The 49,520-nt window shown below is 35.5% G+C and carries 48 protein-coding genes, 1 rRNA gene and 1 other annotated feature (1 of these 50 only partly in view); of the genes, 35 read left to right on the top strand and 14 right to left on the bottom strand.

Annotated features, from left to right (window positions below):
• Positions 1 to 99, top strand: a 5S ribosomal RNA gene (gene rrf / locus ACFQ3N_RS07170); the annotation flags it as partial.
• 330 nt (positions 100 to 429) lie between these two features.
• On the opposite strand, the gene ACFQ3N_RS07165 is transcribed toward rrf, so the two are convergent.
• Positions 430 to 621 (bottom strand): hypothetical protein, encoded by a 192-nt coding sequence (locus tag ACFQ3N_RS07165; protein WP_390360947.1) that lies wholly within the window; start codon positions 619 to 621, stop codon positions 430 to 432.
• Positions 622 to 700: 79 nt separating this feature from the next.
• A complete protein-coding gene (locus ACFQ3N_RS07160; RefSeq protein ID WP_390360945.1) occupies positions 701 to 1,969 on the bottom strand; it encodes a BaiN/RdsA family NAD(P)/FAD-dependent oxidoreductase in 1,269 nt (422 codons plus the stop codon).
• A 193-nt stretch (positions 1,970 to 2,162) separates the two neighbouring features.
• Between ACFQ3N_RS07160 and ACFQ3N_RS07155 the strand changes: the two genes are divergently transcribed.
• Together ACFQ3N_RS07155 and ACFQ3N_RS07150 are read left to right on the top strand one after the other, a co-directional pair.
• Entirely contained in the window at positions 2,163 to 3,779 is a 1,617-nt protein-coding gene (locus tag ACFQ3N_RS07155; protein ID WP_390360943.1) for a putative polysaccharide biosynthesis protein, read from the top strand.
• 13 nt (positions 3,780 to 3,792) lie between these two features.
• On the top strand, positions 3,793 to 4,509 hold the full coding sequence (locus tag ACFQ3N_RS07150) for a pseudouridine synthase (protein ID WP_390360941.1): 717 nt from the start codon (positions 3,793 to 3,795) through the stop codon (positions 4,507 to 4,509).
• 53 nt (positions 4,510 to 4,562) lie between these two features.
• Here ACFQ3N_RS07150 and ACFQ3N_RS07145 read toward each other — a convergent pair whose 3' ends face one another.
• Positions 4,563 to 4,781, bottom strand: coding sequence for a DeoR family transcriptional regulator (locus tag ACFQ3N_RS07145; RefSeq protein WP_390360939.1), 219 nt, complete (start codon positions 4,779 to 4,781; stop codon positions 4,563 to 4,565).
• Positions 4,782 to 4,955: 174 nt separating this feature from the next.
• Between ACFQ3N_RS07145 and thpR the strand changes: the two genes are divergently transcribed.
• The 4 genes from thpR (at position 4,956) to ACFQ3N_RS07125 (ending at position 8,273) form a co-directional block, all read left to right on the top strand.
• The gene (thpR, locus tag ACFQ3N_RS07140; RefSeq protein ID WP_390360937.1) at positions 4,956 to 5,522 is read left to right on the top strand and encodes an RNA 2',3'-cyclic phosphodiesterase; all 567 of its coding nucleotides are present in this window, start codon (positions 4,956 to 4,958) and stop codon (positions 5,520 to 5,522) included.
• The gene (locus tag ACFQ3N_RS07135; RefSeq protein ID WP_390360935.1) at positions 5,523 to 6,434 is read left to right on the top strand and encodes an NERD domain-containing protein; all 912 of its coding nucleotides are present in this window, start codon (positions 5,523 to 5,525) and stop codon (positions 6,432 to 6,434) included.
• A complete protein-coding gene (locus ACFQ3N_RS07130; protein WP_390360933.1) occupies positions 6,435 to 7,367 on the top strand; it encodes a diacylglycerol/lipid kinase family protein in 933 nt (310 codons plus the stop codon). It abuts the gene before it with no gap.
• A gap of 108 nt (positions 7,368 to 7,475) precedes the next feature.
• Positions 7,476 to 8,273, top strand: coding sequence for a phosphotransferase (locus tag ACFQ3N_RS07125; RefSeq protein ID WP_390360931.1), 798 nt, complete (start codon positions 7,476 to 7,478; stop codon positions 8,271 to 8,273).
• A gap of 2 nt (positions 8,274 to 8,275) precedes the next feature.
• On the opposite strand, the gene ACFQ3N_RS07120 is transcribed toward ACFQ3N_RS07125, so the two are convergent.
• A complete protein-coding gene (locus tag ACFQ3N_RS07120) occupies positions 8,276 to 8,566 on the bottom strand; it encodes a YtzH-like family protein (RefSeq protein ID WP_390360929.1) in 291 nt (96 codons plus the stop codon).
• Between the two features lie 92 nt (positions 8,567 to 8,658).
• Between ACFQ3N_RS07120 and trmB the strand changes: the two genes are divergently transcribed.
• Positions 8,659 to 9,294, top strand: a complete 636-nt coding sequence (gene trmB, locus ACFQ3N_RS07115; protein ID WP_390360927.1) for a tRNA (guanosine(46)-N7)-methyltransferase TrmB — start codon at positions 8,659 to 8,661, stop codon at positions 9,292 to 9,294.
• A 500-nt stretch (positions 9,295 to 9,794) separates the two neighbouring features.
• Positions 9,795 to 10,649 carry a YtnP family quorum-quenching lactonase gene (locus ACFQ3N_RS07110; RefSeq protein ID WP_390360925.1) on the top strand — a complete coding sequence of 285 codons (855 nt, stop codon included), beginning with the start codon at positions 9,795 to 9,797 and terminating at the stop codon, positions 10,647 to 10,649.
• Between the two features lie 56 nt (positions 10,650 to 10,705).
• Here the strand turns inward: ACFQ3N_RS07110 and ACFQ3N_RS07105 are convergent, their stop codons facing one another.
• A complete protein-coding gene (locus tag ACFQ3N_RS07105) occupies positions 10,706 to 11,020 on the bottom strand; it encodes a PepSY domain-containing protein (protein ID WP_390360923.1) in 315 nt (104 codons plus the stop codon).
• Between the two features lie 172 nt (positions 11,021 to 11,192).
• Between ACFQ3N_RS07105 and ACFQ3N_RS07100 the strand changes: the two genes are divergently transcribed.
• Together ACFQ3N_RS07100 and ACFQ3N_RS07095 are read left to right on the top strand one after the other, a co-directional pair.
• Positions 11,193 to 12,260, top strand: coding sequence for a M42 family metallopeptidase (locus ACFQ3N_RS07100; RefSeq protein WP_390360921.1), 1,068 nt, complete (start codon positions 11,193 to 11,195; stop codon positions 12,258 to 12,260).
• 94 nt (positions 12,261 to 12,354) lie between these two features.
• A complete protein-coding gene (locus ACFQ3N_RS07095; RefSeq protein WP_390360919.1) occupies positions 12,355 to 12,855 on the top strand; it encodes a DUF84 family protein in 501 nt (166 codons plus the stop codon).
• A gap of 33 nt (positions 12,856 to 12,888) precedes the next feature.
• Here the strand turns inward: ACFQ3N_RS07095 and ACFQ3N_RS07090 are convergent, their stop codons facing one another.
• Entirely contained in the window at positions 12,889 to 13,329 is a 441-nt protein-coding gene (locus ACFQ3N_RS07090; protein ID WP_390360917.1) for a YtoQ family protein, read from the bottom strand.
• A gap of 153 nt (positions 13,330 to 13,482) precedes the next feature.
• On the opposite strand from ACFQ3N_RS07090, the gene ACFQ3N_RS07085 reads away from it, so the two are divergent.
• From ACFQ3N_RS07085 to ACFQ3N_RS07045, 9 genes are all read left to right on the top strand, one after another.
• The gene (locus tag ACFQ3N_RS07085; protein WP_390360915.1) at positions 13,483 to 13,998 is read left to right on the top strand and encodes a hypothetical protein; all 516 of its coding nucleotides are present in this window, start codon (positions 13,483 to 13,485) and stop codon (positions 13,996 to 13,998) included.
• 344 nt (positions 13,999 to 14,342) lie between these two features.
• Positions 14,343 to 14,660, top strand: coding sequence for a thioredoxin family protein (locus ACFQ3N_RS07080; protein WP_390360913.1), 318 nt, complete (start codon positions 14,343 to 14,345; stop codon positions 14,658 to 14,660).
• A gap of 2 nt (positions 14,661 to 14,662) precedes the next feature.
• Entirely contained in the window at positions 14,663 to 15,472 is an 810-nt protein-coding gene (locus ACFQ3N_RS07075; RefSeq protein WP_390360911.1) for a DUF1444 domain-containing protein, read from the top strand.
• Between the two features lie 12 nt (positions 15,473 to 15,484).
• On the top strand, positions 15,485 to 16,087 hold the full coding sequence (ytpR, locus tag ACFQ3N_RS07070) for a YtpR family tRNA-binding protein (protein ID WP_390360910.1): 603 nt from the start codon (positions 15,485 to 15,487) through the stop codon (positions 16,085 to 16,087).
• Between the two features lie 110 nt (positions 16,088 to 16,197).
• A complete protein-coding gene (locus tag ACFQ3N_RS07065; protein WP_390360908.1) occupies positions 16,198 to 18,366 on the top strand; it encodes a DNA translocase FtsK in 2,169 nt (722 codons plus the stop codon).
• 102 nt (positions 18,367 to 18,468) lie between these two features.
• Positions 18,469 to 19,593 carry a nicotinate phosphoribosyltransferase gene (locus tag ACFQ3N_RS07060; protein ID WP_390360906.1) on the top strand — a complete coding sequence of 375 codons (1,125 nt, stop codon included), beginning with the start codon at positions 18,469 to 18,471 and terminating at the stop codon, positions 19,591 to 19,593.
• 108 nt (positions 19,594 to 19,701) lie between these two features.
• Positions 19,702 to 21,027 carry a UDP-N-acetylmuramate--L-alanine ligase gene (gene murC / locus ACFQ3N_RS07055; RefSeq protein ID WP_390360904.1) on the top strand — a complete coding sequence of 442 codons (1,326 nt, stop codon included), beginning with the start codon at positions 19,702 to 19,704 and terminating at the stop codon, positions 21,025 to 21,027.
• Between the two features lie 472 nt (positions 21,028 to 21,499).
• Entirely contained in the window at positions 21,500 to 21,910 is a 411-nt protein-coding gene (locus ACFQ3N_RS07050; RefSeq protein WP_390360902.1) for a DUF948 domain-containing protein, read from the top strand.
• Between the two features lie 19 nt (positions 21,911 to 21,929).
• Positions 21,930 to 22,376: a YtxH domain-containing protein gene (locus ACFQ3N_RS07045; protein ID WP_390360900.1), complete on the top strand. Its 447-nt coding sequence runs from the start codon at positions 21,930 to 21,932 to the stop codon at positions 22,374 to 22,376.
• 143 nt (positions 22,377 to 22,519) lie between these two features.
• Here ACFQ3N_RS07045 and ACFQ3N_RS07040 read toward each other — a convergent pair whose 3' ends face one another.
• Positions 22,520 to 24,652 carry a cell division protein FtsA gene (locus ACFQ3N_RS07040; protein ID WP_390360898.1) on the bottom strand — a complete coding sequence of 711 codons (2,133 nt, stop codon included), beginning with the start codon at positions 24,650 to 24,652 and terminating at the stop codon, positions 22,520 to 22,522.
• Between the two features lie 187 nt (positions 24,653 to 24,839).
• Here ACFQ3N_RS07040 and ACFQ3N_RS07035 point away from each other — a divergent pair, with 187 nt between their 5' ends.
• The 4 genes from ACFQ3N_RS07035 to motS all read left to right on the top strand — a co-directional run bounded on the left by ACFQ3N_RS07035 (position 24,840) and on the right by motS (position 29,025).
• A complete protein-coding gene (locus ACFQ3N_RS07035) occupies positions 24,840 to 25,910 on the top strand; it encodes a bifunctional 3-deoxy-7-phosphoheptulonate synthase/chorismate mutase (protein WP_390360896.1) in 1,071 nt (356 codons plus the stop codon).
• A 479-nt stretch (positions 25,911 to 26,389) separates the two neighbouring features.
• On the top strand, positions 26,390 to 27,385 hold the full coding sequence (gene ccpA / locus ACFQ3N_RS07030) for a catabolite control protein A (protein WP_390360894.1): 996 nt from the start codon (positions 26,390 to 26,392) through the stop codon (positions 27,383 to 27,385).
• 49 nt (positions 27,386 to 27,434) lie between these two features.
• Positions 27,435 to 28,256, top strand: coding sequence for a flagellar motor protein MotP (gene motP, locus ACFQ3N_RS07025; RefSeq protein ID WP_390360892.1), 822 nt, complete (start codon positions 27,435 to 27,437; stop codon positions 28,254 to 28,256).
• A complete protein-coding gene (gene motS, locus ACFQ3N_RS07020) occupies positions 28,246 to 29,025 on the top strand; it encodes a flagellar motor protein MotS (RefSeq protein ID WP_390360890.1) in 780 nt (259 codons plus the stop codon). Before motP ends, motS begins: the two co-directional genes overlap by 11 nt.
• Positions 29,026 to 29,053: 28 nt before the next feature.
• On the opposite strand, the gene ACFQ3N_RS07015 is transcribed toward motS, so the two are convergent.
• From ACFQ3N_RS07015 to ACFQ3N_RS07000, 4 genes are all read right to left on the bottom strand, one after another.
• On the bottom strand, positions 29,054 to 30,208 hold the full coding sequence (locus ACFQ3N_RS07015; protein WP_390360888.1) for an acetoin utilization protein AcuC: 1,155 nt from the start codon (positions 30,206 to 30,208) through the stop codon (positions 29,054 to 29,056).
• A complete protein-coding gene (locus tag ACFQ3N_RS07010; RefSeq protein ID WP_390360886.1) occupies positions 30,205 to 30,855 on the bottom strand; it encodes an acetoin utilization AcuB family protein in 651 nt (216 codons plus the stop codon). Before ACFQ3N_RS07010 ends, ACFQ3N_RS07015 begins: the two co-directional genes overlap by 4 nt.
• Positions 30,856 to 31,509 carry a GNAT family N-acetyltransferase gene (locus tag ACFQ3N_RS07005; RefSeq protein WP_390360884.1) on the bottom strand — a complete coding sequence of 218 codons (654 nt, stop codon included), beginning with the start codon at positions 31,507 to 31,509 and terminating at the stop codon, positions 30,856 to 30,858.
• 136 nt (positions 31,510 to 31,645) lie between these two features.
• Positions 31,646 to 34,648 (bottom strand): transglycosylase domain-containing protein, encoded by a 3,003-nt coding sequence (locus ACFQ3N_RS07000; RefSeq protein ID WP_390360882.1) that lies wholly within the window; start codon positions 34,646 to 34,648, stop codon positions 31,646 to 31,648.
• A gap of 122 nt (positions 34,649 to 34,770) precedes the next feature.
• Positions 34,771 to 34,984 (top strand) — a binding site (T-box leader).
• Between the two features lie 61 nt (positions 34,985 to 35,045).
• On the opposite strand from ACFQ3N_RS07000, the gene tyrS reads away from it, so the two are divergent.
• Complete coding sequence (tyrS, locus tag ACFQ3N_RS06995; RefSeq protein WP_390360880.1) at positions 35,046 to 36,314, top strand: tyrosine--tRNA ligase; 1,269 nt, start codon at positions 35,046 to 35,048, stop codon at positions 36,312 to 36,314.
• A gap of 49 nt (positions 36,315 to 36,363) precedes the next feature.
• Here tyrS and rpsD read toward each other — a convergent pair whose 3' ends face one another.
• Positions 36,364 to 36,966, bottom strand: a complete 603-nt coding sequence (rpsD, locus tag ACFQ3N_RS06990) for a 30S ribosomal protein S4 (protein ID WP_390360878.1) — start codon at positions 36,964 to 36,966, stop codon at positions 36,364 to 36,366.
• 401 nt (positions 36,967 to 37,367) lie between these two features.
• Between rpsD and ACFQ3N_RS06985 the strand changes: the two genes are divergently transcribed.
• Complete coding sequence (locus tag ACFQ3N_RS06985) at positions 37,368 to 39,245, top strand: sensor domain-containing diguanylate cyclase (RefSeq protein ID WP_390360876.1); 1,878 nt, start codon at positions 37,368 to 37,370, stop codon at positions 39,243 to 39,245.
• Positions 39,246 to 39,309: 64 nt separating this feature from the next.
• Here ACFQ3N_RS06985 and ACFQ3N_RS06980 read toward each other — a convergent pair whose 3' ends face one another.
• Complete coding sequence (locus tag ACFQ3N_RS06980; protein ID WP_390360874.1) at positions 39,310 to 39,795, bottom strand: GAF domain-containing protein; 486 nt, start codon at positions 39,793 to 39,795, stop codon at positions 39,310 to 39,312.
• Between the two features lie 115 nt (positions 39,796 to 39,910).
• Between ACFQ3N_RS06980 and refZ the strand changes: the two genes are divergently transcribed.
• The 7 genes from refZ (at position 39,911) to ACFQ3N_RS06945 (ending at position 47,344) form a co-directional block, all read left to right on the top strand.
• Positions 39,911 to 40,516, top strand: a complete 606-nt coding sequence (gene refZ / locus ACFQ3N_RS06975; protein WP_390360872.1) for a forespore capture DNA-binding protein RefZ — start codon at positions 39,911 to 39,913, stop codon at positions 40,514 to 40,516.
• Positions 40,517 to 40,700: 184 nt separating this feature from the next.
• Positions 40,701 to 42,392, top strand: coding sequence for a septation ring formation regulator EzrA (gene ezrA, locus ACFQ3N_RS06970; RefSeq protein WP_390360870.1), 1,692 nt, complete (start codon positions 40,701 to 40,703; stop codon positions 42,390 to 42,392).
• Positions 42,393 to 42,689 (top strand): hypothetical protein, encoded by a 297-nt coding sequence (locus tag ACFQ3N_RS06965; RefSeq protein ID WP_390360868.1) that lies wholly within the window; start codon positions 42,393 to 42,395, stop codon positions 42,687 to 42,689.
• A gap of 130 nt (positions 42,690 to 42,819) precedes the next feature.
• Positions 42,820 to 43,959, top strand: a complete 1,140-nt coding sequence (locus ACFQ3N_RS06960; protein ID WP_390360866.1) for a cysteine desulfurase family protein — start codon at positions 42,820 to 42,822, stop codon at positions 43,957 to 43,959.
• Between the two features lie 5 nt (positions 43,960 to 43,964).
• On the top strand, positions 43,965 to 45,167 hold the full coding sequence (thiI, locus tag ACFQ3N_RS06955; RefSeq protein ID WP_390360863.1) for a tRNA uracil 4-sulfurtransferase ThiI: 1,203 nt from the start codon (positions 43,965 to 43,967) through the stop codon (positions 45,165 to 45,167).
• A 254-nt stretch (positions 45,168 to 45,421) separates the two neighbouring features.
• Complete coding sequence (locus ACFQ3N_RS06950) at positions 45,422 to 45,625, top strand: small, acid-soluble spore protein, alpha/beta type (protein WP_390360861.1); 204 nt, start codon at positions 45,422 to 45,424, stop codon at positions 45,623 to 45,625.
• 114 nt (positions 45,626 to 45,739) lie between these two features.
• Positions 45,740 to 47,344 carry an amidohydrolase gene (locus ACFQ3N_RS06945; protein ID WP_390360859.1) on the top strand — a complete coding sequence of 535 codons (1,605 nt, stop codon included), beginning with the start codon at positions 45,740 to 45,742 and terminating at the stop codon, positions 47,342 to 47,344.
• A 556-nt stretch (positions 47,345 to 47,900) separates the two neighbouring features.
• Here the strand turns inward: ACFQ3N_RS06945 and ACFQ3N_RS06940 are convergent.
• Positions 47,901 to 48,701, bottom strand: a complete 801-nt coding sequence (locus ACFQ3N_RS06940; protein ID WP_390360857.1) for an NAD kinase — start codon at positions 48,699 to 48,701, stop codon at positions 47,901 to 47,903.
• Positions 48,702 to 48,855: 154 nt separating this feature from the next.
• On the opposite strand from ACFQ3N_RS06940, the gene ACFQ3N_RS06935 reads away from it, so the two are divergent.
• A complete protein-coding gene (locus ACFQ3N_RS06935; RefSeq protein ID WP_390360856.1) occupies positions 48,856 to 49,446 on the top strand; it encodes a DUF2953 domain-containing protein in 591 nt (196 codons plus the stop codon).
• Positions 49,447 to 49,457: 11 nt separating this feature from the next.
• On the top strand, positions 49,458 to 49,520 hold the start of the coding sequence (ytfJ, locus tag ACFQ3N_RS06930; protein ID WP_390360854.1) for a GerW family sporulation protein. 471 nt of this gene lie beyond the right edge of the window; 63 of the gene's 534 nt are visible here — the first part of the coding sequence; the start codon lies at positions 49,458 to 49,460; the stop codon falls past the right edge of the window.

Here is a 49,520-nt window from a genome sequence, read left to right as displayed (position 1 = left end):
AGAGGACACACCTGTTCCCATACCGAACACAGAAGTTAAGCTCTCCAGCGCTGATGGTAGTTGGGGCATTGCCCCTGCAAGAGTAGGACGCCGCCAGGCAATAAAAAAAGCTAAGACGCATATATTGCGCCTTAGCTTTTTTGTGTATTTAGAAAACATAATGCAAAGTGTACAAAAGCGTGTTCCATTAGATAACACGCTTTTGTACTTGCTTAGGAAATTATAAAATTGTGATCCTGTGGATAATTTATTGGCTGTGTAAGCCGCGTCCAGCTCCAGCGCCCAACGACTAGTGGGCTTCCTTATCCTCCTTACGATAAGTCAACATCGAATCGCTTCCGCTCTTCGTGTTTCCTTTATCTCATGCGGATAAGTCCAGCCCATACGTCGCTAAACGGGCGCTTACGCTTTTGTACTTTATCTTTTCAGCTAGCTTAATCCATTTTGCCCCAGTTGTTGCTGTTGTTGATTACCGTTACCACCCATTTGAGTAACAAACGGAACCATTTTTTGCATTGTTTGGCCAAATGATTGATTATTTTTTGTCATGGTATAATACGTTGCTGCTCCAAGACCTACAGAAGCAATTAAAGGTATCCACATGTTGTTATTTCTTTGCATGATAATCCACCCTTTTAAGTTATTTCCCCCATGCATTTATTAGGATGACACATGGAATAAAAATAATGCTAGGAATCAACTACCAGTTTGAATATGAGGCTTCAGTGGCTGCATTCATACCAGCTAAACGACCTGTCACTAACGCGGATGTAATATTGTAACCTCCAGTGTAACCATGTATGTCCAGGATTTCCCCACAAAAGTACAAACCATGCATTATTTTAGATTGCATTGTATTTGGAACAACTTCCTTTATGGATACTCCACCACCAGTTACAAAGGCTTTGTCTAACGATAAAGAACCATGTACATCAAAGGTGAAATTTTTAATGCTTTGAACAATTGAACGAACGGCCTCTTTAGATACGTTGGCAGCCTTTTGATCGTCATAAACATTATTGATTTTTAAAATATAAGTTAAAAAACGATCGGAAACAATACCCTTTAATAAATTTTTAAATAATTTTTTGGGATTTTGTTCAATGGAGTGTAGTATTTTATTTATTATCTGATCTTCCTTTTCCTCAGGTAATGCATCAATAACCATAGGAACGGAATTTTGTCCTTTTCTCAACTCTTTTACAACGAATTGAGAGCACCTTAGTACTGCAGGACCTGATATGCCAAAGTGTGTAAAAAGCATGTCCATTTGATGAGTGATAATTGGTTTGTTCTTCTTATTTAATACCGTTAAGGCTACATTACGCAATGATAAGCCCTGGAGGCTTTTATCTTTAATGAAGCTTTCAGTTGAAGTGAGAGCAACTTCAGTAGGGTATAGGTCTGTAATAGTATGTCCAGCTTTCTTTGCCCATGCATACCCATCTCCCGTTGAACCTGTATGTGGAACTGCTTTTCCTCCTACAGCTATTACAAGTGATTTTGTTTGTATCTTTGTATTGTCGTCTAAAATAACGGTATGCTCGGAATCCTCATAGTGGACAGCTTTCACAGGAGTGTTCATTCGAACATCAACTTCTAGTTCATGCAGCTTATTGATTAATGCATTCACTACCGTTTTAGCTGAATTTGATACGGGAAACATTCTGCCGTGATCTTCTTCCTTAAGTTCCACTCCCATTCCTTCAAAATAATCGATAATATCATAATTATTAAATATAGAAAATGCACTATATAGAAACTTCCCATTGCCGGGTATATGTTTAATAACTTCATCTTGAGGAAGTCGGTTTGTGACATTACATCTTCCGCCACCAGAAATGGCAAGTTTTCTTCCTAATTTATTTCCTTTTTCAATGAGCATCGCTTTTGCACCATTTTCAGCTGCAGCAATTGAGGCCATTAACCCAGAAGGTCCTCCACCAATAACAATTACATCGTATGACATTCCATTCATTCCTTTCGTTAGTATCTTACCATTTTAAGTGAATGATCCTCAATTTATTGCTTGATTACATATCATAATTTAAAACTTTGTTTCGAAAGTATGTAAGACGAACTGAAAAAGAAACGTTATCTCCTTTAATCGTAAGTATGATAAAATAACCTAGATGGTAATATAAATAGAATCAGGTGAAATAATGTCTAATATAGTAAGAGGAACGATGTTGCTTACAGGTGCAACATTTTTATCTAAATTTTTAGGAATGATATATGTTATTCCATTTTATGGTCTTGTTGGAGAAACTGGAGGTGCATTGTTTTCATATGCATACACTCCTTATAATATATTAATTAGTATTTCCACGATCGGTGTACCACTTGCGGTATCGAAATTTGTGTCTAAATATAATTCCCTTGGTGACTATGAAACAGGAATGCGCATGTTTCGAGCTGGAATCACTTTAATGTCTGTAACTGGTTTCTTAGCCTTTATAACTCTGTTTTTTGGGGCGGAAATATTAGCACAACAAGTTATTCCAGACGATGATTTTAAGAACTCTGTTGCAGATGTAACAGCGGTAATTCGTATGGTTAGTCTTGCATTACTTATTATTCCTGCCATGAGTATTGTCCGTGGATTTTTTCAAGGATATGAATCAATGGGGCCAACTGCTGTTTCACAAGTAATTGAACAGATTGTACGAATTGTATTTTTACTAGGTTCCGCCTTCGTTATATTGAAGGCATTAAATGGAACAATAACTACTGCAGTTAGTTTTGCAACCTTTTCTGCATTTGTAGGAGCACTCGCTTCTTGTGTGGTTCTGTGGATTTACTGGCGTAAAAGAAAATCAAATATTGAAAAGCAAGTACAACAACAAGAGTACACATATGATATACCAACAAAGGATTTATTTCTTGAATTATTTCGTTATGCTGGTCCTTTTGTTTTAGTAGGAATAGCTACTCCATTGTATCAACTTGTTGATATGCTAACTTTTAATCGTGCTATGTTAGCCATAGGAGAAAGCGAAATATCAGATATTGCATATGCGGTTATTAATTTTTATGGACATAAACTGGTGATTATCCCAGTGACGGTAGCTACCGGGCTATCATTAGCTATTATACCCGCGTTAACAAAAACATTTACACAACAGCAACATTCAATATTAAATCAACAGATCAATCAATCATTACAAATTGTACTTGTGCTAGTAGTTCCTGCTGTAGTAGGCCTTTCCATATTATCTGATGTTGCTTATGGTTCCTTATTCGGGTTAGATAATATTGATATAACAGGACCGTTATTAGGTTGGTATGCTCCTGTTGCATTAATGTTTGCACTATTTACCGTGTCAGCTGCTATATTACAAGGAATAAATGAACAACGATTTGCTGTTGTTAGTTTAACAGCAGGTTTTCTAGTGAAAGTTTTATTAAATATATTTCTTATTCATACCTTTGGTGCAAAAGGTGCTATATTTGGGACAGGTCTAGCAGTTGGAATTGCTGTTATATTAAATCTGTTGCGCATAAAATCTGCAATAGATTTTTCCTTTAAACAATCATTCAAGCGCTTTTTATTAATAGGAATCTTCACTCTTATCATGAGCATAACAATTTGGATAACAAGAGGAAGTTTAGGAAACTTTCTTGACTATCATGAATCGCGCTTAGCAGCAGTCATTTTGTTGGCTTTGGGTGTAGGAATAGGTGGAGGAGTCTATTTATGGTTAGGATATAAATCCACATTATTAGAACGTGTTCTAGGTGAACGTGTACGTGTCTTAGACAGAATATTCAAGAGGTAGAAGGAGGTAGGCGATGCGCCTTGACAAGCTGTTAGCGAATACGGGATTCGGCAGTAGAAAAGATGTTAAAGCTTTATTAAAAAAGAAGCAAGTTACGCTAAATGGAAATGTAATTAAAGATAGTAGTGCACATGTTGATCCCGATACAGATTTAATTAAAGTTAATAATACTACTGTTACCTATCAAAAAAATATCTATATCATGATGAATAAGCCACCTGGCTATATTTCCTCTACAGAGGATGTTTGGGATAAAACAGTAATTGAGTTACTCACATCAGACTTACAGCTGTTTAAACCATTTCCAGTGGGGAGACTCGACAAGGATACCGAAGGACTTTTATTAATTACAAATGACGGAGACCTTGCACATCAGTTGGTTTCCCCAAAAAAGAAAGTCGGTAAAACGTATTATGCCAAGGTCAATGGAGAGGTTATAGACAAGGATGTTGATTACTTTAAACAAGGTGTAATGTTAAGAGATGGATATAAGACCAAACCCGCAGATCTTAAGGTTTTAAGAACTGGAGAGGTTTCTGAAATCGAAATAACAATCACAGAGGGGAAATATCATCAGGTAAAGCGTATGTTTGAAGCAGTAGGAAAAAAAGTCGTATACTTAAAAAGGATACGTATGGGTGAGTTGTTATTAGATGATTCTTTACCAGTAGGTTCTTATCGTGAACTCACACAACCTGAATTAGATTTCTGTCTTTCCCTTAAAAATTAAAAAAAGGGCTGACATTTTATATTTAATGTCAGCCTTTTGTATATTTAAAACCTCTAAGATATTTTAACTTTACGATTTGTGATTTTCCAACTACCACGAACAGGACTGTCGACTAAACCATTATGTTGTAAGACTTTTAAATCTCGCTGAATAGTTCGATCTGTGGTATCAAATTCTTCAGCTATTTCAGTAGTGGAAACTGTACCATTATCTCTAATATAAAGGTATACAGCTTTAACTCTGTTCAACATACGAGATGTAGTTTGATTCAAAAAACCACTCCTTAATGAATTCATTAATCTTGTGGGGCTCGTGAATCTGTGTAGTTACTTATATTTTACACCGAAATCGTAAATTGTAAAAGTAGTAATTTTATAATTTATTCAAACTATTCATTTATTCGCTGTTTTGTACGATAAAAAGTATAGGCAAAGTGAGGACTATTTATGACAAATATAGCTCATTTTTTTATTGCTATTCCAATTGATTCATCATTGAGAGGTATGTTAAAAAGTTGGCAATCTGACTTACAAGAATTGCTACCTTATAAACAATGGACACATGAAATGGATTTACACATCACACTAAAGTTTTTAGGGCCAGTTGAAGGAGTGCGTCTTACAAAATTAAAAGAAGCACTATATGCAGTAGAAGATATAGAAACATTTTCTGTTGATGTAGAAAAAGTTGGGGCATTCGGGAATCCAGAAAAACCACGAGTTTTATGGGCTGGAGTTAGCAAAAATGAATCAATTAATACGTTGCAAAAACTTGTAGAAAATATTGCCTCAGAGCACGGTTTTCAACCAGAAAGAAGAGCATATCGTCCGCATATTACCCTTGCGAAAAAGTGGAATTCTTCAGTAGCTGATCATTCATTGGACACGACTAAAAATTTATTTTCAGACAAACAACAATTCACAGTCGATAGAGTCGTTATATTTCAAATCTTTCCGGCACGTTCACCTAAATATGAAGTAATTGCTGAATATAGATTAAAAGAGGGGGATTAAATGACGCAGCTTATTAAATTGCAGGACTATATTACGCGTTATGAATGGGATATTTATCGATATCCAAGTCAATTTATTCGTCTGAAACAGGATAACTGGAAAAAGCTTCATTATATTTGGAGTCATCCTGAAGGGAATCAAACAGAAGAAGAACAGGAAAAGCCAAGTTATCTTTCAAAGTGGAAATCATTCATGAAAAGAAAAGAATTAAAGGAAGAAGAACCTATAAAAGAAAACTCTCTTCCTAAGACAGAAGAGGAGTTAAAGCAGTACTTTCTAAACAAACTCTTTCCCTTTCAATTAAAATGGGCATCTTCAACGGTAACAGACGTATCATTTTTTAATAGTAGTTATTACCAAAATGATACGTTGAAATATTTTTTACAACGATTTCCAGATACATACTTACTCATGTACTATCCTATTTTTAATATAAAAAAGGCACCAGTTGATGGTGAAGTTATTTTAATTAGTCCGATTGGTATAGAAATTATCCAACTAGTAGAGTCACATCCACATACGACGTTTAAAGCCGGAGACGAACGAACATGGGAAGTAGAAAAAGACAGTAAACAAACAAACATGTTAAGCCCAATGATCGCTTTAAAACGAACAGAACAAATTGTGAAGAGTCTTTTACATGCAAATAATATAGAGTTTCCAATAACGAAAGTCATCTTATCTCGAACAAATCATATTATTTATAGTTCTGAGCCTTACAAAACCAAAATTTTTGGTAAACAATCATATGAAAAATGGTTTCAGGAGAAAAGAACTCTAGTTGCACCGTTAAAAAACAGGCAATTGAAGGCAGCAGAAATACTGCTTAAAAATTGTCAAACAACTGCTGTAAAACGTCCGGAATGGGAAGAGGATACAAGTATTTTCTCACTTGATGATGAGGAAGTGTAAATGTATATATTTATTATAAATCCAACCGCTGGATATGGACGAGCCAGACGAATATTTTCTAAAATTAAAAAAAGCGTACTATTTTCTACCATAAATAGCACTTATTTTTATACAAGTTACGAAGGACAAGCTGAAGAAATAGCTATAGACATTATTAAATCCAGCTATCATCATATAAATTGTGTAATTGTCATTGGTGGAGATGGAACACTTCATGAAGTGATTAATGGTCTTTGCAATCGACTCCCTGTTTCCTTTATACCAGGCGGTTCTGGAAATGACTTTGCTAGAGGATGTTCGATTAAAGGTTCTCCTATGTATATATTCAGGCAAATTATTACAGAACAACTACAAATCCCATATTGGTGTGGCACTTATCAAATGGACAATGATAAAGACCGGCTTTTTGTTAATAGTATGGGTTTTGGGTTTGATGCTGAGATTGCAAGGCATGCAAATGAATCTAATTATAAAAAAGTTCTCAATAGGTTGGGACTAGGAAAAATCAGCTATGTTATCGCACTAATTTACGTATTAATGCATTTTAAGCCATTTTCTTTAGGCATGGAGAGAGAGGGAGAAAAATGCATCATACATGATTGTTGGATGGTGACCCTGACAAACCATCCATTTTATGGTGGCGGTATGAAAATAATACCAGACGCCACTATCCAACCAAATGAGTTTCCAGTATTGATTATACGAGGAATTTCAAAATGGAAGGTTTTAGGGTTCTTTTTAACAGTGTTTGTCGGTAAGCATATTAACTTTAAAGAGGTTGAATTGTTTACTACAAGTACTCTAACTATTCATTCAAATGATACATTATGGTATCAGGTTGATGGTCAAACAAATACATGCAGAACTAGTCAAATAAGTAAAACATCCGATCCAATACTTGTTAATGGTAAATTTAACGTACAAACACCTTGAAATAGTTGGTGATTTTCGGTAACCTATTCTCATGTTTGTAATTTTTGTTTCATCACTTTAAAATTAATGGTTAGATGCCTAATTTAGGAAAGATTTGAGGAATATAAATTGAATTGGCTTAAACAAGCAATCGGTAAAGAATGGACGATCACCCCTGCTGGTGGGCTAACTGGAGACGCCTATGTAGCAGATAATAAAAAAAGAAGATTATTTATTAAGCGTAATTCATCACCTTTTTTAGCAGTATTATCTGCAGAAGGTATCGTTCCTAAACTGATGTGGACGAAACGTTTGGAAAACGGGGATGTCATTACTGCACAAGAATGGTTAGAAGGAAGAGAATTAAAACCAGAAGAGATGCAGCATCAACAGGTTGCTGATTTGTTATATAAAATACATCATTCCTCTGAATTATTGCATATGCTTATGCGTATGGGAAAAAAACCTGTCACATCAGACGATAGCCTTGGGTATATAAAAGAAAGATTGCAAGTGAATGGGTTAACGTCAAAGTACAGTGAAATTCAAGTGGCATTGCAACTCTTAGAGGAACTATTACCCGTTACACGAAATCAAAAACAGGTAGTCTGTCATTGCGATCTGAATCATAACAACTTATTAGTTACGAAACAAGGACATCTTTATTTAGTTGATTGGGATAATGCAATGATTGCCGATCCTATGATGGATTTCGGGATGTTGTTAAAATGGTATGTTCCAAAGGAAAAATGGAATAGTTGGTTACAAAAATACGGTGTAACCAACAATAAACAGTTAATGCAAAGAATGTACTGGTACCTGATTCTAAATACACTTCAATATTTAAGTTGGCATAGTGAACGCAACGAGAATACAAAGGCAATGAATAGATTAGACGACTTGCGAGAGTATATAACAAACATGTAAAATTATAATTCTACATCTGTTTGTTGAATTGCATGTATCCAATTTTCGATATTATGTTTATTGGTCGTAATGTGTTCTTCAAGGTTTTGAACAATCTCACCTTGTCGTCCATAATTATAGATTTCAGGCAATAATTGTAGAAGTTGTTCATCCGTAATGCTATTTTTAGAAATCATCGATTGAATCAATCGTTTTATCTGCTGATATTCAGATATGTTACCATAGCAATCTTCTGTTTGTTCACTTAAAATATCATGTAGTAACATAAGTTGATTATTAACAGTTAATGTCATTAAATTTCACCTCCTAGCATAGTGTTGACAGATTTTATATATTCTATGCTGTAGGGAATTAGTGATTTAAAAATAAAGTGAGGTATAATTTCATGCGTCAACGCCATAAACCGTGGGCTGATGACTTTCTCAAAGAAAACAGCCACATCGTAATACCAGAATCGAATTTACAAAAAGGAAAATGGAAAGAACTATTTGGGAACTCAAATCCTATACATGTAGAAATCGGTACAGGTAAAGGTCAATTTATTACCGGTATGGCAGAACAATTTCCAAATATCAACTTTATTGGGATAGAGGTTGTAAAAAGCATTGTAGTTAATGCAGCCCAAAAAGTTATCGAATCAGGACAGAAAAATATTATATTATTGAATGAAGATGCAAATGATTTACGGGAATTTTTTGCCGAACATGAAATAGCAACTATTTATTTGAATTTTTCAGATCCGTGGCCAAAAAATCGACATGAGAAAAGAAGATTAACTTACCATACATTTCTAGAACAATATAAAAATGTATTAATGACCAATGGGGAACTAATTTTTAAAACGGATAATCAGGGACTTTTTGAATATTCGTTAGTTAGTTTTTCTAAGTTTGGTATGAATTTTGAAGAAGTTAACCTGGATCTGCATAAACTACATGATCCAGAAAACATTATGACGGAGTATGAGGAAAAGTTTTCTGCAAAAGGGCAGCGTATTTATCGCAGTCGCGTAACATTTTAGAAAGTTTCTTCATCTGTCACTTAAAAGAATCCACTTTACTGGGTTCTTTTTTAAAAGTAAAGAAAGTATATAGAGGGAGTATAAAACTTGAAAGTTTTGTACATTTATCTACAGAATCGGCCATGTCCAGCTCTAGCGCCTAGACACTCGGGGACATAAGCAGTTCGACTTGGGTAAAAGCATCCACACTACGCGATATGCTTGTCGTGTCTTTCAAGGCGCTTTCGCTTTTGTTCTTGTCTAGGAAATTATAAAATTAGGAGCCTGTGGATAATTTATTTACTGCTTAAGCCACGTCCAGCTCCAGCGCCCAGCGACTAGTGGGCTTCCTGATCCTCCTTACGATAAGTCAACATCGATTCGCTACCACTCTTCGTGTTTCCTTTATCTCATGCGGATAAGTCCAGCCCATACGTCGCTAAACGGGCGCTTTCGCTTTTGTTCTTGCACGAATTCTTTCCATTAGCTACACTTGTACTATACAAAGGGAGGATGTAATAATGGAAACACTTCAAGTTGGACGCGCAACATTAACATGGTTAAATGGTGGGGTTAATTTTTTGGACGGGGGTGCCATGTTTGGGGTCGTACCAAAAGCATTATGGTCAAAGAAATATCCCCATAATGAAAAAAACCAAATAGAATTACGAACGGATCCAATTCTCTTACAAATTGATGGAAAGAACTTTATCATTGACTCTGGTATGGGGAATGAGAAATTGACTGAAAAGCAGTTACGTAATTTTGGTGTGTTGGAAGAATCGTCAGTAGAAAAATCTTTATCTCAACTAGGGCTATCCTTAGAAGATATAGATGCAGTATTAATGACACACTTACACTTTGATCATGCATGTGGATTAACAAAGCCTGTTGGTGATACATATGAACCAGTATTTATGAATGCTACTATTTATACTTCAGCAGTTGAATGGGATGAAATGAGAAATCCTAATATTCGTTCTGCAAATACATATTGGAAAATAAATTGGGAACCTATTGTGGGTCAGGTTCAAACATTTGAAAATGAATTGGAAATTGTCGATGGTTTAAAAATGATTCACACAAGCGGTCATAGTGATGGTCATTGTATTCTTGTTTTTGAAGATGCTCAAGACTGCTTTATCCATATGGCTGATATTATGCCAACACATGCACATCAAAACAAACTATGGGCATTAGCTTATGACGATTATCCCGTGTCATCTGTTCATCAAAAGGAAAAATGGATGGATATTGGTTATAAAAAACAGGCATGGTATACGTTTTATCATGATGCTTATCTTAGAGCAATTAAATATGATGAGACAGGAAAGAGAATCGATTCGATAGAGCGAAAGCGATATGAGTATAAGTAAGTTCAAGTTGTATTAGCATTAAAAATAGCTACTCCATAAGAGTAGCTATTTTTAATTCAGGCTGTTTGAACTGAACTAATGACAGCTCCAGTTTCCACATCAACATGAAATTCGTATTGCTTATTTTCACCGTCAACATTTCGTGTTACACCACCACGATAAGCAGTATAGTAAAGACCATCTTTTTCTATGTCCTCGGGTTTCATATAAATCCAAGAACCACTTATAGGACCTTGCTTTTTAAACGTTTCTTTTGCATTTTTTAATGCCTTCTCTGGTGTCACTTTTTGATACTGATCAATTTGCTGTTTAGCTAAGTACCCGACTGCTACCCCTAAACCGGCAGCAAGAACCGCTCTTTTTACACTCATCTTATTCCACCTCTAGCTAAAATTTAGTATTAATTTCAGTACTTCACCTTAATTATTAGTATACCTAAAATAATCGAAAATGAAAAACATAGAAAATGGTGAAGAGTGGAAAAGGCGTAATAGTTTCCGTTATAATAGGTAAAGAACACAGATTTGGGATGGAGGAATACATATGAAGCAAGACACGATGGATTTATTCAAAACATTAACAGAACTACAAGGTGCCCCAGGAAATGAACATTTGGTTAGAGCTTTTATGAAAGATGAGCTATCAAAATACTCGGATGAAGTGATCCAAGATAATCTGGGCGGAGTATTTGGTGTTAAACAGGGGAATGGACCAAAGGTTATGGTAGCAGGGCACATGGACGAAGTTGGGTTCATGGTTACCCAAATAACAGATAATGGAATGATTCGCTTTCAACCATTAGGTGGTTGGTGGAGCCAAGTATTACTTGCACAGCGTGTTCAAGTTATGACTGATAATGGTCCAGTTACAGGGGTTATTGGTTCTATTCCACCACATAATTTAACAGAAGAACAACGTAAGAAACCAATGGAAATTAAAAATATGTTAATTGATATTGGTGCCGATGATAAGAAAGATGTAGAAAAGATTGGTGTAAAACCAGGACATCCAGTAGTACCTATATGTCCATTCACTCCAATGGCTAATGATAAGAAAATACTTGCTAAAGCTTGGGATAACCGTTATGGGTGTGGGCTTTCGATTGAACTATTAAAGGAACTTCAAAATGAGACGATACCAAATCAACTGTTTTCAGGTGCGACAGTTCAGGAAGAAGTTGGTTTACGTGGTGCACAAGTAGCAGCAAATATGATCCAACCTGATATTTTCTTTGCACTGGATGCATCTCCAGCTAATGATATGTCTGGTGATGAAAAGGAATTTGGACAACTTGGTAAGGGAGCATTACTACGAATCTTTGATCGAACCATGATTACTCATCGTGGAATGAAGGATTTCGTCTTAGATACTGCTGAATCCAATAAAATTCCTTACCAATACTTTATCTCACAAGGCGGAACAGATGCAGGGCGAGTACATATTTCAAATGACGGTGTACCATCTGCTGTAGTCGGTATTTGTTCTCGTTATATTCATACAGCTGCATCGATGATTCATGTTGATGATTACCAAGCTGCAAAAGAATTAATCGTAAATCTTGTTAAATCAACTGATCAAAGTACAGTAGATAGTATCCGTAAATCTAGTTAATTTGTATGACTGTTACCATTATTGTGGTAGCAGTTTAGCGTTGTTGCAGGGAGAGTTTTCCCCAATCAAACAAAAAGAAACGTGAGGAATTTGTATGAAACTGATTATCGGTTCAAAAAATCCAACAAAAATTCAAGCAGTAGAAAATATATTTCCAGGAAATGAAGTTATTTCAGTTGACGTTCCTTCTGACGTTAATGCACAACCATTTTCTGATGAGGAAACTAGAAAAGGTGCGATTAACCGGGCAACACACAGTTTAGAAAAGACCCCAGATGCTATCGGAGTCGGACTTGAAGGTGGTGTCATGTATGTAGAGGAGCAATTATTTTTATGTAACTGGGGCGCCATTGTAACAAAGGATAATCAGATTATAACTGCAAGTGGTGCCCGGATAGCACTCCCTCAGGAAATTGATGATCAATTAAAACAAGGGTATGAGCTGGGTGATGTCATGGATAGATATGCAAACAAACAAGGTGTACGTAAAAATGAAGGAGCAATTGGTATCTTTACAAGTGACTTTGTTTCCAGACAGGAAATGTTTACTCATGTTGTAAAATTATTAAGAGGCCAATGGGAATACTTTACATAAGAGAAGCAGCGGAATTATCTCCGCTGCTTTTTCTTACTCATATATATAACTTAAGACGTCTAATGCTTGATCTATAGTATCAACCGTAACATTGGCTTTATTGGATAATTCCTTTAGTGGATGAATTAATGATTTTGGTCTTACAATAATTGTAGGTTTATTTAACGAAATCGCCGTACTTGCATCCATTGCGGTATTCCATTGTTTGTATTGCTCACCAAATAATACAATTACTACATCTGATTTTTGTAGCAATACCTGTGTCCTAAAGTTATTGATACTTGATGCTGCATCATCTTTATAATAGTTTCCAGGTTGTTCACCTAAAATATCTTCCCCAACATTGTCTGAGCGCTCATGATTTGTTTGAGGTGCAACAAAGGTTAAGGGAAGATTTTTGTCTCCAGCCTTTTTCTTTACCTGCTCACGCCAATCATCGTGAATCTGTCCAGCTAAATAAACTGTTAATTCCATAAAAACCCCTCCAAAATATTACTTTTTATCTAATTCTATAATATACACAATCCTTGCTTTTATAAAGCATTCTACTTATAAACTTGTATTTTATTAAAAAAATAGTATTATGAAAAGAGGGTATAAAGTACTATAAATTCAGGGGGGTTCCTATTGAACTATATAACAAGTATGGCATCGGTAGCATTTATTCTGCTTTTTATTGTTGGATGTAGCCCTCAGACTGAGGAAGATGTTTTACAGGATACTAAAGAAGCTGCTATGAATACATTTGAAGATGAAGAAACTATTGAAGCAAATCATGAGATCGACTCTTTCTCATTTTATTTACCTAATGACTTAGAAGTGGTAGAAGAAGATGTGTTTAATGTAATTTTAGAAGATGGAGACCAAACATATATTGTCTTTTATAATAATTTAGAGAGCCCTTTAAGTGAATTACACTATAATAGTGCTAAAAATGATAAATCAGTATTGTATGAATCTTTTAAAGACGGGGAAAAGTTCGGCTATATACGAGTTGTCCCTGGGGATGATGAAGACTATGAGATTCAAATAGGTGTCGGAGGAGTTAAAATTACGACATACACAACATTAGGGGATCTAGACAATGAAGCACCAGAGTTGATGAAAATTGCTCGATCCATTGCGGAATCAGAAAAAAAATAGTACTTTTGTTTATAAAGACTGTCCAAATCGGAGGGTCTTTTTGTTGGTATAGAAAACTATAAAATGTGAAATCTCGAATATTAATAACTGTGTAAGCCACGACCTGCTCCGACGTATGGGACAAGGAATGCATCGACAGTGAAACATCGCACGCAGAAAAACGCTTTTTTTGGAAGGACGTAGTGTTTTCATCAACCAGTGCCTAAATACTCGAGACATAAACAGTTCGACTCCGTGTGGTAAAGGAATCCACACTACGCCACCTGTTTATGCTTCTGTTCATAGTTCATGTTAATTGAATCTAAACAAAAACAAAGATATGATAATATTGGAGGATGATATTTATGCAAACATTAGAATCAATAGAACAATTACAAGATATAATAGAAAAAGAAAAAGTGGTAACTTTATTTTCAGCAGACTGGTGCCCAGATTGTCGTATTATAGAACCTATTTTACCTGAAATAGAAGAACAATACAGTGAATTCACATTTGTATTAATAGATCGCGATCAGTTTATTGACCTGTGCCAGGAATATGATGTTTTTGGTATTCCTAGTTTTATTGTATTTAAAAATGGAAAAGAAGTAGATCGGTTCGTTAGCAAGAACCGTAAATCAAAAGAAGAAATTATTGAATTTATGGAGGGTATACCAAAGTAATCATGAAAATGACTAGTTTAAAAATGAAACAGATACTTGAGGAACGTCTTTCAAATCCCGCATACAGAACCTCGTATAAAAGAGATAAAGATACGTTTCGTGTCGAATGGGAAGCATCTAAGCAAGGAATTACCATCACCTTACCAAATGTAGTTTCGAAATATAATCAACGTGGTGACCAAGCAATTGAGGAACTAGTAGATCATGTAACAGAGGCATTGCGAATTATGAATGAAGAGCATGAATTAACAGGTATGGAAAAAAATATATTTCCAGTTATCCGTGCTACATCGTTCGCTACTGAAACGAACACAGGAACAGCATTAGTATGTAAAGAACATACGGCAGAAACACGTATCTATTATGCACTGGATTTAGGAAAGTCTTATCGGTTAATCGATGAATTAATGCTTGAAAATGAAGGATGGTCAACTGATCGAATTGATGAAATTGCTACTTTTAACATCCGATCTTTAGCAAATGATTATAAAAAAGATACAGTAGCGGATAATGATTTTTACTTTGTAGCTAAACAAGATGGTTATGATGCTAGTCGAATATTAAATGAAGCTTTTTTAGAGGAAATGAAAGCTAATAGCACAGGGGAATTAGCAGTTGCTGTTCCACATCAAGATGTTTTGATTATTGCCGATATCCAAAACAAAGCAGGATATGATATATTAGCACAGATGACTATGAAGTTTTTTGCTGAGGGAAGGATTCCAATCACATCACTTCCATTTATTTACGAAGATAAAAAACTGGACCCCGTATTTATTCTTGCAAAAAATCGACCAGAAAAGAAAAAGTAAAGGATGATTTAAATGGATGTGTTTTATAATCCTAAAGGTGTAGGAGACGTTTTAATAATCCCATTAGAAGAAGGGAACCGTTATGATGTACACCATGAAAATAGTGGAGATATTACAAAAATAACGGATAGTAAAGGTACTATTCTTGGTTATAACATTTTCCATGCATCAACTTATTTTAATATAGATGATACAGGGAAAATACCAATGACAGAATCATTGGTGAACCAATTAAAACAGTTGTTTCAAAATAATAACGTAAGTGATCCACTCGATTTTGATCTAAGTCCTAAATTTGTAATCGGTTATGTAAAAGATAAAAGCCAACATGAAAATGCGGATAAACTAAGCGTTTGCCAGGTCGATGTCGGTGATGAAACGCTACAGATTGTTTGTGGTGCACCAAATGTTGCACAAGATCAGAAAGTTGTAGTAGCAAAAGTTGGTGCTACAATGCCAAGTGGATTAAAAATCAAACCGACAGAACTACGTGGGGTTCCATCGAATGGTATGATATGCTCTCAAAAAGAGCTTGGATTACCGAATGCACCAAAGGAAAAAGGTATCTATGTATTAGACAATCATTATAGAGTCGGAAGTAATTTTGAATTTTAAACTAGAAGCAACCTAGGTCAAATACTAGACATAGGTTGTTTTTACTTTTTTCTCTACAAACCTTTATGAAAACTGATAGAATAGTAATAAGGATTATTCATAAGTAAGGAATGAGTGAATATATGTGGAATCAGTGGGTAAAGAAAATAAAAGAATTATTTGATACGGAAAAAGATGAGCCGATACATAATCAGCAATCGACCAAACTGGACAATGAAATACGGTCAAAAGTGACATACCAATATCCTAATAAAAATACGTTTCGTTTTCCAGTTATTCCTGATCAACAGGAACCAGGAAACACTAGTGATACACCAGCTTTCCAGCGAAAAAGAAGGAAAAGATCAACCGATTCAAATGAAACGCAAAGAGAGAATAGTCGAGAAGAAACAGCTCAGACACAAAAAGTTTCCATTGGAACAAAAAAAGAAGGCTTTAGTACACCGTTTCGTCCAACTGAAGTTCCATCACCGATTTATGGATATCAGCCAAGATACAAGACTAAAAAAATTGATAATGAACCAGCATTTGTTCGAAATCAAGTAGACTCTCATCAAAATGATTTGAATCCTAAAGAAGAGATGAAAGAAGAGGTAGTTAATCAAGAAAACGAAGAAAGTACAACATCCATTTTAAAAGAAGATTCTATTGAAGCTGCTAAACCAGAACAATCCACTAATCAAGAAATAAAGCGAACTAAACGAAATGAAAGACGCTCTCGTCAAGAAAGAAAGAAAAAGCGTTCAACTAATAATCATGTTCCATTCAATGTAATGATGTCTGCAAACGATAAGAGAAGACAAGTTGAGAGAGTGAGATCAACTTATAGTAAAGAACAAGAGTACCATTCGAAAGAGGAAGGCCTTCATTCTATTCCATATTATTTACTAAATGATCCTGTTTCTAACAATGAGCAGGATCAACTATGGGTAAGAAACCAACAAGAGTTATTAGAAAAAACGTTAAAGCACTTTAATGTGCGGGCCACCGTCGTCAACACTACCCAGGGCCCATCTGTAACCAGGTTTGAAGTCCAACCAGAACTGGGTGTGAAAGTTAGCAAGGTAAAAAATCTAAGTGACGATTTAAAACTAAATATGGCTGCAAAAGATATTCGGATTGAGGCACCAATTCCTGGTAAAAATACGATTGGAATTGAGATTCCTAATCCTAATCCACAAATGGTTGGTTTACAGGAAATATTTGGAAACAGTTCATTTAAAGATAATCCATCTCCATTAACTATTGGCCTAGGATTAAATATTGAAGGGGAGCCACTGATAACAAATATTCAAAAGATGCCCCATGGGTTAATAGCTGGTGCAACAGGATCAGGGAAAAGTGTGTGCATTAATACTATTTTAGTAAGCCTATTGTATAAAGCTAACCATGAAGATGTTAAATTCTTATTGATAGATCCCAAGATGGTGGAGTTAGCACCTTATAATGGTATACCACACTTACTCTCACCTGTAATAACGGATGTAAAGGCTGCAACAATGGCACTGAAATGGGCTGTAAGAGAGATGGAAGAACGCTATGATAAATTAGCAAAAGAGGGAGTCCGAGATATTGAAAAGTTTAACCAGAAAATGGTTAAACAACAACGTAAAGAAGAAAAGATGCCGTTTGTTGTAATTGTAATTGACGAATTAGCAGATTTAATGATGGTTTCACCACAGGATGTGGAAGATGCTATTAGTCGTATTGCCCAAAAGGCCAGGGCTTGTGGTATCCATTTATTGTTAGCTACACAGCGTCCTTCTGTTGATGTTATTACGGGCCTTATCAAAGCCAATATACCAACAAGAATTGCATTTAGTGTTTCATCACAGGTGGACTCTCGAACGATCATTGACACAAGTGGAGCAGAGAAATTGTTAGGTAAAGGCGATATGTTATTTAATGAAAATGGAACAGGGAAAAATGTACGTTTGCAAGGAGCATTTGTATCAGATGAGGAAATAGAGAGAATTACAGATTATGCACGTTCTATGGCTGAACCGAATTATATATTTGAACAAGAGCAATTATTACAGCAAATAGAATCAGATGAAGAGGATGTAGACGACCTTCTAGAAGAAGCAATTAGATTTGTAGTTCATCATAATAGTGCAAGTACATCCTTGCTACAACGTCAATTTAAAATAGGTTACAATAGAGCTGCTAGGTTAATGGATTCTATGGAAGCTAATGGAATTATTGCAGGACAAAACGGAAGTAAACCAAGAGATGTACTAGTAACTCCTGCTCAAGCAGAAGAAATCTATCATGCTTAAACCTAATTTAATACTTGTTAAGTTACATTTATTTTACTATGATAAACTGTAGAAGTATTCGGCTTAACCTGGAAAAATTACATTTTATGAGGAGAAACATTTATGAAAGAAATTGAAAAAAAACTTAAGGGTAAAATAAATCGTCTAACTAATAAGACGTTCAAGTTTGATGAACGAATAAAAGAAGGTTGGTTCTCAGCAGTTTATTTTTTAAAAACCAAGGAAATGGCCGAGAAGAAATTACCACATAATTATGTTACGATGCAATTTTTCCAAAAAGAGAGTAATGCGGTATTGTGTGGAACTGATGAAGCTATAGCTTTGGTACATAAATTTGCTGAAAATCCGGAAGAACTAGAAATACATTCCTTAAAAGATGGCGATAAAATAAGTCCTCATGAATCAGTTTTGACCATTTCCGGTCCATATCAGCATTTTGGCTTTCTAGAAGGAATAATTGATGGGATTTTAGCTAGAAGAACATCAGTGGCTACAAATGTATATAATGTTGTAAAAGCTGCTCGATCATCTGGAAAGCAAAAACCGATAATATTTATGGGTGATCGTGATGATCATTTTACGCAACAAGCGGGAGATGGTTATGCTGCCTTTATAGGTGGGTCAACTGCACAAGCTACACACGCCATGAATGAATGGTGGGGCAAAAAAGGTATGGGTACCATGCCACATGCAATGGTGCAAATGTTCCGTGGAGATTTAGTAGCAGCATCTAAAGCATATCATGAGATGTACCCTGAAGATGACCTAGTCTCATTAGTGGATTATAATAATGATGTTATAACAGATTCACTAAAGGTAGCTCATGCTTTCGGGAAGGAATTAAAAGGTGTTCGTTTAGACACTTCACGTACGTTAGTCGATAAATATTTTTTACGTAATCATCATTTAATGGGCACATTTGATCCCAGAGGTGTGAACCCTGAACTAGTTTTTGCGTTAAGAAAAGCTTTAAATGAAGAAGGTTTTACACACGTCAATATAGTTGTTAGTGGTGGTTTTACGAAGGAGAGAATTAGTTATTTTGAAGAACAAGGCGTACCAGTAGATATGTATGGTGTGGGAGGTAGTCTATTGAAAATAAATATAGGCTTCACAGGTGATAACGTATTACTAAATGGGACCCCAGAAGCTAAAGAAGGTCGTAGATATAGACCCAATCCCCGGCTGGAAAAAGTCGCATATAGTGAACAAGGGAATGTGAACTAAAAGAACTTATTATTTCGTTACTTATAAAGTTTTGCTATAATGATTAAATAGCTGTTAAACTAAAAAATAGCTTATCCTTTCTACACATACATTTGGAGGTTCTTTTTTATGATAACTTACCATTTTATTGGTATTAAGGGAACCGGAATGAGTGCACTTGCGCATATTCTTCATGACTCTGGAGAAAAAGTGCAGGGATCTGATGTGGAAAAACGTTTTTTCACACAAGAAGCATTAGAGAAGAACAACATTCCAATTCTCCCTTTTTCTGAAAATAACATCAAAGATGAATACACCATTATTGCAGGGAATGCTTTTTCTGATGATCACATAGAAATAAAAGAAGCAAAAAGACGCGGATTGACTTTTTATAGATATCATGAATTCTTAGGTGAATGGTTAAAACAGTTTACAAGTATTGCTATAACAGGGGCTCATGGAAAGACTTCTACAACAGGCTTGCTTGCACATGTTCTCGATCAAACCTATCCAATCTCTTACTTGATTGGTGATGGAACCGGTAAGGGCCATGTTGATAGTAAATACTTTGTGTTTGAGGCTTGTGAGTATCGTCGTCATTTTCTAGCTTACGAGCCAGACTATGCAATCATGACAAATATTGATTTTGATCACCCTGACTATTTTACGAGCATCAATGATGTTTTTGATGCTTTTCAATCGATGGCAGATAGAGTAAAAAAAGGTATTGTTGCGTGTGGTGACGATGAACAATTACAACAAATTAAAACAAAAGTTCCCGTTATGTATTACGGGTTTGCCGATTCAAATGACTTTCAAGCTCAAAATGTAAAAGAAACAAAAGAAGGTACTCAATTTGACGTGTTTGTTCGTAACACATATTATGATACAGTTACTGTTCCAATGTATGGTGATCATAATATCCTGAATGCGTTATCGGTTATAGCTATATGTCATTATGAAGGTATGCATGCTGAGGAGATAAAAAAACTTAACTCCTTCCAAGGTGTTAAACGCCGTTTCACCGAAAAAAATGTAGGTAAGCAAATCTTAATTGATGACTATGCACACCATCCAAAAGAAATTACTGCAACCATTGACTCAGCGAGAAAAAAATACCCGGATAAGTCAATTGTTGCTATATTTCAGCCTCACACATATACACGGACTAAAACATTTTTACAGGAATTTGCTGAAAGTTTAGGTCATGCTGATCATGTTTACTTGTGTGATATATTTGGCTCAGCAAGAGAAGATAATGGTAAACTTACCATAAAGGATTTACAAAATTTAATACCAAAAAGCTCAGTGCTTGATATCGATCATACAGATATATTACTACAGTATTCAGAAGACGTTTTAATATTTATGGGTGCTGGGGATATTCAGAAGTTTCAAAAGGCTTACGAGGAACGAGTTGAATATGTACCTAGTAAAAAACTTAAAAATGCTTAATAATAGTAAAGAGTCTGATTCATTCAGACTCTTTTTATTCTGAAAGAAATTAGAAAATTAGAAGCCTGTGGATAATTTATTAACTGTGTAAGCCAAGTCCAGTTCCGCCGTACAGGATAAGGAATGCATCGATCGACAGCGTAACATCGCACGCAGAAAAGTGCTTTTCTTTTTCAAGGACGTGGCGAACTTAGCCTGTAAGGGCGCTTGCACTTTAATTCTTCAATAAAAGTAAACGGTTTGAAGAACTAAATTTGTATAATTAAAAGGATTTAAGATGTTTTTGTCGAATGAATAATGGAGATGGTAAATGTTGAATAAACTTAAGCATTGGTTTGAGAAATAGCTCAATGTTTTAAGAAAACCTTATTGGGGTAAAGTAATAAATAAACATCGTTACCACGTTTCCCCTATACACTACTGATGTCTATACCATACACAATGTGAACATAAAAGGAGCTGAATCAAACGAATGGTGAACTTATTATACATTGCTGCAATCATTGTTGCAGTGGCTTTTGCAGTATTAGTTATCTACTTAGCAAGGACACTCAAGGCATCACAGCGAACTTTGAATAATGTAGCAGACACGCTAGAAGGATTGGAAAAACAAATGCAGGGGATTACAACTGAGACAACTGAGTTATTAAACAAAACAAATCAGTTAGCTGATGACATTAACGAAAAGTCATCTAAATTAAATGGAGTTTTTGATGGTGCAAAGGGTATAGGTGAAACGGTTAAAGAATTTAATCAATCATTGAATCGTATTTCAACTTCAATTACCCAATCAGCATCTCAAAATCAAGACAAGGCTTCACAAGCAGTTAAGTGGGGAGCTGCAATGATGGATCTGTGGAAAAAGAAAAAATATAATAAGTAAACTTTGAGGAGGAATTCGAATGGGAGACAATATTAATAGTAAAGACTTTATGATAGGAACATTAATTGGTGGATTCGTTGGTGCATCAGTAGCGTTGTTATTCGCACCTAAGTCAGGTAAAGAATTAAGAGGAGATATTAATCAAGGTGCTACTGAAGCCAGAGATCGTGCAACTGACTGGAAAGATATTGCATATGAAAAAGGCACTGAACTTAAGGGTAAGGCATATGAAAAAGGATCGGAATTTAGAGACAGAGCATATGAAAAAGGGTCAGAGTTTAAGGAAAGAGCTGTTGATACAACATCTGAACTGTCAAAAAACGTATCTCAAAAAACACAAGACCTAACAAAAACTGTACAAAATAAGCTAAATGAAAAACGGACAAAAGAAGATGAAGCGTTAGAAGCTGCGGAAGATGTTGCTGATGCTATCGAAGAAGCAGCAGAAGAAGTAAAGCAGAATTAGTTAGTTATATAATAAAAAAATAAAAACAATAGGTATTGAACTCAAAAGCCAATAGCCTATTGTTTTTATTTGTATACAAATATTATTGTAAAACCGAGTATGTTTGGTTATAGTCTTAAGCCAAGACCACTCCGAACATTAATTTAGCCGTTCCATTTAATTTCCAATTCATCACCATGTTGTACTTCTTCAAAAAAAGTTGTAGGTTGTTTATTTTTATAAAGTTCAAAGTTTCCTTTCACATTTGATAAATCGATATCCACATAACGAAAAACATCTTGAAAAATAAACGGTTCGTGTGTACGTTTGGCTATTTTCAAATGATCGTTTGCTTCTAACGGGGTATTTATTTTTAACTCAAGTTGGTTTTTAGTAATAGTTAATTGCTGCTTATACATGGTAATAGGCTCTCCATTAAAAGAAATCTGGACCTTGTAGTAATATTCTTTATCTAATTGTACCAATAGATCTTGTACAACTGGATCTACTGCAGTTGTTATTGTAATATGATCGTTTTCTTTTAAGACCTTATTGATATCTGATTTTTTATTATTTACGTATATATGTGACTCACCATTTTCCAATGTAACTTCTTTGTTATCAACATAAACGAGGAATGGATTTGTCCGTAGTAATGTATCTGTACTAGCATATTCCAAAAAATCGCTGACTGTTTTGTGTTGCTTTAAAACTATCTCGTCCTTATCCTGAACTATATAATCGCTTGGTTGTAATTTGCCGTTAACGTAAAAGGACGTTTTTATTTCATATGTCTTTTTATTAAAATATAAGCTATATGAAGGTACTTCTCCCATTAGTTGTTCAAGTGTAACTTTCGGTGAGCTACCATCATTTCCTTTATTAATTAGTAGTTTGTCACTATTTTCTATTACATCTTCTACAGATGCTGTTTTATCATTCAGAAGAATAGCTGGAGCGCCACCAAGTTCTCCAGGAAGCGTAATTTCTTTTCCATTTACCAAGACGATAGATGCAATCCCAGGCTTACCATAAAGCTTTTTGACATCAATACCAGCTTGGACGAGACAATCACCTATCGTAAGCTGCTTCATCTCGAACATGCGAATCGCTTTGTTGTTGACTGACACACTTACATAATGAACAGGGTTTTCTTTTGCAGCAATTGCAATTCCTATAGGTGTTACGGATTCTGGACCTGGTTGGAGCTGTTCTGTTTTTGAAAGGTTTTGTATTGCGCTAATATCTCTTACTGCAACTCTGTTTGCTGGTAGTTGCAATTTCTTTGCTAGAACGGTAGTTATTTCAGGTGTAAGGCTTCCACCACCAACAAGCATAATCGCCTTTGGGGGTTTTGAATTAAGTTGTAAAATCTCTTCTGTTATTGCGTCTGCTAGTCTTTCCACATTTTCCGTAATATCAGATACTAACATCTCGTAAGAAATAGTTGTTTTAAATCCTAAAATGTCTTTCACAGTAGAATTACCTTCATTGACGATATTTCGTTTGGTATTCTCTGCCGTAGGGAAATCTAGTAAGTATTGATCACTGATAGCTTCAGTTATCTCATCACCAGCAATTGGCACCATTCCGTAGGCAACTACTGTTCCTTTATCGGTGATGGCAATATCACTTGTTCCCGCTCCAATATCTACTAATGCGACATTCAGCCTTCGCATGGATTCAGGAATAAGTACATCAATTGCCGCAATGGGCTCTAACGTTAAAGCATCCATTTCAAGACCAGCACGATTTAGTGCAGCTAATAAGGATTCGACTACTATTTTAGGTAAAAAAGTTGCTATAATTTCTACAGCTGCTTGATCACCACTTTGATCAATAAGTGAACCAATTTGTTCACCGTCAAGGGTATAATGCAGAACGGAATATCCTACACAATAATAATTTGTATAGTCATTTTCTTTTTCTTGAGTTGCTAAGTTTATTTGAGCAGCTTGAACAGCACTTAATTCTAAATGTTTAATGGTTTCATTTTCTGTGATTGGTTGCTGGTTCAGACTAATAGTTGCCCTGGATTGAACTGTTTTCAGTGATCTACCTGCAGCAGCTACACATACGTTAGTTAAAATGCCGTTTGATTGCTCTAATGTATCTTTTACTTCTTTAATTACATTCGCAACTTCAATTACATTATGTATTTGACCATCACGCATGGATCGTTCTTTATGTTCTTTCGTAAAATAATCAATAACTGAAAATGTATTATTCTGTTTTTCTAATAAAATGCCGGTAACAGATCTTGTACCAATATCAAGTGCAAAAATGCGTTCATCCATAACAAATTATTCCTTTCATGAAAAGTTAAGAAAGAATATCCTCAAGCAGTAAACTAAATAGTGACAGAGAATACAATTTTCGCTATAATTGTTTCCAATTATTAAAAAATGTATCATACTTTAATGTGAAAGTATATGCTTTACAGGGAGTATGATGTAAATCAATAGAGTTCAGGGGGCTTTTATTATGAGTCATAACGAAATGGATAATCTCAGACAACAACTTGACGAGGTAAACATGGATTTACTAGAATTAGTAAACCGTCGTGCAATGCTTGTTCAGGAAATAGGTAAGATTAAGCATAAGCAAAGTATGAAGCGTTTTGATCCTGTACGCGAACGGGATATGCTAAATAAAATTACCGAAAAAAATGATGGGCCGTTTGAAAAATCTACCATTGAACATATATTTAAAGAAATTTTTAAAGCAAGCTTAGAACTACAAGAGGATGACCATCGCAAAGCATTACTCGTATCAAGAAAGAAAAAACCTAATGATACGATTATAAACATAAAAGGTGAACAAATAGGTAATGGAAAACTGAATTATGTGATTGGTCCATGTGCAGTTGAAAGTTATGAACAGGTAGCACAAGTTGCTGAAGCTATTAAACATAAAGGTCTAAAACTTTTACGTGGAGGAGCATTTAAACCAAGAACTTCACCATATGATTTTCAAGGATTAGGGTTGGAAGGTTTAAAGATATTAAAGCGAGTTGCTGATGAGTATGATTTAGCAGTAGTTAGTGAAATTGTAAATCCAGCACATATAGAGGAAGCAATAGATTACATCGATGTGATACAAATTGGCGCTCGGAATATGCAAAATTTTGAATTACTAAAAGCAGCTGGAGATATAAATAAACCTGTATTACTTAAGCGTGGTTTATCAGCGACTATTGATGAATTCATTAATGCTGCTGAATATATTATATCTAGAGGAAACGGTAATATTATTTTATGTGAACGTGGCATAAGAACGTATGAAAAAGCAACAAGAAATACATTAGATATTTCGGCAGTACCTATTTTAAAGCAGGAAACACATTTACCGGTAATGGTTGATGTAACACACTCCACTGGGAGAAGGGATTTATTACTCCCAACAGCTAAGGCGGCACTTGCAATTGGGGCTGATGGTATTATGGCTGAAGTACATCCTGACCCAGCAGTTGCACTATCAGATTCAGCTCAACAAATGGATATTCCAATGTTCGATAATTTTATGAACGAACTAGCTAAAGTAAATCGTTATTAAGTAATTGATAAGGCTGTACATCCCTTGGGTTGTTCCAGCCTTTTCTTATTGCTTAGGAAATTATAAGCCTGTGGATAAATAGTAACTATTTAAGCCACGTCCAGCTCCAGTGCCCAGCGAATATTGGGCTTTCTGATCCTCCTTGCGATAAGTCAACATCGATTCGCTTAACGAAGGAAGGCCGACTAAAAACGGACATTGCGCCCAACATCAGCATACCCCTATGAAGGGGCATGTTTCCTTTAAGGAAGATCGACTAACTTCGCCGCTTTCGGCGGCAACGTCGCCCCACCCGCGATGCGCGGGCGCAGCACATACGTCGCTAAACTGGCGCTTCTAGCTTTTGTTCTTATTATGAAGTTACGACTAATCTATAAGGGAGGCTTGTGTTCTTGCGTTTTTTTTGTAATTTTTTCCTTGGTAGAGTATGATAAATGAAAAAGAGGACGATTTGGTTAATATATTGGGAGGTAAGAAGGATGAATGTAACAATATACGATGTAGCAAGAGAAGCAAATGTATCCATGGCAACCGTTTCCCGTGTTGTAAATGGGAATCCGAACGTAAAACCTGTAACACGCAAAAAAGTTTTGGCAACAATTGAACAATTAGGTTACCGTCCAAATGCTGTTGCGCGTGGTTTAGCAAGTAAAAAAACTACTACAGTCGGAGCAATTATTCCTGATATATCAAGTATCTTTTTTGCAGAGTTAGCAAGGGGTATTGAAGATATAGCAACCATGTACAAGTATAATATTATTTTAACAAACTCAGATCAAAATAAAGATAAGGAATTACAACTAATCAATACAATGTTAGAAAAACAAGTAGATGGAATATTATTTATGGGTGGTAATATTACAAATGAACACATAGAACAGTTTTCTAGCGCATCTGTGCCAGTGGTTTTGGCAGCAACTTATGATGGATCGGAAACAATTTCATCAGTAAATATTGACTATGAGGAAGCAGCTTATGAAGCAACCAAGTTTTTACTCGATCAGGGTAATCACAATCCAGCATTTATTTCCGGTCAGGACGATACTGTAATTAACGAACTTAAATTTAAGGGCTATAAACGGGCACTGGATGAAACTCCTACTATAATCAATGAGAACTATATAATAAAAGGTGATTACACATATGATTCCGGGATGAATGCAGTTTCTCAGTTACTTTCAATGGATGAAAAACCAACTGCTGTATTTGTAGCTTCGGACGAGATGGCACTTGGTGTTATCCATGGTGCACAGGATAATGGTTATAAGGTTCCGGACGATCTTGAGGTGTTTGGCTTCGACAATACAAGGTTAGCAACAATGGTTCGGCCTACATTATCAACAATTGTACAACCTATGTATGATATTGGTGCAGTAGCAATGAGGCTATTAACAAAGTATATGAATAAAGAGGAAGTTACTGAAAAAAAAGTTGTACTACCACATCGAATTGTTGAGAGAAACTCAACAAAATAAGAATATTGCCGATATAAACAATAAGTAAAAGGGTTTAGGGAGCGAGATTATGAGAACAAGAGATATATTAACACCAATCGGCATTACATTAGGGTTTATTATGATTATGTTGGCCATTCTATCAAAGGGTGGCAGTGACGGTATGGCTTCTTTTCTCGATATAGCTTCGATATTTGTCGTAATTGGGGGATTAGTTGCTTCATTATTAATCAACTTTAAGATGGAACAAATAAAACTTACTTCAAAAGTTCTAAAAGAAGTTTTTCATAAAAGAGACCATCAACTTCCTGGCTTAATACAGTTATTCATTCGCTTGTCTGAACGTGCAAGAAGAGAAGGGCTTCTAGCTTTGGAAAACGAACTAGATGAAGTGGATGATGAGTTTGTTAAAAAAGGTGTTTTGCTTGCTGTTGATGGTATTGAACCTGAGGTAATAAATGATATTATGAATGCTGAAATTACAGCGATGGAAGATCGGCATTATAGAGGTCGAGCAATTATTGAAAAAGCAGGAGAATATGCACCAGCTTGGGGAATGATTGGTACATTAGTAGGTCTTGTTCTTATGTTAAATAGTTTAACAGACCCTGCAACATTAGGGCCTAATATGGCTGTAGCATTATTAACTACGTTGTATGGAACGGTATTAGCTAATTTAGTTTTTATTCCCATGACTAATAAATTGGAAAGTAAAACAGAAGAGGAAGTATTTATTAAACAAATCATTGTTGAAGGTGTAATTGGGGTGCAATCGGGACAAAACCCAAGGATATTAGAAGAGAAATTGAGTGCTTTTCTTTCGAATGAAACGAAAAAGGAAGAGCAAGAAGAGGATAACGCTTTCGTGGAGGAGAGCGTAAATGAAGCGTAACAATGTAAAAAGAACCAAGAAGACTGGTGCTCCAAAATGGATGGTTACTTATTCAGATATGGTAACACTTATACTTGTCTTTTTTATTCTATTATTCTCTATGTCACAAATCGATCTAGTAAAATTTGAGGCTGTCTCAGAATCTTTCCGGAATCAACAAATATTTGATTTTTATCCATCTCCTATTCCGATGGAGAATCCGACCGAGAATACAAGTCATATGGAAAGTGGTAAAAACTCCAATGAATTTGAAAAACCAACATTTACAGAAGAAACAAAGCGTAACGAGGAAACGGTTCATAAAGAAGATAGATTAAATGACTTAATGGAAGATGTTGAAAGTTATCTAGACGAAAATGAATTAAATAATGTGATTTCAGCAAGCAGGACAGAACGCGGGGTAGTCTTGGTGTTGCAAGAAAGGGTTCTTTTTGAATCAGGTGAAGCAAATATAATTGACTCTGGAAAACCCTTTCTAAATAAGATAGGTACACTCCTGTCGCGAATACCAAACAATGTAAAGGTAGAAGGACATACAGATAGTAGGCCCATTTCTAATTACCGGTATCCATCGAATTGGGAACTATCTGGAGCACGTTCAAGTAGTGTTATACGGCACTTAATCGATCAAAATGATTTTAATGAAAACCGGTTTTCTTCTGTTGGTTATGGGGATACAAGACCTGTAGTTCCAAATGATTCAGAGGAAAATTGGAGTAAAAACAGACGTGTCGAAATAGTAATCCTGGAAATGGATAACATCGAATAAAAAAGTAAGGAGTGATACGTTCATCTCCTTACTTTTTTTGTGTATATTTTAGAGCATTAAGTAATAACTTGTTGTTTTTTTCACTTATCTCTTGTTTTCTTGGTATGGTAGGAACGATGCCTTTGTCATCGTGCCAATATGGTGGGAGAGTAATAGGTGCCTGATCTTGCCACTTTGTAAGCCACGAATCAGGTATTGGGCCGCTTTGTGGTTGTCCCATCTTCATAACATTCCAAATTTGAGCCCACGCACGCGGAACGACACGCCATATATCGTAGCCACCACCACCTATAGCAATCCATTTGCCTTCACAATATTGATGGGCTAATTCATGTGCTAATAATGGAATTCGTTCAAAAATCTCCATCGTTCCACAAAGGTGGGTTAAAGGATCATATGTATGAGCATCAGCACCATTTTGTGTAACAATTATATCTGGTTTAAAGAAATCAACTATTCCTTTAAAAGCATTTTCATAAACTTCTAGAAATGATTCATCTTCTGTAAAGGCGTCAATAGGGATATTAAAAGAGTAACCATGTCCTTCTTTAATACCTCTTTCATTTACGTTCCCTGTACCAGGAAAAAGGTATCTTCCTGTTTCATGAATAGAGAATGTACAAACATTCGGATCCTCATAAAATGCCCATTGTACACCATCACCATGATGTGCATCGGTATCAACGTACAAAACTTTTAAATCATATTTTTGGCGTATGTATTTAATGGCAACTGCTCCATCATTGTAGATACAAAAACCAGACGCTTTTCGCTTAAATCCATGGTGGAGACCACCACCTAAATTTAATGCGTGTTCTACTTTTCCATCTAAAACAGCATCAACGGCAGTAAGTGTGGCCCCAACTAAATAGCTAGATGCTTCATGCATATCTTCAAATATCGGGGTATCTTCAGTTCCTATACCGAATTCTAAAGCCTCTTCGTTTGAGAGTTTTCCATTGCTTGCTTTTTTAACTGCGTTAATATAACTCCAATCATGGAATAAAGCTAATTCATCGTCTGTTGCCCGTCGTGGCTCTATAATATCATGTTTATTTAGCATTTCAGTATCTTCTAATAATTCTTTTGCTAGTAGAACCCGTTTTTGATTAAAAGGATGATCCGAGTGAAAATGATAGTTTAATAATGTGTCAGAGAATACAAATCCTGCTTTACATGTCATACTTTTGGCTCCGATATATTATTCGGCCACATTAATTCATATCCCGCATCTCTTAAGTCTTGAATAACCGGCATCGGATTCATAGTTTGAATACGAAAGACAAGAATTTTATAGTTTGGATCATCTTTATACGGATAGATTAGTAAGGAAGTTATATTTGTTTTGCGTTTTCCAAAAACGGAGGTTACCTCTGGCAAAATGCCAGGTACATGTGGCACTTTGACTTCAATATGTGAGCTTTGTACATTAGTTCCAGTTAGTTGAATTAACGTATACAGCATATCCTTTTCTGTCACAATTCCTACTAGTTTGTTATTTCTGATAACAGGTAGAGATGCAAATTCCTCATCGTAGAATATACACGCTATCTCTTCTACGAAATCAAGTGGATGTACTGTAGTGACTGGAGTACTCATTATCGATTCAATATTATGTTCCAATACGTTTTGCTCAGAACTCTTATCAAGAATGGATGGACTAGCATCCCGAACATCGCGATCAGACACAATCCCAATAACCTGGTGATCGTTATCAATAATAGGGATATGTCTAATTCGGTGCTTTTGTAAAAGACTTAATGCCTCTCTTATGGAAGCAGAAGGTGATAATGTAACTACATCCGTTTTCATAATTTCTTCAACAAGCATTTATAACCCCTCCCTCATATTTCGGTACTGGTGTCTTTGCAAAAATCGTAATTCATCAAACTTTGTAATCGAATCTTCTGAAACATTCTTACCTATTCGAACCATTAAGCAGTTTGCAGGATGGGAAATAATTTCAGGATCATCTGTTGGAGCAGGTAAAAGACCCCCAACGGACATCATTTTTTCCATTATTTTTCGGTAATCCCAAATACTTAATTTTGTACCGTCTAAATCCCAATGCCAGTAATATTCAGTAGAAATTACAATATAATTTTCCATATAGTCATCTAACATGGAGAGATGTAACAAACCAGATGCAATTCTTGCTCCACGATATTTAGGAATCACTTCAATTGCTCCGAGTTCAATTAAGTCGTCCATATTAAACTCGGACCACCTCTCTAAAGGATCAGGGTGTAAATAGGTTACGTAACCAACTATGGTGTCTTCTGTTCTAGCAACAATTATTCTGCCTTCTTTAAAATCAGCAATACTTTTAATGGCCTCGAATTGTTTGGATGATGGGCGAAATGCGGTTAGATGTTCATGAAAGTGATAATCAGCTAACGCCGATGAGTCTAAAGGGCCTTCAATGATAATAGAACCACTTGGAGTATCACGTGTTATAGAGTGATAGGTTTTAACATGATCCATTGTTTCACCACCTAATCATTATTAATATCTATTATACAGGATAAAAGGTCTGATTTTTAGTAAAAGCTTGAAGAATTTGGTTAAACTTTCTATCCATAAAAAATAAGGGGGAACTTCCCCCTTATTTTAATAGTAGCTATTCATTATTATCATTATCACTGTCATTGTTATTAGAGTCATCATCTTCATTTTCTTGGCCATTGTCGTCGCCATTGTCGTTGCCATTTTCGTTACCATTACCATTGCCACTGCCGTTCCCATTATCATTGTCTTTATGATCACCGTCGCCATTATCTTCGTTATCATCATTATCTTCTTCATCCGGTTCTTCTGGTTCAGGGTCAGAGAAGTCTCCAACGACAACCTCTTTTGAAGCAGAGGATTCTAATCCGAAGTAATCTACAGCTTTTATGTGATAAACGGCATTACTTCCTGAGATTGAGTAGTCCAACTCTGTTGTGTTACCTATTAGACTAAATGAACTATCAGGGTTGTCCGCTCTAAATATCCGGTAGCCTACTACATCTTTACTGCTTGACTTTTTCCATGTTAATTCATTGCTGGAACTTGCAGCAGATGTAGGTGCAGATGGTGCTGTATCATCATCTTCTAATGTTTCGCCTAAATCTGAACTAGGGATACTAATACTTTCCCATGCAGCCGTATTTGTTCGTGGAAACAGTTGTGTTATATCTCTTAATTTATCATAACCCATTCGCTCTAGGAACTCTGGATTAAATGTTACCCCGTCACCATCTGTGAATTCTTCAGGTGTGTTAGGCCCTGCTATTACCGCTTTACCATCCACCATTACATATGCACCTTCAATTAAACTGTCATCTTCTTCTGTAGGTACATATTTTGAGTTGAAAAGGTCGGTTGCAATCAAACCAACTCTTTTACAAAGTTCTGAAGGTAACATACCAGATATGGTACAATAACTACGCTCTACAATACCATTTGGACGTTCAAAACGGTTCTTTGGAGCCATTAAGTCTGGATTAATATCTGTTGCGCTGTTTACCAGTTCTGCCCACAGTTTATTATTTCGTTGACTATAGCTTAATGCACAACTAGAACATTGTAATGATTTGGGTGTTCTATAGCCAATCCATGTGCCCATTGTTACGTTTGGATTGGTGGCAACGAACCAAGCATCTTCGTAATCCTGAGAAGTCCCAGTTTTCCCTGCCCAATCAACTCCCGAATGTTTCAATTGTGAATTAATGTAAGTCGCAGTACCACTTCTAATTACTCCACGCATCATATCAAGTGTTAAGTAGTTTGTCTGAGGTGTAAATACATCTACTGGTTCACTTTGATGTTCATAAATAACTTCACCATCATTTGTAGTTATTTTCTCAACCATATATGCATCTGCGAATTTACCGTTATTACCAAAAGTTGCATATGCATTAGTATTTTCTTCAACCGTTATTCCGATTGTAGGCTCCCCAAGGGATAAAGCCGGGTAGCCATAATCCCCTTCGGTAAGTGATGTAATTCCCATTTTATCTAAAAACTCTTTAGCTGGGTTTTCATTAATGATCTGCATATATGTTTTGGCAGCCGGAACGTTATAGGACTTAGCTAAAGCCGTACGTGCTGATACAAGACCGTGATAACCACCACCATAGTTACCAGGATTCCATGGTTTTGGCATTCCAGGATACTGAAATTCTTCCGCCACGTCTGCTATCGGCGTTCCTGGTTGAACTACACCTTTTTCCATTGCTGGTGCATAATCGAGTAATGGCTTCATTGTACTACCGTTTGGGCGCTCAGTGCTAGTTGCATAGTTTAGCTGATTATCCAGATTGAAATCTCTTCCACCAACAAAGCTAATGATTTTTCCAGTACTGTTTTCAATTAGAATTCCACCGGTTTGAACTGGCATAGTTACGTTTTCCTCTATTATTTCCCCTTTAGAGTTTTTCAGATCTCCTTTCCAGTCAGGTCCGTAGTTCTCATAATTTTTAGCGATTTCCTGGAACGCTTCAAATGTTTTTTTATCAATTGTTGAATGAATATTGTAACCTTTTTGACGCATGTTACGCTCTGCCAAGATTTTATATTCCTCTTTTAATGTTTCATCTTTTTCGAGGTCTTCCAACGTGTAATCATCTTCTTCTGCTAATTGTTCCATAATTATGTCGCGTGCTCGTTTTTCCACCTCATAGGTTAAATGTGGATATTTATCTATTGGTGAGGTAGCTTCTTCGGTGAAATCAGCTACAATGTTATAATTCAAAGCTTCATCGTAGTCTTTTTGATTAATATAATCAGATTCATACATCCGATTTAAAACTGATTTCATTCGATTAATTCCAGGTTGTATACCGTCTTTTTCTTTTAATCCACCATTATTGGCGAACGGTGTGTAGTAGGAAGGACTTTGAGGAAGTCCTGCTAAGTATGCTGCTTGTGCTAAGTTTACATCTTTTGCGTCTACCCCAAAAATACCTTGTGCTGCTGTTTGAATGCCAGCAATATTTCTACCGGAAGCCTCACGACCATATGGAACGATGTTTAAATAAGCTTCTAATATTTGATCTTTTTCAAAGAAACGTTCTAGACGCAATGCTAATAATATTTCTTTTGCCTTACGTTCAAAGGATACTTCGTTTGTTAAAATTTGATTTTTAATAAGCTGTTGGGTGAGTGTACTACCGCCACTTTTGATAGGGGCGTTCGTCGCTTCTTGAACTACAGCACGGACAATCGCTTTAGGTACAACGCCTTCATGACTTTCAAAGTATTCATCTTCGGTAGCAATAACAGCATCCTTTAGTATTTCGGATATATTTTCAAGTTCGACTTCTTCTCTATGTATATCAGAGCGCACATCACCAAAGTATATATCTTTGTCAAAATATAATTTGGAGGTTTCTTCATAATTATATATATCCATTTCCATACTTTCATAACTGCGTACTGGTTCATCTTTCACAAGAGACGCAAAGTACCCAAGTCCGATTCCACCAGCAAAAAACATTCCAATAAAACCTACAACAAGAAAGAATAAAACTACATTCCAAAACACATCATAGGTAATCCGTGTAGAACGTTGAAGTTTTCCAGTTTTCCAAATTGATATTACTTTATTTTTATATTTAAGAAATAATTGTTTATAATCCATAATAAGACCTCCTAAAATTCCACTATTTATTATAGCATAATTGAGCGCTTTATTATAGAATAAATTAGCAATTACTATTGATTTAACACGTATAATATGGTATGAATATATAATAATATATTATATAAACTTTGAAGGATTTTAGTAGTGTAGCAAATCCCTTTATGAAGAGAGCTAGCGGTTGGTGTAAGCTAGCATACATTTGCTTGCGAATTACCAATCTGGAGTTTCTCTTCATTGCTTAAGCAAAAGAAGACGGTGACACCATCGTTAACAAACCCAGAGTGGCATTAGTATGCAACAAGGGTGGTACCGCGAGAAATTCTCGTCCCTTTATTTTCATTTTCAGGGATGGGTTTTTTTATTGGTCTAAAATAAAAACTGGAGTGTGGCGCACATGGAAATTTTACAGGATTTACAGAACAGAGGATTGGTTCATCAAACAACGGATATGGATGGGTTAACCAAACATTTATCTGATAAACAAGTAACCCTATATTGTGGCTTCGATCCAACTGCTGACAGTTTACATATAGGACATTTAGTACCTTTAATCATGCTGAAGAGATTTCAAGAAGCTGGTCACAAACCAATTGCATTAGTTGGTGGGGGTACAGGAATGATTGGTGACCCAAGTGGACGCTCTAGTGAACGGTCATTAAATGAAAGTGACGTTGTGAAAGGGTACAGTGAGAGGATTAAACAGCAGATCGAAAGGATTCTAGTTAACCCAGAGGAGAGTTCCGTAAACGTTCGGAATAATCATGATTGGTTATCAAGTATGACTGTGATTGATTTCTTGCGTGATGCAGGAAAACATTTTGGTATTAATTATATGTTGGCTAAGGAATCGGTTTCAGCACGTATTGAACAAGGAATTACGTTTACTGAGTTTAGTTACATGATTTTACAGTCATTGGACTACTTGAAATTATATGAACAGGAAAATTGTACATTACAAATTGGTGGTAGTGACCAGTGGGGGAATATAACTGCTGGTATGGAGTTAATCCGCCGGTCCAGAGAAGATGCAGATGAGGAAATAAAAGTTTTTGGCTTAACAGTACCTTTGATTACAAAAGCAGATGGGACAAAGTTTGGTAAAACAGCAGGCGGAGCAGTGTGGTTAGATCCCGAAAAAACTACTGCCTATGAATTTTACCAATTTTGGATCAATACCGACGATCGTGATGTTATAAAATTTCTTCAGTACTTTACATTTATATCAGAGAAAGAGATGGACGAGTTAAAACAAGAAGTGGATGTTCGACCAGGAGATCGGGTAGCACAAAAGAGACTAGCTGAAGAAATGACAAAAGAGATTCATGGTGTACCGGCATTAGAGCAAGCACAGAAAATTTCTACATCTCTTTTCAGTGGAGAATTCAAACAATTGTCAGCAAGTGATATTGAACAAGGGTTTAAGGATGTACCGACTTACAAGACAACCAAAGAAGAAATAGGTCTGATAGATCTACTAGTAAATGCACAGATTTCATCATCGAAAAGACAAGCCAGAGAAGATGTTTCAAATGGAGCTGTTTACATAAATGGTGAGAGACAGCAGGATCTTAATTATGTTGTTGGAAAAGATGACCGTATTGAAGAGATGTTCACCATAATACGGCGAGGTAAGAAAAAATACTTTTTAATAGATTTTAGTTAAAAAAAACACTAATGAGCATTTGCTCATTAGTGTTTTTACTGTAGCTGTATTAACGAGAGTAGAACTCAACGATAAGCGCTTCATTAATTTCTGCAGGAAGTTCAGAACGCTCAGGATAACGAGAGTAAGTTCCTTCTTTTTTATCTGCATCAAAAGTTATATATTCTGGTGTGAAGTTATTAACTTCGATAGCTTCGTTGATGATATCAAGGTTTTGTGCTTTTTCACGCAAACCAATAGATTGACCTGGTTTCAAACGGTATGATGGAATATCTACACGTTTGCCATCAACTGTAACATGACCGTGGTTAACTAGCTGACGAGCTTGTCTGCGCGTACGTGCTAATCCAAGACGGTAAACGATGTTATCCAAGCGAGATTCAAGTAGAATCATGAAGTTTTCACCATGAATACCTTTCATGTTTCCAGCTTCAGTAAACAAATTACGGAATTGACGTTCGTTCAATCCGTACATAAAGCGTAGTTTTTGTTTTTCCTGCATCTGTAAACCATATTCAGATATTTTCTTGCGTTGGTTTGGTCCGTGTTGACCAGGAGCGTAAGGGCGTTTATCTAATTCCTTACCAGTTCCAGTTAATGAAATGCCGAGACGACGAGACTTTTTCCATACTGATCCAGTATAGCGAGCCATAAGACATTTCCTCCTTTATTATTTTATTTGCATAAAATAAATGAGCGTGTTCCTGTCCGTTGTCCATTATGTTTTCATGTACCATCGCTCCAGCAGCAGAGAGTTACACGATACACCTCAATATGAGGAACAAAATAGAACAACCGGTGGTTCACATAGGCTACCTTTATTATTTTACACAAAGAATAGTATACAAGTTTTATGGACAAAAGTCAATAAGTAGCTCACTTTATAGTGAAGATTTAACCATGTCCAGAGCTTAGGCACTTTCGTTTAATTAATATTTTCAACCTTTATATAGGAAAAAAGGATGAGTTCAGATATAATAATAACATAATAGGTTAGATATAAGACATTAGTAGAAATTAAAAAAATATGTACATATAAAAACGATAGGTGATATGATGGGAAATCAAAATCAACTAAAAGATAAATTAAGAAGTATCTATTTTGGGTTTCTATCTGATATAGATCAATATAACTGCGATGAGTGTCTGCCTATGTTAACTACTACCCTTGGTGAACTGATCAACTCTGAAGATGTGGCGGTTTATTTCTACAATCAGTTGGACAAAGTATATGAGATTGAGCCAGGTTGTGATAATAAAGAAAAAACGTTATTTAAGAAAAAAGTATTTGTGAGCATCGAAAAAATTTGGGACAGCTATGATATGGATGGAGAACTTGTTTTTAACAAGCAATTCTCTAAGTTATATACATGCGTAATTCCTTTTCAAGCTAGTGGAGACACTACTGGTTTTATATTTTTCTCGTTTGGAAATGAGTTACATATACCTTCTAAAGAAACGTTACATATTATACAGCAGGAAACAAACAAATTTCTTAAGGTAGTTGCTGCCAAAAAGATCAGTAATAACAATGAAGAAAATCATAAGCTTTTGTTTGATTTATCGATGCGGTTTCTTTCCATTAATGATAAAAGTGATGTTCTATCTGTAATCATCAAAGAGCTGAAAATGATTTTTCCGAAATTCTCACCTTATCTATTACTCTCTCAGGACCATGATGCAGATAGTTACTTGCCGATCAAAGCAATTGAATATAGTGATGATGTGACAAAACGTGTTAGTACCCAGGCGTTTATTACCGGGGAAATACAATTAGAAGACAGAGTGCAAGATAGAAAGACTTGCTTATATGCACCTTTAATTGGAAAACAAGGAGTGTATGGTGTAGTTCAAATTATTACGCCAAGGACGTTTGAATTTCCTGAAAATGATATAGAGTTTATAGCCAGGTTTTGTAGTATTTCCGGTCAAGCCATTGAAAATGTAACATTATATCACCAATCAAAGCTCCTTGTGAATGATTTAAAATTGATTAATGATGTTACACATAAACTAAATTCAAATTTAGATTTATCTGAAATTATTTCGGTTGTAAGAAAACAGATCATGTATTCAAGTGCTGCTACCCAAGTTGGTTTTGTTTATCTGAATGAGGAGTCCGAACAGGAATTTGATATCCTTTCTGGTAGCACAGACTACTTTTATTCGACAGAGGGACGCTTGTTTAGTGAGTACATGTTTATGGAAGTGAAAGATAGTGGAGAGTCAGTTTTTAGTGGTGACTTTAAAAAGGTTGCTACACTTCCTTTCCGTTCAGTAATGGCAATTCCAATGATTCACTCAGGAACAATTCATGGAACAGTATTAATACTGCATGAAGAAAACTACTATTTTTCCTTTGAGGGTTTTAAACTGATGAAATCATTAATTCAGCACTCTACGTTGGCATTATCTAATTCTATTTTAAAAGACAAATTAGAAAGAGCAGTGAAAACGGATTACTTAACCAAACTTTATTCCAGGAATTATTTAGATCATAATATTAAACTACACATGGAGACAGAGGAAAAAGGGGTTTTGGCATTATTTGATATCGATGACTTTAAACGTATTAATGATACTTATGGTCATCATGTAGGGGATAAGGTTATTATTCAGGTTTCTAATATTTTAAAAATGCATATAGGCGAAGAAGATATTCCTGCTAGATGGGGAGGGGAAGAGTTGGCTATTTATCTCCCGGATGCTAACATCGATGAGGGTGTTAGATTGGCTGGTCAGATTAGAAAACAAGCAGCCAGTTTCACAGAACCAAGGGTAACGTTATCATGTGGTGTTTCTTCTTGGGGTAATGGTAATGAAGACAATGCTGGTGATTTATTTCAAAGGGCTGACAGATCTTTATATGAGGCCAAAAAGTTAGGGAAAAATTCTGTGGTTAGAGAGTATAATATTCAAAAATATATATAAACCTAATCCCAATAAAAAACTTAATACCTGTTGTAATCGAGTAACAGGTATTAAGTATTGAGAGTTACTTACTAAGATATTCCTCAAGGATTTTGGCAAATCTTTCCATGTAAACCTGATCTGTTTCATCGAACCTATTCTTAATTGGGCTATCGATATCAAGCACTCCATAAATAGACTCCCCTAAAAATAGAGGAACTACAATCTCTGATTTGCTTGCGGCATCACAGGCAATATGGCCTGGGAAGTTCATTACATCAGCTATTCGTTTTGTTTTCCCTTCTTTAATTGCCGTACCACAAACCCCTTTACCGTATGCAATCCGTATACATGCTGGTAAACCTTGGAATGGACCAAGAATTAATTCATCATTCTTCCATAAATAAAAGCCTACCCAATTCACTTCATCTAAAAATTGATTTAACAGTGCAGATGCGTTAGATAGTAAAGCAATGTGATCTGTTTCCCCTTCACTAAGGGCTTTTATTTGCTTTAATAATAACTCATAGTTCTCTATCTCGTTACCAGAATAATTACTTGTTTGAAACATAAATATTCTCCTCTATAATAATGGATTTCGACAAACGTACGATATTTGTCGATAAAAAAATGCAGGATTACTAGTTACTTTGTCGTAAAATGAGATGTAAGGAGTTGAATAAATAATGAAAACAAATCCGTCTAAACAGAAAGTGATTGATGCTGCTTCTGCGTTGTTTTATCAAAAAGGATTTCACGGTACATCTGTCAGAGATATATCAGAGAAGGCTACCGTCAACGTTTCATTAATTAGTTATTACTTCAAAAATAAACAAGGTTTATTAGAACATGCCGTAACAAATTATTATGAAGTGTACTTAACAACTATAGAAAAGATATTACGAGATTCAGAAGATATGTCTTCATTAGACCAATTAAAAATGCTAATTGAAGCTATTATACAGTACAAACAAATGAATCATCAATTCTCTTGTTTTATTCACCGGGAATTATCGCTCGATTCCATTTTTGTTCGGGAAATGACGGTAACTTATTTAGCAAAGGAGAATTATTATATAAGTAATATTTTTTTCTCTGTATTATCTCAGAATAAAAAAAGTGATATAGATCGGCAATTTTTATTAATGCAATTAAAAGGAATGTTAATCACGCCGTATGTTTTACAAAATGAATGGAAAAACCACTTGTTAGGGGAACAATCCCATAATTTATTCATTAAAAAGTATGTGAAAACGATTAACAATTGGTTAGATTACATGGTTAACACGTAAGACTTAAATATAAATAGATAAAAAATTGTCAAATTAGCAATTTATTTGCTTTTTTTTATCCAAAATTGCATTATAAATGGTATCATAAGTGTACATATATACTAAAAATTCGAATGTAAGTTTTTTTATACCTGTTCCCTAAGAGACTGCATCCTCTTACAGGAATATAGTTAGGAGGCTTTAAATGGCATATATTATTGGACTCATACTAATTATTATAGCATTAATTATTCTAGGGCTTATTATGCGGAAACGGGTATATGATATTGTTGATCGGCTTGAAAGCTGGAAGATGGATATTATGAATCGAAATATTGCATCCCAAATTGCTCGTATAAAAAATTTGAATTTGTCTGGTGAAACTCAAGAAAAATTTGAATCATGGAAAGAACGCTGGGAATATATTGTAACTAAGGAGTTACCAGATATAGAAGAATTCTTATTTGATGCTGAAGAGTCTGCTGATCGGTACCGTTTCTCAAATGCAAGAAAAATGACAAAAAAAGTAGAACAAATCCTTCAATCGATTGAAAAAGATATAGAAATAATGCTCGGGGAATTAGATGAGCTGCTTCAATCTGAAGAAACAAGTCGCAAAGAAATTGAACAAATACAACCAAATATTAAAGCGTTACGTAAAAAATTGTCACAAAATCGATATCAATATGGGAAAGCAGAAGTTCGCTTTGAGGTTGAAATCGATGAGATTGATGAACAACTGAGTAAATATCATGAATTGGTTAAGGCTGGCGATTATCATGAAGCTCATCAGATTGTCGATGATATAAAATATAACCTAGAACAGTTACAAGAACAATTAGATGAATTTCCTGTTATCTATAAGGCGTGTAAACAGGAATTACCTGCTCAATTAGACGATTTGCTTTCAGGATTGAGAGAGATGAAAGATGACGGATACCGTGTTGAGCACCTGGGCTTTGAAAAAGAAATACATAATTATCATCGTCGTCTCTTAGATTGTGTGCATTCTTTAGAAAAAGGAATAGTCTCGGAAGCTAAAACAATTACATCGGAAATAGAAGAACGAATGAAAGAAATGTATCAACTTCTGGAGAAAGAAGCTATTGCTAAAAGTTTTATGGAAACAAAAATTCCGAGCTATCGCCATTTATTAGATGACCTTGATCGAAATTTCCATGAAACGAAAACTGAAGTAGAAAATTTGAAGAAAACATATTTCTTTGAAGATAGCGATATGGAAAGATATTTAACCTTAGAAAAAACAATTAGTCAACTAAAAAGCCAACTTAATGAGATATCATCACAGATGGATGATGAAGAAACCTCGCATGTTGAGTTACGCAAAGAATTAGAAAGTGGGTTTCAACGAGTAGAAGAAATACAACAAGCACATGCACAGTTTAAAAAGAGTATTCAGAATCTGCGTAAAGATGAATTAGAAGCTAAAGAAAAATTATCCGATATGAGAGAACATATTCAACATGTAAATCGTAAATTGAAAAAAAGCAATATACCAGGGGTACCAAGTTATATTTGGAATATAATGGATGAAGCAATTGAAAAAAATCGTCGTGTTCTAAAGGCATTGGAAAAGCAACCATTAGATGTTACCGAAGTACAACAGGCTTTAACAGAAGCAAAAGCAGTGGTTAACGATGTTGGTGAGAAATCAGAAGTAATGCTTGATCAAGCATTTTTAACAGAACAAGTCATTCAATATGCGAACCGTTATCGTAGCCAATACCCACTGCTCGCTGCAAAATTAGCGGAGTCAGAACGTTTATTTCGTTCGTATGAATATGAACTCGCATTAGAACAAGCTGCAAAAGCCATTGAAGAAATTGAGCCTGGTGCACTGAAACGAATTGAAGAAAATCAAGAGGTATTCGTTTAAATGGAGGCTTTAAGGCATAAACTAGTCTTGGTGTTTGGTATTGTTACGGTTGGTATTTGGGTGGCAGTTATTACTTTATTACTTTTACAGGATAATACTGTAGTTATTGACAGTCATTCGATGTCACAAAAAAATACAACGGAGAAACAATCAGTTGTTATTTTTAATAAGGGGACAGCTGATACTGATAATACATCAACAGATGATGTACCAATAAACCTAGGACATTTAGTGTCAGAAGACAAAGATACGATTTCCATCGATATACTGTTAGCCGCATTAAATACCAATGAATAATGGGTTAACAAATAAAGGCTGTCTTATTGAAAATGGACGTGCAATGAGTCCTTTTTCCTTGAGTCAGTCTTGATTATTTTCTATGATAGTAATGTTTTGAATTTGATCATATGAATAGGGAGTTAAAATAATGATTTATTTAGATAATAGTGCTACAACCAAACCAGATCCAGCTGTATTACAAAGTTTCCAGCAGGTTTCAAATGACTTCTTTGCTAATCCTTCTAGTGTACATCAATTTGGAGCTAAGGCAGAACAACTTTTACTAAAAGCCAAAGAACAAGCAGCCCAGCTTTTAGGAGTACAGAAAGAAGAGATTATATTTACTTCTGGAGGAACGGAAGGTAATAATATTGCTATAAAGGGGATAGCTCTTGAACATCAACAACGTGGTAAACATATCATAACTTCCCAAGTGGAGCATCCATCCGTTATAGAAGCATGTAAAAGCTTGGAGAAATTAGGATTTGAGATAACCTATTTGCCGGTGGATGAAAATGGTGTAGTAGTAGTTAATGATTTAGTGAATTCTATACGAAAAGACACTATATTAATTAGTATTATGCATGTGAATAATGAAATTGGTTCCATTCAACCAATTAAGGAAATCGGAGAAATTGCAAAAGCGTACCCTAAACTTTTCTTCCATGTTGACTATATACAGGGTATTGGGAAAGTACCGCTGGATCTTGAAGATTCTGGAATAGATTTATGTACGATTTCTGGACATAAAATTCATGGGTTAAAAGGAACAGGTATATTATATGTGAAGAAGCGGACTATATTATTTCCGTTGTTTCATGGCGGCAACCAGGAACAATCAATTCGTTCAGGTACGGAAAACCTTGCTGGTGCCGTGACGATTGTAAAAGCATTAAGGTTAATAAAGGAACATGAAAGAAAAGATATATCTAATTTATATAATTTACAACAACAATTACGAAATGAATTGGAACTAACGGAGGGTGTTGAAATAAACACACCAAATAAAGCAGCACCACATATCCTTAATTTTTCTGTCCCAGGAATGAAGCCAGAAGTTATTATCCATATGCTAGGTGAACAAGATATTTTTATTTCTACTAAATCAGCATGTTCTTCTAAACAATTAGATGAGAGCAAGGTTTTACTTGCTTGTGGGTATAGTAATGATAGGGCAGCTTCTGCTTTACGAATTAGCATTTCTTATGAAACGACAAAAAACGAAATAGATACGTTTTTGCAAGCCTTGCAAAAGGCGATCAAACAATTTAAAGAAGTACTGGAGTAGATAACATGCAATTTGATCACATATTAATACGTTATGGAGAAATAGCATTAAAAGGAAAAAACAGAAAAAAATTCTTTCTAAAATTACAAGAAAACGTCCAACAAAAACTGCAAACATTTCCTGACGTAAAAGTTAAACGTACACAAGGAAGAATGTTTGTTTTATTAAATGGACAAGACCCTGAGCCGATCATGAATACGTGCAAAAATATTTTTGGAATTCAAAGTATCAGCTTGGCGATCAAAGTACAAAATGATGTAGAGGAAATTAAAGATGCGACCTTGTTTGCGTTAAAAAACGATAATCATGCTAAAACCTTTAAGGTGTCTGTAAAACGTATAGACAAAAATTTTCCAGTACGATCACAAGACATGAATCAATTATTAGGTGGACATTTACTAACCAATACCACGGATTACAAAGTTAATGTACATCAGCCAGATCTGGAAATAAAAGTTGAGATCAGAACGGAAGCAACCTATATAACATCTAGTGTTGTTCCAGGGCTTGGTGGTTTGCCAGTGGGAACTGCAGACAAGTCATTGGTATTATTATCTGGTGGTATTGATAGTCCTGTAGCAGGTTATTTGGCAATGAAACGTGGTGTTCAACTAGAAGCCATACATTTTCACTCACCACCATTTACTAGTGAACGGGCTAAACAAAAAGTTTTAGACTTAGCACAAAAACTAACCTATTATGGAAGTAAAATAAAAGTACATGTTGTACCATTTACGAAGTTACAACAGCATATTTTTCGTGAAATGCCAGAAGAATATGCTATGACAATCATGAGACGGATGATGTTGCGAATTAGTGAAGGGGTATGTAAAAATGAATCTATTCTTTCCATGACTACTGGTGAAAGCCTTGGACAAGTTGCCAGCCAAACAATGGAAAGTATGAATGTTATAAATGAAGTAACCAATTATCCAATTTTAAGGCCATTAATTGCGATGGATAAAGAAGATATTATAAAGATATCAAAGGATATTAACACATATGACATTTCTATACGTCCATATGAGGATTGCTGTACCATTTTTGTTCCGAAATCTCCAAAAACAAAGCCGAAAAAAGACAAAGTTAATTATTTCGAATCACGAGCTGATTTCTCAGAACTTATTGAGGAAGCAATACAAGGGATTGAGGTTGTTGAGCTATCAGCTTATCGAAAGACATCTGAAGAATTTGATGACTTATTTTAGCATATAAGAAAGTATAATACTTTCTTATATGCATAAGTGCAACTAGGCCATTCGCCATAAAGGCTTGCACTCCAGAGCATAAGGGACTCTAAGAAAGCAAAGTTCGCTTACTAAGCTTCCCTTTAACGAATGCCAAGTTTTCTAAAATTGTATTCGTATAAAAGTTTGCTTTTATTACAAGAACTACCAGTTGATAATGTGCATGTATTCTCACCATCCTACACACTATAAAAGTACCAAGGAGGTGAATGAACATGGCTAATAACAATAGTTCAAACCAACTAGTAGTACCTGGTGCTCAACAAGCATTGGATCAAATGAAAACTGAAATTGCTCAGGAATTTGGTGTACAACTTGGTGCTGATTCAACTTCTCGCTCTAACGGTTCAGTTGGTGGAGAAATCACAAAACGTCTAGTGCAAGCAGCTGAGCAACAATTTGGCGGTATGCAACAATAAATAATAAATGGCTTAGGGCTATCCATAATAGGATAGCCCTTCTTAATTCCTTGAAGTTTTAGTGGAATTTACGTAAAGTTACGTTATACATCTTTTATAGAGAGGAAATTGCATATGGGGGATTTATGGTTTGGTGGTAACATTTATACGATGGAAAATGACGGCGATGCTGTAGAGGCAATCTACACAGAAGGAAAACGTATAAGAGCAGTAGGAACGTATGAAAAGTTATATCATGAATTTTATAACCAAATTGAAGAAACAATCAATTTACAAGGGAAAACGCTGCTTCCTGGATTTATTGATAGTCACTTACACATCATTGGTCACGGTGAGAAAATTTTGCGATTGGACTTATCACAAATGAAATCTCCTAATGAGGTGAAGGAAGCACTACAGAATCGGACTGCGAATTTATCTGAGGGAGAGTGGTTGGTTGGTGAAGGATGGAACGAAAATCAATGGGATGATCCGACTATCATACATAAATCTGAATTGGATCAAATCACTTCTACACATCCAATCATGTTAACACGTGTTTGTAGACATGCTGTTTTAGCTAATTCAAAAGCTATGGAGCTCTCAGGTATTAATGATCAAACGCTTAATCCACAAGGTGGTATTATCGTACATGATGAAAAGGGTGAGACAACCGGTTACTTATTAGATACTGCACAAGAATTAATAAAGGACGCTATGCCAAAAGTTTCACAGGAATACCTGGAACAAATTATTAAAATTTCAGTAGATGATTTGCTTTCAAAAGGTATAGTTGGAGGTCATACAGAAGACCTGAATTATTATGGTGGGTTTAGTAAAACTTACCAAGCATTTCAACATGCAATAAATGGTAAAGATAAAAAATTCAAAGCTCATTTGCTGGTTCATCATGAAGTTATGGACGATTTGATTAACGAAAAACTAGGTTATCTAGACGGTTCAGAGTATGTTGAAATGGGAGCAGTGAAAATTTTTGCTGACGGAGCATTGGGTGGACGTACAGCATGGTTAACAGAGGATTACCATGATGATGCAGGTAATAGGGGTGTTGCCATTCACAACGATGAAACATTAGAGGAGCTTGTTAAAAAGGCAAGAGAACACAACTTACCAATAGCTGTACACGCTATCGGTGACCGTGCTGTACAGGAAATTGCACAATTAATTCGTAAATATCCGCTGAATAATGGTGCTCGTGATCGGATTATTCATGGACAAATTCTTAATGAAAACTCATTAAATCTGTTAAAAGAGCTTCCAGTTGTTGTCGATATTCAACCATCTTTCTTAGCTTCTGATTTGCCATGGGCAATCGAACGCTTAGGTAATGAAAGAATGCATTTATCTTATGCGTGGAAAACAATGTTAGATAATGGTGTGCACTGTGCAGGTGGATCTGATGCTCCTATTGAAGATGTGAGCCCTCTACTAGGAATTCAAGCAGCTGTACTGCGCAAATCATTTTTTGACAATAATACGTATATGCCTGATGAGAAGCTTTCGTTATATGAAGCAGTAAGTTTGTACACAAAAGGAAGTGCATATGCCATTACTCAGGAATCAAACCGTGGGGTCTTAACTGAAGGATATCAGGCAGACTTTACTATTTTGGAAGAAGATATATTTCAAACTGAACCAGAGCGTTTACATGAAGTCGAAGTTTCCATGACTGTTATCGATGGTGAAATTGTATATGAGAAAAATTCTTATCATGGTTAATCATGATAAGAATTTTTTGTTTCTTAGGAAATTATTAGGTGCCTGTGAGTAATTTATTAAAATTATAAAATTAGGAGCCAGTGGATATTTTATTAACTGCTTAAGCCACGTCCAGCTCCGACGTACAGGACGTACTAGTGCCGATGACACCACAGGATAAGGAAAGCTTCCCTGAAAAAGTATCGCACGCAGAAAAAGTGCTTTTCTTTTTCAAGGACGTGGCGTTTTCATCGGCCAGCGCCCGTACTGCTAGTGGGCTTCCTTATCCTCCTTACGATAAGTCAACATCGATTCGCTTAGCAAAGGAAGGCCGACTAAAAGCGGGCTCCCGGCCCAACGTCGGCATACCCCTATGAAGGGGCATGTTTCCTTTTAGATGAACTTGACTTTTCGCCAATAATGGCGAAAGTCAGAGTGAATCTTATACTCTGGAGTGAATCTCATACGGATTTGGAAGATCGACTAACTTCGCCGCTTTCGGCGGCAACGTCGACCCACCCGCGATGCGCGGGCGCAGCCCATACGTCGCTATACGGGCGCTTCTAGCTTTTGTTCTTTACAAAAACGTTCTTTTTACTCGGTCCCAGTAGGAATTATCTTTTAGTTTCACGGTTTTAATAACTTTGTCACTTAATGATACGGTTATATTTTTTATGTTTCGTATAGAATAGGCTTCATTATCAAGCCCTACAACTGGATAATCATTTCCGTCTTGAATAATATCTAAGGTTAATTTCCTGTCTTTGTTTAATACAAACGACGAACCGAGTGTCCGATATCGATTATTATTTAGGGATGCTAATTCAGAGACTTGTAAACAAGGTATCTTTGGATCGATTACAGCCCCCTGCACGGATTTATTATATCCTGTGCTACCTGTTGGGGTTGCCACAATTAACCCATCTCCACGAAATGTTTCAAAATGATTGTTATCTATATAAACATTCATAGCAATGGTTTTAATGATAGTGGAACGAATACTCACCTCATTTAGACATTCAAAAGAGATTTCATCATTTACTTGAACATTTATCACCGGAAATCTTCTTACTTCCATCTCCTCATATTCCATTTGATGCAGCATTTCAGAGAAATTATCTAAATTGAAGTCACAGTAAAGTCCCAATTCATCAGATCGTGTTAATCCCGTGTATAAACAATCCTGTCTGAATCCAGTTTTACGAACAGCCTGTAAGAATACCCCATCTCCACCAACACTCATTATTATATTAGCATCTTGAGAACGATCTACAAGGGTGAAATTATTTTTCTGTGCTAGATCGAACAAGGGTTCTAACTTTTTTTCAAGATCTTGATCTTTTGAATAATAAAAGAATATGTTTTTGCGATTTGGCATTTTTGAATCAAACCTCCAATATGAAGAGTTGTATGCGTATTTATATTATCATTAAGAAGTTATATATCCCAGTATATTGAAGTGACCTGTTTAAATATGGAAAATTGTATCAAAATAGTAGTAGGTTACATTTTTTACTAAGGAGTTGGATATAGTGGTTTGGATCTTGTTGGGTGTTGTCATCTTAATGGTTATCATTCTTCTTTCAAAGATATATATATCATGTAAATACACATATAAAAAAGACGATCAAACTCTAGTGGTTAGTGTTTATATGTATAGAATTCGACTACTGACAAAAGATATTGAACTGACAACTAGTGACCGTCCCGAAATTTGGCACTTGTTTAAGAATAAAAGTTTTCTTGAAAGCTTAAAGTATATATATAATGGATTTCAAAAAGCTATCGATCAAAGCCGAGAAGCGAATGCAATGATTATTATGTTATTACGAAATTTGTATTTTCACCGTATCGATTGGAGTACTCATATAGGTACTGGAGAAGCTAGTACCACTGGAATAACGGTTGGAGGTGTATGGACACTAAAGGGTGTAATTACAGGTCTTTTATATAATAAAAGTTCGTTTAAATGTGAGCCCGACCTTAAAGTTATTCCCCATTATCAACATAAATACATACATTCAAAATTGGATTGTATGGTATCGATCAGATTAGTAAAAGCTATATACGCGCTTATTAAAGTGATGCGGAAAGTTCCATTAAAAGAGAAGGCACTTATTTAAGGAGGATTAAAATGGATGAGCACCCGATTCAAGGCTTAATGACTACAGCAATGGAAAGTTTAAAGGATATGATT

The organism is Virgibacillus byunsanensis, assembly GCF_042675965.1.
In the GTDB taxonomy this organism is placed as follows: Bacteria; Bacillota; Bacilli; order Bacillales; family Amphibacillaceae; genus Virgibacillus_R; species Virgibacillus_R byunsanensis.
The sequence above is the reverse complement of the archived record's forward strand: the minus strand, read 5'-3'. Positions and strand labels throughout refer to the sequence as shown.

Excerpts from the sequence above, each read along its gene's own strand:
- ACFQ3N_RS07165 (WP_390360947.1), bottom strand. The coding sequence starts at position 621 with ATGCAAAGAAATAACAACATGTGGATACCTTTAATTGCTTCTGTAGGT.
- ACFQ3N_RS07160 (WP_390360945.1), bottom strand. The coding sequence starts at position 1,969 with ATGTCATACGATGTAATTGTTATTGGTGGAGGACCTTCTGGGTTAATG.
- ACFQ3N_RS07155 (WP_390360943.1), top strand. The coding sequence starts at position 2,163 with ATGTCTAATATAGTAAGAGGAACGATGTTGCTTACAGGTGCAACATTT.
- ACFQ3N_RS07150 (WP_390360941.1), top strand. The coding sequence starts at position 3,793 with ATGCGCCTTGACAAGCTGTTAGCGAATACGGGATTCGGCAGTAGAAAA.
- thpR (WP_390360937.1), top strand. The coding sequence starts at position 4,956 with ATGACAAATATAGCTCATTTTTTTATTGCTATTCCAATTGATTCATCA.
- ACFQ3N_RS07135 (WP_390360935.1), top strand. The coding sequence starts at position 5,523 with ATGACGCAGCTTATTAAATTGCAGGACTATATTACGCGTTATGAATGG.
- ACFQ3N_RS07130 (WP_390360933.1), top strand. The coding sequence starts at position 6,435 with ATGTATATATTTATTATAAATCCAACCGCTGGATATGGACGAGCCAGA.
- ACFQ3N_RS07120 (WP_390360929.1), bottom strand. The coding sequence starts at position 8,566 with ATGACATTAACTGTTAATAATCAACTTATGTTACTACATGATATTTTA.
- trmB (WP_390360927.1), top strand. The coding sequence starts at position 8,659 with ATGCGTCAACGCCATAAACCGTGGGCTGATGACTTTCTCAAAGAAAAC.
- ACFQ3N_RS07110 (WP_390360925.1), top strand. The coding sequence starts at position 9,795 with ATGGAAACACTTCAAGTTGGACGCGCAACATTAACATGGTTAAATGGT.
- ACFQ3N_RS07105 (WP_390360923.1), bottom strand. The coding sequence starts at position 11,020 with ATGAGTGTAAAAAGAGCGGTTCTTGCTGCCGGTTTAGGGGTAGCAGTC.
- ACFQ3N_RS07100 (WP_390360921.1), top strand. The coding sequence starts at position 11,193 with ATGAAGCAAGACACGATGGATTTATTCAAAACATTAACAGAACTACAA.
- ACFQ3N_RS07095 (WP_390360919.1), top strand. The coding sequence starts at position 12,355 with ATGAAACTGATTATCGGTTCAAAAAATCCAACAAAAATTCAAGCAGTA.
- ACFQ3N_RS07090 (WP_390360917.1), bottom strand. The coding sequence starts at position 13,329 with ATGGAATTAACAGTTTATTTAGCTGGACAGATTCACGATGATTGGCGT.
- ACFQ3N_RS07080 (WP_390360913.1), top strand. The coding sequence starts at position 14,343 with ATGCAAACATTAGAATCAATAGAACAATTACAAGATATAATAGAAAAA.
- ACFQ3N_RS07075 (WP_390360911.1), top strand. The coding sequence starts at position 14,663 with ATGAAAATGACTAGTTTAAAAATGAAACAGATACTTGAGGAACGTCTT.
- ytpR (WP_390360910.1), top strand. The coding sequence starts at position 15,485 with ATGGATGTGTTTTATAATCCTAAAGGTGTAGGAGACGTTTTAATAATC.
- ACFQ3N_RS07065 (WP_390360908.1), top strand. The coding sequence starts at position 16,198 with ATGAGTGAATATATGTGGAATCAGTGGGTAAAGAAAATAAAAGAATTA.
- ACFQ3N_RS07060 (WP_390360906.1), top strand. The coding sequence starts at position 18,469 with ATGAAAGAAATTGAAAAAAAACTTAAGGGTAAAATAAATCGTCTAACT.
- murC (WP_390360904.1), top strand. The coding sequence starts at position 19,702 with ATGATAACTTACCATTTTATTGGTATTAAGGGAACCGGAATGAGTGCA.
- ACFQ3N_RS07050 (WP_390360902.1), top strand. The coding sequence starts at position 21,500 with ATGGTGAACTTATTATACATTGCTGCAATCATTGTTGCAGTGGCTTTT.
- ACFQ3N_RS07045 (WP_390360900.1), top strand. The coding sequence starts at position 21,930 with ATGGGAGACAATATTAATAGTAAAGACTTTATGATAGGAACATTAATT.
- ACFQ3N_RS07040 (WP_390360898.1), bottom strand. The coding sequence starts at position 24,652 with ATGGATGAACGCATTTTTGCACTTGATATTGGTACAAGATCTGTTACC.
- ACFQ3N_RS07035 (WP_390360896.1), top strand. The coding sequence starts at position 24,840 with ATGAGTCATAACGAAATGGATAATCTCAGACAACAACTTGACGAGGTA.
- ccpA (WP_390360894.1), top strand. The coding sequence starts at position 26,390 with ATGAATGTAACAATATACGATGTAGCAAGAGAAGCAAATGTATCCATG.
- motP (WP_390360892.1), top strand. The coding sequence starts at position 27,435 with ATGAGAACAAGAGATATATTAACACCAATCGGCATTACATTAGGGTTT.
- motS (WP_390360890.1), top strand. The coding sequence starts at position 28,246 with ATGAAGCGTAACAATGTAAAAAGAACCAAGAAGACTGGTGCTCCAAAA.
- ACFQ3N_RS07015 (WP_390360888.1), bottom strand. The coding sequence starts at position 30,208 with ATGACATGTAAAGCAGGATTTGTATTCTCTGACACATTATTAAACTAT.
- ACFQ3N_RS07010 (WP_390360886.1), bottom strand. The coding sequence starts at position 30,855 with ATGCTTGTTGAAGAAATTATGAAAACGGATGTAGTTACATTATCACCT.
- ACFQ3N_RS07005 (WP_390360884.1), bottom strand. The coding sequence starts at position 31,509 with ATGGATCATGTTAAAACCTATCACTCTATAACACGTGATACTCCAAGT.
- ACFQ3N_RS07000 (WP_390360882.1), bottom strand. The coding sequence starts at position 34,648 with ATGGATTATAAACAATTATTTCTTAAATATAAAAATAAAGTAATATCA.
- tyrS (WP_390360880.1), top strand. The coding sequence starts at position 35,046 with ATGGAAATTTTACAGGATTTACAGAACAGAGGATTGGTTCATCAAACA.
- rpsD (WP_390360878.1), bottom strand. The coding sequence starts at position 36,966 with ATGGCTCGCTATACTGGATCAGTATGGAAAAAGTCTCGTCGTCTCGGC.
- ACFQ3N_RS06985 (WP_390360876.1), top strand. The coding sequence starts at position 37,368 with ATGATGGGAAATCAAAATCAACTAAAAGATAAATTAAGAAGTATCTAT.
- ACFQ3N_RS06980 (WP_390360874.1), bottom strand. The coding sequence starts at position 39,795 with ATGTTTCAAACAAGTAATTATTCTGGTAACGAGATAGAGAACTATGAG.
- refZ (WP_390360872.1), top strand. The coding sequence starts at position 39,911 with ATGAAAACAAATCCGTCTAAACAGAAAGTGATTGATGCTGCTTCTGCG.
- ezrA (WP_390360870.1), top strand. The coding sequence starts at position 40,701 with ATGGCATATATTATTGGACTCATACTAATTATTATAGCATTAATTATT.
- ACFQ3N_RS06965 (WP_390360868.1), top strand. The coding sequence starts at position 42,393 with ATGGAGGCTTTAAGGCATAAACTAGTCTTGGTGTTTGGTATTGTTACG.
- ACFQ3N_RS06960 (WP_390360866.1), top strand. The coding sequence starts at position 42,820 with ATGATTTATTTAGATAATAGTGCTACAACCAAACCAGATCCAGCTGTA.
- thiI (WP_390360863.1), top strand. The coding sequence starts at position 43,965 with ATGCAATTTGATCACATATTAATACGTTATGGAGAAATAGCATTAAAA.
- ACFQ3N_RS06950 (WP_390360861.1), top strand. The coding sequence starts at position 45,422 with ATGGCTAATAACAATAGTTCAAACCAACTAGTAGTACCTGGTGCTCAA.
- ACFQ3N_RS06945 (WP_390360859.1), top strand. The coding sequence starts at position 45,740 with ATGGGGGATTTATGGTTTGGTGGTAACATTTATACGATGGAAAATGAC.
- ACFQ3N_RS06940 (WP_390360857.1), bottom strand. The coding sequence starts at position 48,701 with ATGCCAAATCGCAAAAACATATTCTTTTATTATTCAAAAGATCAAGAT.